At 27.6% G+C, this 57,671-nt stretch carries 43 protein-coding genes and 2 riboswitches (1 of these 45 running past the window's edge); of the genes, 35 read left to right on the top strand and 8 right to left on the bottom strand.

Annotated features, from left to right (window positions below; all coding sequences use genetic code 11):
* On the bottom strand, window positions 1–591 hold the 5' portion of the coding sequence (locus tag HMPREF0216_RS10895) for an L-lactate dehydrogenase (protein WP_040419711.1). Its footprint begins 348 nt before the window's first position; only the first 591 of its 939 coding nucleotides appear in the window; its start codon is at window positions 589–591; the stop codon falls past the left edge of the window.
* A 313-nt stretch (window positions 592–904) separates the two neighbouring features.
* On the opposite strand from HMPREF0216_RS10895, the gene HMPREF0216_RS10890 reads away from it, so the two are divergent.
* From HMPREF0216_RS10890 to HMPREF0216_RS16370, 5 genes are all read left to right on the top strand, one after another.
* Window positions 905–2,410, top strand: a complete 1,506-nt coding sequence (locus HMPREF0216_RS10890; RefSeq protein ID WP_005214156.1) for a C40 family peptidase — start codon at window positions 905–907, stop codon at window positions 2,408–2,410.
* A gap of 227 nt (window positions 2,411–2,637) precedes the next feature.
* Window positions 2,638–3,690, top strand: coding sequence for a hypothetical protein (locus HMPREF0216_RS10885; protein WP_040419709.1), 1,053 nt, complete (start codon window positions 2,638–2,640; stop codon window positions 3,688–3,690).
* Window positions 3,691–3,845: 155 nt separating this feature from the next.
* Window positions 3,846–4,280: a PIN domain-containing protein gene (locus HMPREF0216_RS10880; protein WP_040419707.1), complete on the top strand. Its 435-nt coding sequence runs from the start codon at window positions 3,846–3,848 to the stop codon at window positions 4,278–4,280.
* 266 nt (window positions 4,281–4,546) lie between these two features.
* Entirely contained in the window at window positions 4,547–11,026 is a 6,480-nt protein-coding gene (locus tag HMPREF0216_RS16375; protein WP_051040709.1) for a beta-N-acetylglucosaminidase domain-containing protein, read from the top strand.
* A 210-nt stretch (window positions 11,027–11,236) separates the two neighbouring features.
* Window positions 11,237–12,238 carry a J domain-containing protein gene (locus HMPREF0216_RS16370; RefSeq protein ID WP_005214148.1) on the top strand — a complete coding sequence of 334 codons (1,002 nt, stop codon included), beginning with the start codon at window positions 11,237–11,239 and terminating at the stop codon, window positions 12,236–12,238.
* A gap of 192 nt (window positions 12,239–12,430) precedes the next feature.
* On the opposite strand, the gene HMPREF0216_RS10860 is transcribed toward HMPREF0216_RS16370, so the two are convergent.
* Window positions 12,431–13,819: an MATE family efflux transporter gene (locus HMPREF0216_RS10860; protein WP_005214147.1), complete on the bottom strand. Its 1,389-nt coding sequence runs from the start codon at window positions 13,817–13,819 to the stop codon at window positions 12,431–12,433.
* Window positions 13,820–13,953: 134 nt separating this feature from the next.
* Between HMPREF0216_RS10860 and HMPREF0216_RS10855 the strand changes: the two genes are divergently transcribed.
* The 19 genes from HMPREF0216_RS10855 (at window position 13,954) to HMPREF0216_RS17745 (ending at window position 39,510) form a co-directional block, all read left to right on the top strand.
* On the top strand, window positions 13,954–14,805 hold the full coding sequence (locus HMPREF0216_RS10855; protein ID WP_005214145.1) for an NAD(P)-dependent oxidoreductase: 852 nt from the start codon (window positions 13,954–13,956) through the stop codon (window positions 14,803–14,805).
* Between the two features lie 121 nt (window positions 14,806–14,926).
* The gene (locus HMPREF0216_RS10850) at window positions 14,927–15,298 is read left to right on the top strand and encodes a hypothetical protein (RefSeq protein ID WP_005214143.1); all 372 of its coding nucleotides are present in this window, start codon (window positions 14,927–14,929) and stop codon (window positions 15,296–15,298) included.
* A 252-nt stretch (window positions 15,299–15,550) separates the two neighbouring features.
* The gene (locus HMPREF0216_RS17350) at window positions 15,551–15,715 is read left to right on the top strand and encodes a hypothetical protein (RefSeq protein ID WP_005214142.1); all 165 of its coding nucleotides are present in this window, start codon (window positions 15,551–15,553) and stop codon (window positions 15,713–15,715) included.
* A gap of 67 nt (window positions 15,716–15,782) precedes the next feature.
* A riboswitch (glycine riboswitch) is annotated at window positions 15,783–15,868 on the top strand.
* A gap of 3 nt (window positions 15,869–15,871) precedes the next feature.
* Window positions 15,872–15,948: riboswitch (glycine riboswitch) on the top strand.
* Between the two features lie 53 nt (window positions 15,949–16,001).
* Window positions 16,002–16,601, top strand: coding sequence for a trimeric intracellular cation channel family protein (locus HMPREF0216_RS10845; RefSeq protein WP_005214140.1), 600 nt, complete (start codon window positions 16,002–16,004; stop codon window positions 16,599–16,601).
* A 252-nt stretch (window positions 16,602–16,853) separates the two neighbouring features.
* Complete coding sequence (locus HMPREF0216_RS10840; protein WP_040419705.1) at window positions 16,854–19,250, top strand: type 1 glutamine amidotransferase family protein; 2,397 nt, start codon at window positions 16,854–16,856, stop codon at window positions 19,248–19,250.
* Entirely contained in the window at window positions 19,250–20,179 is a 930-nt protein-coding gene (locus HMPREF0216_RS10835; RefSeq protein ID WP_005214138.1) for an ABC transporter ATP-binding protein, read from the top strand. The genes HMPREF0216_RS10840 and HMPREF0216_RS10835 overlap by 1 nt, the downstream gene beginning before the upstream one ends.
* Window positions 20,180–20,191: 12 nt before the next feature.
* The gene (locus HMPREF0216_RS10830; RefSeq protein ID WP_005214137.1) at window positions 20,192–21,076 is read left to right on the top strand and encodes an ABC transporter permease; all 885 of its coding nucleotides are present in this window, start codon (window positions 20,192–20,194) and stop codon (window positions 21,074–21,076) included.
* 4 nt (window positions 21,077–21,080) lie between these two features.
* Window positions 21,081–22,664: a hypothetical protein gene (locus HMPREF0216_RS10825; RefSeq protein ID WP_005214136.1), complete on the top strand. Its 1,584-nt coding sequence runs from the start codon at window positions 21,081–21,083 to the stop codon at window positions 22,662–22,664.
* Window positions 22,665–22,698: 34 nt separating this feature from the next.
* On the top strand, window positions 22,699–23,682 hold the full coding sequence (locus HMPREF0216_RS10820; protein WP_005214135.1) for an AAA family ATPase: 984 nt from the start codon (window positions 22,699–22,701) through the stop codon (window positions 23,680–23,682).
* Between the two features lie 3 nt (window positions 23,683–23,685).
* A complete protein-coding gene (locus tag HMPREF0216_RS10815; RefSeq protein ID WP_005214134.1) occupies window positions 23,686–24,570 on the top strand; it encodes a DUF58 domain-containing protein in 885 nt (294 codons plus the stop codon).
* A gap of 12 nt (window positions 24,571–24,582) precedes the next feature.
* Window positions 24,583–26,370: a vWA domain-containing protein gene (locus tag HMPREF0216_RS10810; RefSeq protein WP_005214133.1), complete on the top strand. Its 1,788-nt coding sequence runs from the start codon at window positions 24,583–24,585 to the stop codon at window positions 26,368–26,370.
* A 13-nt stretch (window positions 26,371–26,383) separates the two neighbouring features.
* Window positions 26,384–29,185 (top strand): VWA domain-containing protein, encoded by a 2,802-nt coding sequence (locus tag HMPREF0216_RS10805; protein ID WP_040419702.1) that lies wholly within the window; start codon window positions 26,384–26,386, stop codon window positions 29,183–29,185.
* Window positions 29,186–29,412: 227 nt separating this feature from the next.
* The gene (locus HMPREF0216_RS10800) at window positions 29,413–31,140 is read left to right on the top strand and encodes an ABC transporter ATP-binding protein (RefSeq protein WP_040419700.1); all 1,728 of its coding nucleotides are present in this window, start codon (window positions 29,413–29,415) and stop codon (window positions 31,138–31,140) included.
* Window positions 31,140–32,915: an ABC transporter ATP-binding protein gene (locus HMPREF0216_RS10795; protein ID WP_005214128.1), complete on the top strand. Its 1,776-nt coding sequence runs from the start codon at window positions 31,140–31,142 to the stop codon at window positions 32,913–32,915. Before HMPREF0216_RS10800 ends, HMPREF0216_RS10795 begins: the two co-directional genes overlap by 1 nt.
* A gap of 114 nt (window positions 32,916–33,029) precedes the next feature.
* A complete protein-coding gene (locus tag HMPREF0216_RS10790) occupies window positions 33,030–33,650 on the top strand; it encodes a hypothetical protein (protein ID WP_040419698.1) in 621 nt (206 codons plus the stop codon).
* Between the two features lie 125 nt (window positions 33,651–33,775).
* On the top strand, window positions 33,776–34,933 hold the full coding sequence (fliB, locus tag HMPREF0216_RS10785; RefSeq protein ID WP_005214125.1) for a flagellin lysine-N-methylase: 1,158 nt from the start codon (window positions 33,776–33,778) through the stop codon (window positions 34,931–34,933).
* Window positions 34,934–35,048: 115 nt separating this feature from the next.
* Window positions 35,049–35,348, top strand: coding sequence for a hypothetical protein (locus tag HMPREF0216_RS10780; RefSeq protein WP_005214123.1), 300 nt, complete (start codon window positions 35,049–35,051; stop codon window positions 35,346–35,348).
* Between the two features lie 225 nt (window positions 35,349–35,573).
* Window positions 35,574–37,457 carry a glycoside hydrolase family 84 protein gene (locus HMPREF0216_RS17750; protein ID WP_005214120.1) on the top strand — a complete coding sequence of 628 codons (1,884 nt, stop codon included), beginning with the start codon at window positions 35,574–35,576 and terminating at the stop codon, window positions 37,455–37,457.
* Between the two features lie 82 nt (window positions 37,458–37,539).
* Window positions 37,540–39,510, top strand: coding sequence for a discoidin domain-containing protein (locus HMPREF0216_RS17745; RefSeq protein ID WP_005214119.1), 1,971 nt, complete (start codon window positions 37,540–37,542; stop codon window positions 39,508–39,510).
* A 96-nt stretch (window positions 39,511–39,606) separates the two neighbouring features.
* Here HMPREF0216_RS17745 and HMPREF0216_RS10765 read toward each other — a convergent pair whose 3' ends face one another.
* Both HMPREF0216_RS10765 and HMPREF0216_RS10760 read right to left on the bottom strand, forming a co-directional pair.
* Entirely contained in the window at window positions 39,607–39,834 is a 228-nt protein-coding gene (locus HMPREF0216_RS10765) for a hypothetical protein (RefSeq protein ID WP_040419696.1), read from the bottom strand.
* Between the two features lie 93 nt (window positions 39,835–39,927).
* A complete protein-coding gene (locus HMPREF0216_RS10760; protein WP_005214115.1) occupies window positions 39,928–40,368 on the bottom strand; it encodes an Hsp20/alpha crystallin family protein in 441 nt (146 codons plus the stop codon).
* A gap of 411 nt (window positions 40,369–40,779) precedes the next feature.
* On the opposite strand from HMPREF0216_RS10760, the gene HMPREF0216_RS10755 reads away from it, so the two are divergent.
* The 3 genes from HMPREF0216_RS10755 (at window position 40,780) to HMPREF0216_RS10745 (ending at window position 44,209) form a co-directional block, all read left to right on the top strand.
* Window positions 40,780–41,418 (top strand): nitroreductase family protein, encoded by a 639-nt coding sequence (locus HMPREF0216_RS10755; protein WP_005214114.1) that lies wholly within the window; start codon window positions 40,780–40,782, stop codon window positions 41,416–41,418.
* A 590-nt stretch (window positions 41,419–42,008) separates the two neighbouring features.
* Window positions 42,009–43,574 carry an AbgT family transporter gene (locus HMPREF0216_RS10750; protein WP_005214113.1) on the top strand — a complete coding sequence of 522 codons (1,566 nt, stop codon included), beginning with the start codon at window positions 42,009–42,011 and terminating at the stop codon, window positions 43,572–43,574.
* Between the two features lie 314 nt (window positions 43,575–43,888).
* The gene (locus tag HMPREF0216_RS10745) at window positions 43,889–44,209 is read left to right on the top strand and encodes a (2Fe-2S)-binding protein (protein ID WP_005214112.1); all 321 of its coding nucleotides are present in this window, start codon (window positions 43,889–43,891) and stop codon (window positions 44,207–44,209) included.
* 67 nt (window positions 44,210–44,276) lie between these two features.
* On the opposite strand, the gene HMPREF0216_RS10740 is transcribed toward HMPREF0216_RS10745, so the two are convergent.
* Both HMPREF0216_RS10740 and HMPREF0216_RS10735 read right to left on the bottom strand, forming a co-directional pair.
* Window positions 44,277–45,344 carry a PTS sugar transporter subunit IIC gene (locus tag HMPREF0216_RS10740; RefSeq protein WP_005214110.1) on the bottom strand — a complete coding sequence of 356 codons (1,068 nt, stop codon included), beginning with the start codon at window positions 45,342–45,344 and terminating at the stop codon, window positions 44,277–44,279.
* Between the two features lie 194 nt (window positions 45,345–45,538).
* A complete protein-coding gene (locus tag HMPREF0216_RS10735; RefSeq protein ID WP_005214109.1) occupies window positions 45,539–46,054 on the bottom strand; it encodes an ECF transporter S component in 516 nt (171 codons plus the stop codon).
* Between the two features lie 257 nt (window positions 46,055–46,311).
* Between HMPREF0216_RS10735 and HMPREF0216_RS17135 the strand changes: the two genes are divergently transcribed.
* Complete coding sequence (locus HMPREF0216_RS17135; protein WP_157464285.1) at window positions 46,312–46,455, top strand: hypothetical protein; 144 nt, start codon at window positions 46,312–46,314, stop codon at window positions 46,453–46,455.
* 49 nt (window positions 46,456–46,504) lie between these two features.
* On the opposite strand, the gene feoB is transcribed toward HMPREF0216_RS17135, so the two are convergent.
* A complete protein-coding gene (gene feoB / locus HMPREF0216_RS10730) occupies window positions 46,505–48,868 on the bottom strand; it encodes a ferrous iron transport protein B (protein ID WP_005214106.1) in 2,364 nt (787 codons plus the stop codon).
* Between the two features lie 280 nt (window positions 48,869–49,148).
* Here feoB and HMPREF0216_RS10725 point away from each other — a divergent pair, with 280 nt between their 5' ends.
* From HMPREF0216_RS10725 to HMPREF0216_RS10695, 7 genes are all read left to right on the top strand, one after another.
* Entirely contained in the window at window positions 49,149–50,402 is a 1,254-nt protein-coding gene (locus HMPREF0216_RS10725; RefSeq protein ID WP_040419694.1) for a serine hydrolase domain-containing protein, read from the top strand.
* Window positions 50,403–50,465: 63 nt separating this feature from the next.
* Window positions 50,466–51,398 (top strand): hypothetical protein, encoded by a 933-nt coding sequence (locus HMPREF0216_RS10720; protein ID WP_005214102.1) that lies wholly within the window; start codon window positions 50,466–50,468, stop codon window positions 51,396–51,398.
* Between the two features lie 345 nt (window positions 51,399–51,743).
* Window positions 51,744–52,565, top strand: coding sequence for a ParA family protein (locus HMPREF0216_RS10715; protein WP_005214101.1), 822 nt, complete (start codon window positions 51,744–51,746; stop codon window positions 52,563–52,565).
* A 174-nt stretch (window positions 52,566–52,739) separates the two neighbouring features.
* Entirely contained in the window at window positions 52,740–55,091 is a 2,352-nt protein-coding gene (locus HMPREF0216_RS10710; protein ID WP_005214099.1) for a metallophosphoesterase, read from the top strand.
* Window positions 55,092–55,287: 196 nt separating this feature from the next.
* Window positions 55,288–55,917, top strand: a complete 630-nt coding sequence (locus HMPREF0216_RS10705; RefSeq protein WP_040419693.1) for a hypothetical protein — start codon at window positions 55,288–55,290, stop codon at window positions 55,915–55,917.
* Window positions 55,918–55,988: 71 nt separating this feature from the next.
* A complete protein-coding gene (locus HMPREF0216_RS10700; RefSeq protein WP_005214096.1) occupies window positions 55,989–57,161 on the top strand; it encodes a YibE/F family protein in 1,173 nt (390 codons plus the stop codon).
* Between the two features lie 63 nt (window positions 57,162–57,224).
* Entirely contained in the window at window positions 57,225–57,422 is a 198-nt protein-coding gene (locus tag HMPREF0216_RS10695; protein WP_040419691.1) for a cysteine-rich CWC family protein, read from the top strand.
* 104 nt (window positions 57,423–57,526) lie between these two features.
* Here HMPREF0216_RS10695 and HMPREF0216_RS17925 read toward each other — a convergent pair.
* Window positions 57,527–57,671 (bottom strand): Hsp20 family protein (locus HMPREF0216_RS17925; protein WP_005214091.1); only part of this gene is annotated, 145 nt, incomplete at its 5' end.

Genomic DNA, 57,671 nt, shown 5'->3' with positions numbered 1-57,671 from the left:
TTGCTCTGAAAAACTTTTAACAGGAATACTACCAACTCTTAATGATGACCAAGTTACAAACTCACTATCTCCATGTTCTCCAAGAACAAATCCTTCAACATTTCTTCCATCAATTCTAAAGTATTTTGAAAGAAGGCTTCTAAGTCTTGCAGTATCAAGAACAGTTCCAGAGCCAATGACTCTTTCTTTTGGAAAACCTGATAGTTTATAAGTCATATATGATAGTATATCAACTGGATTAGAAACTACAAGTAATATTGAATTTGGACTTAGGCTAGCAAGTTTTGGAATAAAGTTTTGGAAAATTTTATAGTTTTTATCTACTAAATCTAGTCTAGTTTCACCAGGTTTCTGAGGAGATCCTGCAGTTATTATAATAATATCAGAATCTTTAGTGTCGTCTACACTACCTAATGTAACATTACATGGTGGACATAAAGAACTTCCATGCATTAAATCTAAAACTTCACCTAATGCTTTTTCTTGGTTAATATCATTTATAACAATTTCTCTAGCTATACCTTTCTGTAATAATGCAAATGCTGTTGTTGAACCAATAGAACCGGCTCCGATTATAGATATTTTACTCAAAAAATCACCATCCTTATTATAGATATAATATATTATGTGGTATATATGTTTATTTATAAGTAATATTTTAAATTTTATAAAAGATATAACTAATATGAAATTTAATATTTTTGCAAGAGAAAAATTGTAAAACAAATAAAATAGCTGCCTAAAAATGTAAATTAAATAAAAAGTAAAGCTGCTTTTAAGAAATTAATAAAAATATTGATAGAATATGTGAAAATTATGGTAAAATAATAGAAGAATGTTTATAATGTTTAATGTGAAAAAATAATTGTTTTATAAAAGTTTATGATGAAAAGGTGATTAAAAGATGCAAAGAAAGAAAATAAAACAGTTACTTGCTGTTTCAGGGGTAGTAGGTGCAACAATAGCATTAAAATCTGTGCCAGCATATGCCACAGAAAATATGGCTGTAGCAACTATTAATAGGGGACAAGTTGTAAATGTAGATGGTAGCTATTTAAGAGTTAGAGCAGAAGCATCTACAAGTTCAAGCATACTTACTACAATGACTGAAGGTACTACATTTGATATAATATCAAATAGTAATGGATGGTATAAAATTAGTTATAATGGTATTACGGGATATGTGCATGGGGATTACGTTAAAGAATTATATTTACCATCTTATGAAATTACAACAACAGGAAGAGTGTATGATGCAGCTCCTAATTTAAGAGTAAGAAGTAGTGCGTCATTAAATGCATCTATTATTGGATATTTAGTAGATGATACTACTGTATCTATAGTAGGAACTGAAGGTGAATGGTACAAAATAAAATATAATAATAGTTATGGATATGTGCATAGTGATTATATTTTAATTGATGGAACAAATAACGATAACAGTAGTAATAGTGGAAATACTACAGAGATGAATGCAATAGGATATGCTTATAATTTAGATGGGTTAAGCCTAAGAGTTAGACAAAGTTCTTCAACTAGTTCAGCAATAATAGGATCTTTATATGAAGGAGATACTGTAAATATAATTGGTGAAGAAGGTACATGGTATAAAATTAGTTATAATAATTCTATAGCATATGTTAGTAAAGAATATATAACTATGGATAAAGCAAATGCAGAAGTAACACCTAATAATCCAACTCCAGAAGCAACACCAGATGGTAGTGTAACAATAAAAAAAGGACAAGTTATTAATGTAGAAGGTTCAAATCTAAGAGTACGTCAAAGTGCAGATGGAAGTTCTTTTGTTTTAGGTTATTTATTAAATGGGACAGTTGTAGACGTAGTGGGTCAAGAAGGAGCATGGTATAAAATAAACTTTAATGGATCAGTAGGATATGTAAGTGTTGATTATATAAGTTTTAATATATCTAGCAATGGCTCAACTAATGAATCAGTATCTAATTCATATGAGATTATATTAAATGAGCTTAAAAGTCATATAGGAAGTCCATATGTATGGGGGGGGTCTGGAGAAGAGCTTACAACAGCAAATTTACAGATTCTTAAAAATAGATTTCCTGTAGATGCGGCGGCTGGAGAATATAATCATGCAGAAGCATTTGTAGATCAAGGTTACCGTGCTTTTGATTGTTCAGGTCTTATGCAGTGGGCTTTTGCAAAAGCTAATATTCATATAGGTAGAACAACTTATAATCAAATCGAAGCAGGATATGAAGTTAGCTTAAGTGAAGTAAAAGCTGGTGATTTATTATTCACCACATCTATTGGACATGTAGGAATGTATATAGGAGATAATATGTGGATAGATTCATCAACTACTGGAGGATTAATAGGAATAAGACAAGTTCCATGGAGTTCTATAGGAAGAGCAAGAAGAGTTTTATAAATAAAAAGAGGAATTCTACAATATTAAAAGAATAATAATAAGTAAGAGCAGTAAATAATTTAATGTTATAAATATATTTACTGCTTTAACTTTGAGGATAGTGATGGTAAATATAGAAAAATTATTTTTAAATGGTTATGGGATTATTTACATTAGACAATGTGGATATAAAATACTATAATAAAAAATAAAAATATAGTCTAATATAGAAGATTGTGGGATGGCGTATGAAATTTAATTTTTTAAAATTAAAAAAAGAAAATGAAAAAAATAAAATTGAAGAATTACTAAAAATAATTGAAGAGAATAAAATACAAATAGAAGAATATAAAGAAAGTTTAACTTCAGCTAATGAAAAAATTAAGGTGTTAGAAGAAGAATTAAGGATAATAAAAGAAAAGTATTTAGAAGATGAAAATAATTATGCAACAAAAGAAAATAAAGAGGAAATTGAAGTATTAATTTTAGGAAATAATAATATTGATTTAGAAGAGAATATTATTTTAAGTGAAGAGTGTTCTTCTGAAAAGCTAGAACAAAAAGAAGAGTTAGAAAGTAAATCATTAAATGATAAAGATATAGATAGTAAAATTAAAAATGAAGATGAAGTTATTTATAATGATAACAAAATAAAAGATAATAATATTCAAAGTGATCTTTATGAAGAAAATATTTTAACAATATTAAAAGAATATTATCTACTTAACAACGAAGAAAAAATTAAAACTATATTAGATACTATAATTAGTAAGATAAAAATTTTAGAAAAAGAATTTGATACTAATGATATGTTACTTTTGATTTATATAAGTTATTTTAATAATTTATTAGAAAAATTATTAAATGAAAGTGATGAAATCAATAAATATTATTTAAGTAATAGTAGAGAGATGATTTTACTTAATATAATTATAGAAGAAAGAAAATGTAAAGTTTATGAAAGTATAACTGAATGTAGCCAAAATTATATAAAAATTAATAGAAATATTTTTGAAGGTTTTGTAGATGAAATTAAAGAGAAGTTAATTGATGATATTAATAAATTAACTTATAGAGCTTTTAATTTTACTTATAAGATTAATAGTATTGAATATGGTGTAGATACGCATAATATTACAGCTTGGGCTAGAGATAATGAAAATTCTACATGGAGATTAGTAGAGGGATTAGTTTCCGATAGTGGTCATGAATTTTATTTATTACAAACAGTTATTAAAATTTTAAATTTAAGAACTATAGATATTGCGAATTTACCAAAAAAAGAAGAAGAAGTTTCATAAAATAGGATGACTTAAATCATCCTATTTTTTATTAATTTATAAAAATTTGAGTAAGTAAAAAATAATTGATAAAAATAAATATTGAGCTTTAAATTATACTTACTTATTTTTAATTTAATATAATTATAGAAAATAAATGATTAGGAATGATAGCAATGAATAGATATTTGATAGATAGTAATATAATAATTAAATTATGGGAAAGAAATGAGGATAACTTAAGTGAACTAATAAAAGAAAATAAAATAGTAATATTAAAAGATGTTTTAGAGGAAATTTCAATAAAAGAAAAAAGAAAATATAAAGGCAATTATATACTAAGTCAACGATTTTGCGAACTTTTACCAGTATCTATAGAAATAGATAAAAAAGATATAAGTGGATTTTATTTAATCTTTGATTATGAAACTAAAGATAAAAAAGAAAAAAATAAACTGTCTCAAGTAGATTTATTAAATTTATATACTTGTTATATAAATTCAGAGTTAATATTAGTTACAGAGGATAAGGCCTTATTTAATATATCTAAAAGTTTATTAGGAGATAAAAGAGTTTGGTCAATTGACAATTTAATAAGTAGTTTAAGGTAAAGATTGGGGGCTAGTATATCAATAATACAGCCTCTTTTATTATGTAAAAATATATATGGTAGAATGGGCATTACATTTGATAAAATTTCATGAATCTGGAATAAAAATTAGGGAAAACTTAAATAGATATAAGAAAAAAATAATGAGAATAAAATTACATAGTTGTAAATAATTACAAAAAGGATTATTATTAAAAGTAAGAGAGATAAATGTTAATTAATGGTCTACTTTTTAATTATTACGTAAATATAATAGGGGGAAAAGATGTGAAAAGAGAGATGTTAAAAAGAATATTAGCAACAACTATGGCTAGTGTGTTTATTATTAATGGTCTAACTATAACTAAAATTGATGCTTTTGCTGATGTTAATGAAGAAGTAAGTATAAGCATACCACAATTAAGCCAAGTTCCTGAAAGTGTGGAGACTAATGAAGGTGTTTTAAAAATTACATCATCAATTAATTTAAAGGGGCAAGATGTTGCAGATGAAGATGCAATTAGAATTTTAAAAGAGTTTTTAATTGCAAATGATATTACTATTAATGAAACTTATGATGAATCATCAACTACTTTAATAATAGGTGAATTAGAAGATGATATTAAAGAAATGGATGAAGCTAAGGAGAAAATAGGTATTTCTGGTACAGAAGGCTTAAAAGAAGAAGGATATATACTTGCTGTTGAATCAAGTGAAGGTAAAGGTGGAACAATTTTAATTGAAGGTAAAGATGAAGATGGTACTTTTTATGGAGTTAAAACGTTAACGCAGTTGATAGTTAATGACGGTAGTTCTAAATATTCAAATGATGTTGTTATAAGTGATGAACCTACTATGAAGACAAGAGGAATAGTAGAAGGATTTTATGGAACACCATGGTCTAATGAAGATAGATTAGATCAAATAGAGTTTTATGGTGATAATAAAATGAATACTTATATTTATGCTCCAAAGGATGATCCATATCACAGAGAAAATTGGAGAGAACCTTATCCAGATAGTGAAATGAGCAGAATGAATGAACTTATTGAAACGTCTAAAGAAAATAAGGTAGACTTTGTATTTGCAATTTCTCCAGGAATAGATATTAATTTTGATGGAGACAATGGAGAGGCAGATTTTCAAGCTTTAATAAATAAATGCCAATCATTATATGACATGGGAGTTAGAAGTTTTGCCATATTATTTGATGATATAAGTAATAAAGATGGCGTTAAGCAAGCTGAATTACTAAATAGATTTAATAAAGAGTTTGTTAAAGCTAAAGGTGATGTTAAACCTCTTATAACTGTGCCTACAGAATATGATACTCATGCTATGGGAACAATTGATGAGTTAACTAAATATACAACTGATTTTTCATCTACGCTAGATAGTGACATAATGGTTATGTGGACAGGTCCTGTAGTTGTATCAGAAGGAATAGATTTAGAAAATGCTAACTTCGTAAATTCAGTTTATGGGAAAAGAATGGGAATATGGTGGAACTATCCTGTTACAGACTATATGAAAGAAAAATTAGCTTTAGGGCCAGTATATAATGCAGATAAAGCTCTAGAAGGTCAAATAGACTTTTTTACTATGAATCCAATGGAACATGCAGAACTTTCAAAAATAACTTTAGCAACAGGTGCGGATTATGCTTGGAATACATCAGAATATGATTATCAAAAATCCTGGGAAAATGCTATAGAAAAAATGTATGGCGACTTAGCCCCTTATATGATAACATTTGCAAATCATTCATCAAGAATGGAAGCAAGCTGGGCTTCTACTGGAAGAGGAGATGCGCCAGAAATAAGAAGTACTATGGATGATTTACTTAGAAAGATAGTTAAAGGACAAGATGTTACTGCTGAAATTGAAATTTTAAATAAAGAATTTAATGATATGATTGAAGCTGCTGATAAATTAAAAGCAGAATTACCTAGTGAAATATTATCTCATTGTAGTGAAAACTTAGATAAGTTAAAGCTTTTAGGAGAAAATGATAAATTAGCTTTAGAATACTTAATAGCTAAGTCAAATAAGAATACTTCAGAGGCAGATAGACTAAAGAGTTTATTAAATTCAAATATGTCTAGTTTAAATAGTGGTAAAAAGCTTTCAGAAAAAACTGCACTAGCGTTTATAACTGAAGCCTTAAATAGTAGCTTTGAAGCAATAGCAGATTTTGATGTCTCAAGTACTTTTGTGGCACCAGGTCAAGAAGTTAAATTTACAAATTTAAGCTCAATGGCATCATCAGAATTTGAATGGACATTTACAGGCGCTAATATTGAAACTAGTACTGAAGAAAATCCAACTGTAACTTATGAAAAAGAAGGAGTATATTCAGTAACATTAAAAGCTAAGAATGCTTTAGGAAAAGATGAGATTGTTAAAAAGGGAATAATTACTGTTTCAAATGCAGCAAGTACTGAAAAAACTAATCTTGCTTTAGGAAAATCAGTAACTGCATCAGGCTTTGTTGCAGCAGCTGAATCACCAGAAAAAGCTGTTGATGGAAAATCAAATACTAAATGGTGTGCTAATAATGGAAGTACTCATAATTTAACTATAGATTTAGGAAAAATCGATACAATAACAGATATAGTTATAAAACATTCAGAGGCAGGTGGAGAAGCTGCTTCAATGAATACTAAAGCATATAGAGTACAAGTTAGTTCAGATGGAGAAAATTATAAAGAGGTAGTAAAGGTTACAAATAATATAGATGGAATAACTACGGATAGAATTCCTGTAACTCAAGCTAGATATGTTAAGTTAATAGTAGATAAGCCTACTCAAGGTAGTGATAATGCTGCAAGAATTTATGAAGTTGAAGTAATGGGATTAGAAGGTGAAATTGAATTACCAACAATACCAGTAGTTCCAGATGAAGAGAAGGATTCTTTAGTTTATCCAGTTCCTCAAGAAACTACTTATTTATCAGAAGAAGGAATGGAATTAGTAGGAGATGTTAATGTTGTAATTCATGGAGAACAAGAAGAAGCAACTGTAGATAAGTTAGAAGAGATATTAAAAGAAAATGATATAAAATATAATATTTCAGACGAAGTTGTATCTGATAAGGCAAATATAATAATAACTTCAGATAAGGACCATTGTGATAATTGTATAGAAAGTGAATTATTAGAAAATGAAGCTTTAGATAATAAAGAAGGATATGTAATTAAAACTAGTAATGATGAAAATGAAAAGGGTAATATATCTATAGTGGCTTCAGATAGTGATGGAGCATATTATGCTGTATTAACATTAGGGCAAATTTTAGAAAAGAGCGAAAATAATAAATTTGCAGAAGTTGTAATCGGAGATTATCCTGAAATAGAGTTTAGAGGATTTATTGAAGGATTCTATGGAACTCCATGGAGTCATGAAGAAAGAATGAGTCTTATGAAAGATTGCAGTGAATATAAGATGAATACTTATATTTATGCTCCAAAGGATGATCCATACCATAGGAGTAATTGGAAGGATTTATATCCAGAAGAAGAAGCTAAACAAATAGCTGAACTTGCACAAGCAGGAGCAGAAAATAATGTTAATTTCTGCTGGACAATTCATCCAGGAGCTACATTACAATTTACTGAAGCAGACTTCGATGCTCTTATAGCTAAATACGAACAATTATATGATTTAGGTGTAAGACAATTTGGTGTTTTATTTGATGATACAGATGATTGGACTAATGGTAAAAAGCAAGCAGAGTGGATTAATAGAATTGATACTGAGTTTGTAAAGGCAAAAGGTGATGTTGCACCTATGATAGTTATTTCTGCAAGATATAACTCTGCATGGGGACCAAGTATGAACAACTACTTTAAACCATTTATGCAAACTTTACATTCTGATATTCAAGTAATGTGGACAGGTCATGCAACTATGTCTAATATATCTAAAGATGTTATGGAGTGGCCAAAGACACAAACAGGAGTAGATAAAGATTTAGCAGTTTGGTGGAATTATCCAGTTAATGACTATTGTGATTCAAGACTTCTTATGGCTCCTTTACACAATTTAAATACAGACTTAGATAATGTTAGTGGATTCTTCTCAAATCCAATGAATCAAGCAGAAGCTTCAAAGGTTACTTTATATAGTATAGCTGATTACACTTGGAATACAGATAGCTTTGATTATATGAGCAGTTGGGAAACTGCAATAGAAAAGCTTGTACCAGAAATAAAAGAGGAATTTATGCGATTTGCATCTAATACGTCATACCTTAAGGATGATGGTGGTGCAAGTGGAACTTTTGAATATGATGAATCTTGGTATTTATCAGATAAAATAACTGCATTAAAAAGTGCAATAGCTAATAATAAATCAATAGTGGATATTGCAAATGAACTATTAAATGAATTTAGCATAATCCTTTCAGATTATGAAGCTATTACAAATAATATAAATAATGAAGCTTTACTTTCAGAAATAGAACCATTCTTAGGCGCATATAAAGCATTAGGTGAATCAGGGGTAGCAGCTATGAAATCATTAATTGCTGCAGAAGAAGGTAAAATAGAAACATGGCTTGATAACAATAATCTAGCAACAGAAAAGTTAAATGAAATGAATAATTTTACTGTTGATAGAATGGAAGACTCAGGAACAGTACAATATGCTGTTGCTGTAGGAGAAAAAAGACTTAAACCACTTATAAATGATGTTATAACTGCTTCAAGCAATATCATGTCAAAAGTAATGTTTAAAGAAATAGATCCAGAGGTTATAACATCTTTAAACAAAGAGTTAAATATTGAAGTAAGTCTTGAAAGTGGAGTATATTCTATAAACGATATTACAGCTTTAGAGCTTGCTAAAAATGATTATATAGGAATTGCTCTTCCTAAAGCAATTAAGTTAGCAGAGATTAATATTAATGCTAGTGATTATGAAGGATTATCACTTGAATATTCATTAAATGGAATTGAGTGGAGTGAAGCTGAAACAACAATTTCAGATGGTGTAATGAAGACTAATGAAAGTATTGCTGCAACTTATATTAGATTAGTAAATAAGAGTAATAATACAAAGAATATAGATATTAATAGCTTTAAAGCAATACCTGTATATAAGATAACACCAACTATTTCACAAAATATAGGAACTTATCAAAGCTATACTATAGATAAAGCTTTAGATGGAGATAAGTCTACTAAGTATTGGTCAGATAAATCATCTGGGGCAGGACATTATATACAAATAGATTTAGGTAATAAGATACCTCTTTATGATGTAACTGCTTACTTTGGAAATATGGACTATATGAGAAATTCTGAATATCAAATATCAGAAGACGGTATTAATTGGACTTCATTAGGTGAATTACAATATACATCAGAAGGAGATAAAAAGGTAGCTTCTGTAAATGCTAATGGTAAAATGGCAAAATATATTAGAATAATTGCTAATGGAGAAAATTCAGGATATTGGGTTCAATTATTTGAGGTAGAAATTAATAAAACAGTTCCTGATGCTGGAGATGATACTGTTGACTTAGTAGAAGGTACTTTTGATACTGGTAGATGGGATTATCTATATGATGAAGATTTAACAACTGCTTTTGAAGCTGAAAATGTTAGAAATGGTGAAAATTTAATTTATAAGATGACAAGAATAACAAATGTAGAAAATATAGTATTCCTTCAAGATAAAGATAATATATGTGAAGCTACAGTAAGTGTTAAAAATACTAATGGTGTTTGGAAAACTATAGGTGTATTAGGAAAACAATTAAGTGACTTAGCTGTTAATGATGAAATTGTAGAAGTTAAGATAGAATTTGACGCTAGTAAGCCACTTCCAAAAATATATGAAATAATAGTGAATGAAAATAATGAATCAATTGATAAGGAAGTAAATAAAGTAGCGTTAGGAATTGCTATTGAGATTGCAGAGGAAATTACAGATGAAGATTTAGAGAATGTTGTTCCTGTAGTTGTTACTGAATTTAAGGCTGCACTTGAAAATGCAAAGGAAATTTTAAATAATTCTAAATCAACTCAATCACAAGTAGATGCTGCATTTGATAGATTATCATCTGTAATGCAAAAGCTATCTTTCTATAAAGGGGATAAAGCTTCTTTAACTGCTTTAATAGAAAAGATTAATGCATTAAATAAGGAAGAATTTATAACTTCAACTTGGAGTAATTTAGAAACTGCATTGGATGAGGCAAATACTATTGTTAATGATGAAAATGCTTTAGAAAATGAAGTTAAAGAAGGGTATAATAATTTAATTAGAGCATACCTTGAATTAAGATTAAAACCAAATAAAGATAAGTTACAAGAGTTAATTAATAAGATAGAAAGCTTAGATGCAAGTAAATATACAGAAGTAAGCTATAGTAATGTAGCTAAAGCATTAGAAATGGCTAAGTTGGTTCTTAGCAATGAAGATGCTACTGAAGATGAAGTATATAAGGCGAAGAGTACTTTAGAAGCAGCTTTAGGTAGATTAGTAGAAAATAGTGTAGATAAGAATGAGGGTAATAGCTCAAATACTGAAAATAATAACTCAAGTAGTAATGCTACTGAAGACAATATTAGCAGTAATACTGGAAATACTAATACAGGAAACAGTAATAATGTAAGTAGCAGTACTAGTAGTAATGGTAATAGCACTAATAAAGAACAAGGAAAGTTACCTAATACAGGGGGAAGAGCAGCAGGAGTTATTGGAATTTTTGGTACTATGATATCTGCAATAGGAGTAAACTTATTTAAAAAGAAAAGATAAATAATAATACACCTTTAGAATAAAGAAATTAAATTACTTTATTTCTAAGGGTGTTCTTATTATTTTATAGAGTATATTGTATTGCTAATGTGGAGTTAATGGTTATAACTACTATTTAATATTTAAATTAATATTGATATACTAATAAGTGAAACTTTAAATTTGTAATTTAGTTAAAGTTATAATTAATTAAAATATGGAGAAGATAATATGGATTGTTTTAATATTTTAGGAATAAAGGAAGGTGCGTCGAAAGAGGAAATAAGACAAGCCTATGAAAAGCAAGTTAATAAATTTAATAATGAAGTACGTGATAAGAAAAAATTAGATAAGTTTTTAAGTTTATTTAAAGCAGCTTATGATGAATTAATGAAAGAGTTTGAAGAGAAAGAATTAGAAGAGAAAATAATTAAGAATATAGAAGAAGAGTATACAAACAATAAAGGTTTGAATGAAAATGAAGAAATTAAAGAAGCTGAAAAAAAGGTTGAAGAAAATTATGATTTAGATTGTACTGTTAAAATGAGTGCAGAAGAAATTCAAGAAATAATAAGGAAATCTAAAGAAAATACATTAACAGAAAGACATATAGCAATATCTAAAGAGGAGTTTTTATCTTTAGATGACAGTGAAGACGAAGAAATTGTAGAAATTAGAAAAAGAAATAATAAAAATAAACCAATAAAGAGTAAGGCTAAGAAAAAGAATAATACAAATAATACCAAAGAGAAGAAAGAAAACAAAAATTATACAGAGAAAAATAGTAATGATAGTGATGAAAATAATTATATAAATAGAATGAAAAATAATGAGTTTTCAGAAAATAAAAATGTAGATGAAAAACAAAGCAAAGTCAAAGGACAAAAGGTTGTTGTCAAAAAAAGTAGTGATAATAACAAAATTTTAAATTTAATAAAGGTTCCATTTAAGATATTAGTAATACCGGTAATATTAATCTTATCAATAATTATATTTTTATTTAAGATAATTAATTTAACATGTTTTTTAGTATCTAAGGTAATAATAGTTGGAGCAATAGGAATAGCAGCAATACATGGATATCAAATTTATATTGGTCACCCTATGCAATGGGAAATATTCGCTCTTTGTGCATTAGCAACAATAGTAGCATTTTTCTTACCTACTATAGTTAGAGTAGTTCCTAATATGTTAGGAAAAATAAATACTAGCTTAAAGAATTTTGCATTTTAAATAAAGTGAAAGTATGGTTTTAAACTTTAAGTAGTTAAATTAAAATCATAAATGGCAAATTAATTAATAAATTCAGGAAAAAGAATTTTTAATAATTAATTTGCCATTTTACTTTTATATTTAGATAACGGTATATATTGGTTTTTAGTATGGGTTATAATATATTATTATAATTCAAGCTTTAATTTATAATTAACTAAAGCACTCTTTTTCGGCTGTTTTTATATTTTTAGGTGTATTTTGCCATAGGCCTTGTTTATATCTAGTAAAGCCATAAATACAAATAATAAGATTACTAAAGCTCATAGAAAACCAAATTCCAATAGAACCTACGTTAGTAAAATATTTAAACAGTAAAATCATTGGTATTCTAACAAACCACAATCTTCCGATTTCCATTCCCATAGAATATTTTGTATATCCAGATCCTTGAAAGATTCCTTGAAAAACGCTAAACATTCCCATAAGAGGCATTGAAAAAAGTATATAAGTTAAATAAGTAAGTCCTTCTTCAATTACCTTTAAATCATCTTTTGATTGCATAAAAAAGTTTATAATAGCATCATTATTTATGTACATTATTATGGAGCCAATAACAGTAATTATAATTACTATTATAGAAGCTTTATTAAATGCATCTTTTATTCGTTTAATATTTCCATTACCTAAATTTTGCCCAGTTATAGTAACAAGGGCAGAACCAAATCCCATTGCTGGTTGTGAAATTAATGATGTGATTTTATTTACCATACCAAATGCTGCCATAGTACTGGTGCCATAGGAAGCTATAAAGCTATTTAAAACTATAAAACCTAGAGCAGAACCGGATTGACCAATTGATGATGGTACAGCTATAGAAAGTATTTCTTTTATAAGCACAAAATCCAATTTAAAATTTTTAAATGATGGCTTTAATGGTGATGTACTTTTCTTTAAAATAAAAAATGCCATTACACATAAGATAAATTTAGATAAAAGAGTTGCATAAGCAGCACCTGCAATACCCATTTTTAAAGGAAATATAAAAATAGGATCTAAAACTATATTTATAATAGCGCTAATTCCACTAAGTAATGTTGGAAGGGTAGTATTACCTTGAGCAATCATTATTGAGTTAAAAACAAAGTAAAAAAATAAAAATGGCAAAGACAAAAAAGTAATTCTAAGATATATATTACTGAAATGAGCTAAGTCACCACTTGCACCCATTGCTCTAACAAATAATGGTGTTAAAATAAAACCTATTATAGTAAATATTACAGAAGTTAATAGAGAAATTGCAAATAATTGAGCAGAATATTTTTTACCTTCTTTTGCTTTATTAGCACCAATTAATCTAGATAAAAGAGCAGTTCCAGCAATAGAAATTCCTGAACCTATTGAAATAAATAGAAAATCAACAGGCCATACAAAAGATGTAGCTGCAAATTCAACAGAACCAATCATACTAACCCAAAATCCATCTGCCATATTATAAAGACATTGAATTATATTATTAGCCATAATTGGAATAGCAAGTGTAACTAATACTTTATAAATGTTTCCCTTTAAAATAAGATTTTTTCTTCTTTGTAAATCCATAAAATAAGCCCCCTTTAGTATACAATATTTCTATTATATAACATTAATGAAATAAAGTGTATAAAATGAGTGGCGGATAGTGGAAAAAATATCATAAGTATATTATAATTAGAAAAAAATATGGAGGTATAGATATGAATATAGCTTGGATTGGAACTGGGGTTATGGGAAGTTCTATGGCAATAAATTTAAAGAAGAGTGGACATAATGTATCTGTATATAGTAGAACACTTTCAAAGTGTGAACCTTTAAGGGAATACGGTATTGAAGTTAAAGACAGTATTAAAGAATGTGTTAAGGATGCAGATGCAGTATTTACTATTGTTGGCTATCCAAAGGATGTAGAAGAGGTTTATTTAGGGAAAGAAGGAATATTTGAATATGCAAGAGAAGGTGCATATTTAGTAGATATGACAACATCATCACCACTTTTAGCAAAGAAATTATATGAAAAGGGAAATAAATTTCATATTTTAGATGCGCCAGTTTCAGGCGGAGATATTGGAGCAAAGAATGCTACTTTATCTATTATGGTGGGTGGAAACAAAGAGGATTTTGAATATATGTATAATGTATTTGAATGCATGGGAAAAAATATAATTTATCTTGGAGAAGCAGGTAGTGGACAAAACTGTAAAGCTTCTAATCAAGTAGCCATAGCAGGAACTATAGCTGCAGTAGCAGAATCTATAATTTATGCTAAAAAGTCAGGACTTGATCCTAAAACAGTTTTAGATGCTATATCAAAAGGTGCAGCTGGTAGCTGGCAACTACAAAATAATGGTTATAAAATGATAGAAAAAGATTATGAACCAGGATTTTTTAATAAGCATTTTATAAAAGATATGAAAATAGCTAAAGAGGTAATGGATGAAAAAGGTGAAAGCCTTCCTGTACTTAATAAAGTATTAGAAATGTATGAAGAATTAGCTAAGAAAAATTTTGAAGATAAAGGTACTCAAAGTATTATAGAGGAATATCTATAAAGAAGTAAACTAACTTAAATATAGGCTATTAAAAGCAAGTAAATATTAAGATAAATTTAATCACTTTGTAACATAATTGACAAATTTATGTTCTATAATGTATACATAGAGGTGATTAATTATGGGGAAAAATTTAAAATTTGTAAATGAAAAGCATGAGAAAAATTATATAAGTTTAATTAATAAATTTGTTAGTAAAATAAATAAGGATATTGATGTAGTATTAAAATTAATTAGTATTGATGAAGTTTATAATATTGCAAAGGAATATATAAAAGGAACAACTATAGAGTTTAAAGAATTATTAAATGATTCAAGAATGACAAACACAGCATTATTTATAGGAGAGCTAGCATATAGCTTTTTAATTAAGAAGTTTGCAGTAAAATCCATATCAAGTACAAGAAATTTAGATACGGATACAAGAAATTTTATTATTAACTTATTAGATTCATATGCAACCCTCGATAAGCAGAAAATTAGTTGTGCATAAATCATAAGTTTTGAAATGTAAATAATTTAATAATGCTGTTTAAGTAATGTTAGTAATGGCAAATGAAAGATTAAATTTTCTTAGAAAATATAAATCTTCATTTGCCATATTTATTTGAAATAAAATTATTGCTTTATAGGTTTTTATTATTGATTTCAGCAGATAATAAAGTTTAAAAGTAGTTGAATACATTAGTCAAATTAATTTACAAACTGATAAAGTATTTTAATTAAAGATAAGGAGAGATAAAAAATGAAAAAGTGTATGTATTGCAAAAAAGAGTTAAATAAGGATTATGTAGATAATAAAATAGGAGTATTTTGCTCAGAAGAACATTATGATAAATATTTAAGTGAGCTTAGTGTTGAAGAATATATAGAGTTACAAACTTCTATATGTGTATGTAGTGATGAATAGTTAAGTAAATTTTATATAAAAATATTGAATTGATAAAAAGATTTTATTATAATTTAAAGGTATTTCGTTGATAAATTTGGGAGATACTGTTTTAATTCAGAGCCGAAGGGGAAAGTGCGGCAAACTCTCAGGCAAAAGGACCAAATTTTGAGAAAACTCTGGAAAGCTCATATAAGACACCGACGAAGCAATCTTAAATGTAGTAAGAGAATCTTTCAGGTAAAAAGACAGAGGCGCAATTATTTTAATAATTAGTCTTAATCTATATTTTTAAGGGGGATTTTAGTTGGACTACATTGCTATTTTAGAGTATATTGGTGTTTTTGCTTTTGCAGTATCAGGAGCTATTGTTGCTATAGAAGAAGAGTTCGATATTTTTGGAATATATATAATAGCTATAATTACAGCAATGGGTGGAGGAGTATTAAGAGATATAGTTACTAATGTTGGTATACCGGTATTTTTTACTAGCTATAAAACTATACCATTTATTATAGCAGGAGCATTACTTGCTATAATATTAAAAGGAAAAGTTAAGTATAAAAATTTATTTATGTTTATTGATGCATTAGGATTAGCTGCATTTTTTGTATCAGCAGCAAGTAAGGCAATAGAAAGTAATTATAATTTTATGGTTTTTTCATTTGTAGCTGGAATAACTGGAGTTGGTGGTGGAGTACTTAGAGATATTATAACTAATAGAAAACCACAAATATTTAAAAATGATATTTATTGTGTTGCAGGAGTTATAGGTGTAACTATATTATGGTTTATTTATCCAGTGGTAGGATTGGAAACAGCTCAATTCATATCTTTAATAATTATAATAGCTATTAGGGTAATAAGCTATCATAAGGAAATTAACCTACCGGTTATAAGTGCATAAATTTAAAAAAAGACTAATATTAAAATAGGATAAAAGCAATTATATAAATAATAAAATAAATTTATTTGTTAAAGTTGGACAAAAAGTGATTATGTAACTTAATTAAATGTTATATAATCACTTTTTGTTTTTTTTTATTGTAAGAAAATTTTAAGAAAATCTTAAAGGAAAAAATAAGAAGATAAAGGAAAAATGGGGTAAAATATAATATGAAGTATATAAATAACAAATAGTGTGAAATGGGGGAGCTTAATGAAAAAAGGAAAAAGTAAAAAAATATTTAGCTATATATTACTAATTTTTATTTTTAACTTAATAATGCCTAATATACAGGTTAGTGCAAATGAAAAGAATAGTAATTATAAAGTAACTATAGATTATGGAATTGATGGTAAATATAGAGCTCAAAAGTATATGCCTATAGGTATTAATGTAGAGAATTTATCAGAAGATTTTAATGGAGAAATTGAGGTAAGAGTAGCTAGTGATTCACAAGGTGGATATGATGCATATGCTAAAGAAGTAAATGCTAAAGCAGGCGAAAATATAAATGTATCAATTCCAGTAAAGTTTATTGAAAATTCAACTAAAGGAACTATATGTTTAATTAATAATAATAAAGTAGTTTATGAAAAAGAATTATTACTTTTTTCAGGGCGAATTAATGATGCAAATGTTTTTACAGGGCTATTAACTGATGATGCAACAGCATTAGGTTATTTAGGAGAAATATCCTTTAATACCTCTTATTCAACAGCTGGAAAAATTAATACTGTTAATTTAAATTCAGATATTATAGGAAATAATTATTTAAATATTGATGGTTTAGATTTAATAATAGTAAATAATTATAATATGGCAAATTTAAAAAAAGAACAATATGATGCTTTAAATACTTGGGTAAATAATGGAGGAACATTATTAATATCAGCAGGAGCTAATGAGAGTAAGACTATAAATAATATAGACAAAAGCTTTTTAAATATTTCTTCAAATGGAACTAATGAGAAGAATGTAAAGTTAATAAATGAAAGTTTAAATTTAATATTATCATCATTGAATATAGATGATGCAAATGTAGTATATGGAGAAAATGGTCAAGAGTTAGTATATTCTAAGAAAAAGGGAAGTGGTGAAATTTTAATAACTACTTTTGATATAGGCACAGAACCTTTTATATCTTCTAAAGATGCAAGTAGCCTAATGCAAAATATATTAACTCCAATATTTGATAAAGTTTATGAGAATATAACTCAAAATAATTATTGGAATTACAGTTATGGAATTAATTCTATATTAAATTATATACCAGTAGAAAATATATTAAGCACAACTACTGTTGTAATAATACTAGCTATATATGCAATTACAGTAGGAATAGTGCTTTATCTAGTTTTAAAAATGGTAAAAAGAAGAGATTTAACTTGGGTTATACTACCAGTATTAGCAATTGCTTTTACAATATTTATTTACTTAATTGGTGGGAAAATGAGAGTAAATGATGTAATTTTAAACTCTTTAAATATTATTTCTGTAAATGAAGATGGAAAAGGTGAAGTAAATGGTTATTTAGGAATTGGTAGTAAGTATAAAGATAATCTTGTAATAGAAAAAGATGAAAATTTAGAAATGAAATATATAAATAGTGATAATTACTATTATGGAGAAGCTGGAAATGAATCAATAACAAAATTAAGAGTGAAGACAACTTATAGTAATAATAATTCTTACTTTACTTTTTCAGATACTGATGCTTCAGATATAAAAACATTTAAAGTAAAGGGAGAAGAAGTTTTTATACCTAAATTTGAAGGAGATTTTAACTTAAAAGATGGCACTTTAAATGGTAGTATAAAAAACAATTTAGACACAGACGTTAATAGATTATTAGTAGTAACAGGTAATAATATTTGGGATTTAGGCCAAGTAAAAAGTGGTGAAGAAATAAAAATAGAAAATTTAAAATCTTCAAGTACTAGTGGTTTAGAAAGTTATTCATCAATTATGACTGATGAATACTATCAATCAAGATGGGATAAAAGCAAGGATGAAAATGATCCTAAGTATAAATATGTTTTAAGATATTCTAATTTATTAAATGTATTAAGTAGTAATGAATATTTTAATAGTATTTCAAAAATTATTGCAATAACAGATATGCCTGTAGAATATGGATTAAATTTAGGAAAAAAATCAGTATCTAAATTTAATACAACAGCAATAATTCAAGATATAGGTATAAACTTTAAAGATGATGAAGGGAATATTAATTTCCCAGAAGGATATTTTAATCCAGAATTAAATTCTTTAGATAATAATGCTTATGTTGATAGTTATAATGGATTTGTTTATGGACAAGGAGAAGTAATCTTTGATTATAAAATTGATGAAAATATAGATATTAAAGAGGTTACTTTTAAAGTTGGAACTGATAGATGGGGATATGAATATGGAAGAAATGGTGAGTATTACATCTATAATTACAAAAGTAATGAATATGAAAAATTCTTATTATCATCAGGAAGCTATAAAGTAGATGAAATTTCAAATTATACTTTAAATAATGTAATTAAAGTAAAGCTTGAAGTTAATAGAGATAAGGAAGATAGTATGGCTCCTAAAATAGTTGTAAAAGGGGTGGAGAAATAATGCTAGTTATAAAAAATCTTGAAAAATCTTATGGCAATTTTAAAGCTTTAAATGGATTGAATTTAGAAATAAAAAAGGGTGAAATATTTGGATTTATAGGACCTAATGGGGCAGGAAAAAGTACTACTATGAAAATTATTTCAGGACTTTTATCACCAGACAGTGGAGAGGTTTATGTTGATGGAATTGATGCTATAAAAAACAATAGAGCATTAAAAGATAAAATTGGATATATGCCAGACTTTTTTGGAGTTTATGATAATTTAAAGGCAATTGAATATCTTGAGTTTTATGCATCTATTTATGGAATTATAGGAGAAGATGCAAGAAAACTTTCTATGGATTTATTAGAGCTTGTTAATTTAAAGGATAAGGCTGATGCATATGTTGATGGATTATCTAGAGGTATGAAGCAAAGATTATGTTTAGCAAGATGTTTAGTTCATAATCCAGAACTTTTAATCTTAGATGAACCAGCATCAGGGATGGATCCAAGGGCTAGATATGAAATGAAGGGGATTTTAAGAAATTTAAAGGATATGGGAAAAACAATTATAGTTTCATCTCATATATTACCTGAACTTGGAGAAGTATGTACAAATATAGGAATAGTTAAAGGTGGAACTATAGTATGTCAAGGAACTGTAGATGAAATTATGACAAGGGCAGCAGGAGCATCCCCTATAGTATTTACTGTTATGGATAAAGAAGAAGAGGCTATTAAAATATTAAAAGAATTACCTAATATTTCTGATATTAAAGTTGATGGTAATAAGATAACTGCAAGTGTAAGTGGAGATGATATTGAAGTATGTAATGTTTTAAAAGCATTAGTATTAAAAGATATACCAGTTTTAAATTACAGTAGATCAGTTGGAAATTTAGAAGATGTATTTATTCAAATAACAGCAGATAGTGATGAAGAGTAGGGGGGAGAAATAGTGAGATTAAATCCAGTTTTAAGAAATGAAAGCAAGCTTGCAGTAAGAAGTATAAAATTTACATTAATGATATTTGCATATATAGCAATATTATCAGTTGCAGCAGTAATTTACTATAACTCATTGAATTCAGAGGTTTTTGTTAACGGATTAAACCTACAATCATCAGTTATGTTTTATGTAGTAATGGCTATTGGTCAAGCTGTACTATTAATGTTTATAGTACCATCATTAACATCAACAGCAATATGTTCAGAACGTGAAAAACAAACTTTAGATATATTACTATCATCAAAATTAACGCCACTTCAAATTATAGTTGGAAAAGTTTTTGCTTCATCATTAAGAGTCATAGTACTTATAATATGTACAATGCCTTTATATGCAATATGTTCATTAATAGGAGGCGTGAAATTAAGCAATATTATAGAACTTATAATATTCTTTATAGTAAATACAATATTTGTAGGCTCTATAGGGGTTTTTGTATCAACATATGTAAAAACATCAAAGGTAGCAACCGCATTAAGTTATGGATTAGTATTATTTATTTATGTAGGAATAATAGTTATTGCCTGGGCAATATTTATTATTTCAATGATGAAATTAAGTTCTAGTGGAACAATGATAAGCGATATGCCTAAGGTTTCACCAATAGTTTATTTAAGTCCAGTAGCTGGCTTTGCAAGCTTGCTTATAAATCAAGTGGGATTAGGGGCAGAATTTAATTATATGTTAATTGAACTTGGAATGAATCAAAATACTGAATATATTTCTATAGTAGTACAATTAGTTCTTTCAGCAATATTTATATATTTAGCAGCTATTAAGCTTAATCCACTTAATAAGAATTTTAGAAAAAAATCTAAAAAAGTAAAGGAGTAGTAATATGAATTCTTTAGATAAAGCTATTTTAGATTTTATAAATAAAGCATCTAAAAGAATTAAAGCAAACTTCTTAATAAATTTGAGCATAGTGGCATTAAAGATGCTACTATGCTTAATATTTAGCTTACTATTAATATCACTATTTATAACAATTCCATATGTAGAAGAAATTTCTTTAGGGATATTAGTGGTGGGATTAATAATTGCTTTAATATATGGAGTTATAAAGGCTCCAAACAAAGAGAAAGTTTCTTTAATTGTAGATTCAAAGGGATTAAATGAAAGGCTTATTACATCATTAGAGCTTATAAACTGTGAGGATAATATAGCAATAGCTCAAAAGAAGGATACAGTAGATAAAATTAAAAACTTTAATATTAAAAAGAATTTAAGAATTAGTATAGATAAAAAACAAGTATTATTATCTTTAGGGCTTATATTAATGTGTATTTTAGTTATGTTTGTGCCAACAGCATCAAGAAAAAATGCAAAAAATATAAGAGAATTTAATAAAATGCAAAATGCAATAATAGAAAAAGTTGAAAAAGAAAAGAATGAAATAGAAAAATCAGAGGATTTATCAGATATAGAAAAAGAAGAGATTAAAAAGATTCTAGAAGAGGCAGAAAAAGAATTAAAAGAAAGTGAAAAGCAGTCTGAAATAAATAAAACCTTAGAGAGATTAGAAAAGAAGCTGGAAGATAAAAAGGAAAAATTATCTTCAGATAAAGCAAAGGAAACTTTAGAAAAAACTAAAAAAGACTTATTAGATGATTTCAACAAAGAAAAAGAGACTAATGCAAAAAAAGATGTTAATAAATTAGTAAATGAATTAATGAAAAAAGAAGAAAGTAAGGATTTAGGTGAAGCTATATTAAAGGGAGATGAAGAGGCAGTAAATAAAGAATTAAAAGAGCTAGAAAATAAATTATCAACAATGAGTAGTTCAGAATTAAGTGCTCTTTCAGAAGCTTTAAAAAATGCGGCTTTAGATATAAGTGATGAGGATTTACAAGAGGCATTAAAAAATGCTTCAAGTGCAGTTTTAGATAAAAATATTGATGCAGAAAGCTTATCACAGGCTATTACAAATTCAGTGAATAATAGTAATGGAACAAGTAATAATTCAAGTAATCAACAATCAAATAATAATCAAAGTCAAGGAAATAACCAAGGAAGTGGTTCAGGACAAGGACAAGGAAGTGGATCTGGCCAAGGTTCTGGAGCTGGTCAAGGGCAAGGATCGGGAAGTGGATCAGGAAGTGGCGGTGGCCAAGGAGGAGCAGGTTGGAATACTGGTAGTACAACTGGGCATGAAAATGATTTAGAAAACAATCCAGGAGAACAAATATATATTCCAGGAAGAAATGAAGGTAGTGATAATAACCTTACTGGAAATAAAAATGAAGATGGAAATTCGCAGCAAATAGAAACTGAAAATGGCCTTAATATAAGCGGTGAAAAGGTAGATTATGATAAGGTAATTGGTGATTATAGCAATAGTGCTTTAGAAGGCGCTAATAATAGTAATTTACCACAAAGTTTAAAAGATTTAATTAAGAATTATTTTGAAGGATTAAATTAAAATGATATGTTGGAGTATATAAGAGGTGAACATTATGGAAATAAATGAACAATCAATAATAAAAGTTGCAGAAAAAATAAAGAGATGTGAAGAGGAAATAAGCAAGGGTATAATAGGTCAAAAGGATATTATAAGAAATGTTTTAATAGCAATATTTGCAGAAGGAAATGTGCTATTAGAAGGTATGCCAGGAATGGGTAAAACTCAATTAGTTAAAACAATAGGAAAAGTCTTAAATTTAGATTTTTCAAGAATACAGTTTACACCAGATTTAATGCCAGCAGATGTAGTTGGAACTAATATTGTAGTAAAGGAAAATGATAATACAGTATTTAGATTTGAAAAAGGGCCTGTATTTACAAATCTTTTACTAGCAGATGAAATTAATAGAGCAACACCTAAAACTCAATCAGCACTTTTAGAAGCAATGGGGGAAAAAACAGTAACTGTAGGTAAAAAGACTTATGAAATGCCAAAGCCATTTATGGTGCTTGCAACTCAAAATCCAATAGAGCAGGAAGGAACATACCCTCTTCCAGAAGCACAAATTGATAGATTTTTATTTAAGCTTAATGTAGAATTTCCTAGTTTAGATGAACTAAAGGAAATTATGGATTTAACTTTAACTAATAATAAAGTTAATTTAGAAAATGTATTAGAAGGAAATGAAATATTAGAGCTTAGAGATATTATTAAAGAAGTTAAAATTGCAGAGCCAGTTAAGGAATATGCATTAAAGCTAATACTTGCAACACATCCAGAAATAGAAGCTGGAGCACAAATAGCTAAGGAGTATTTAGAAGCAGGAGCTAGTCCAAGAGCAGCACAAGGAATTATTGCAGGTGCAAAAGTTAGAGCTGTTATGGAAGGAAGATTTAATGTATCTTTTGATGATATAAAAGAACTTGCTTATCCAGTACTTAGACATAGATTGGTTTTAAACTTTGATGCAATAACAGAAGGATTAAATGAAGAAACTATTATTTCTAAAATATTAGAAGAGTTAAAGGTAGTGTAAAAAATGAGTGAAAAGATGTTTAATGAAGACTTCTTTAAAAAGCTTAATAAAATTAATATGTATATAAATTTCAAACTTAGTGGTGGTACTCAAGGTGGAAGAAAATCTAAAGCAAAAGGTGTATCTGTAGAGTTTTCAGATTATAGAGAATATGCACCAGGAGATGATTTTAGAAGAATAGATTGGAATGCTTATAGCAGGTTTGATAAATTTTTTATAAAAGTCTTTATGGAAGAAAGGGAAGGTGTATTTAACTTTTTTATTGATAAAAGTAAATCGATGGATTATGGAAAAGACAATAAAAAAAATACAGCTTTAAAAATAGTAGCAGCTTTAAGTTATATTGCTTTAAATAATTTAGATAGAGTTAATATAAGCACTATGAATGATGGTAGTTTAGAAAATATAAAAACAAGCACAGGAAATAGAGGCTTTCAAAAAATATTAATGGATTTAGAAAAGATAAAGTTTGATGGAACAACAGATTTAAGCTCTAGTATTAAGAAAAGACCTTTAAGTATGAGAGGGATATCCATAGTAGTATCGGATTTTTTAAATAATGAAGGGTTAGAAAGTTTAGAAGATGGACTAAAATATTTAGCATATAAGAAGCAAGAAATAATTTTAGTGCAGGTTTTGTGTGATGAAGAAATTAATCCGGATTTTAATAATGAAATTACACTTATAGATAGTGAAACAGGAGAAAATATAAAGCTTAGTGTAACACCAGCACTTATTAACGAATATAAAGAAACACTAAAAATTTATAATGAGAAAGTAGAAGCTTTAGCTAAAAAGTATGGTGGAAAGCTTATAAGTGTTAATTCATCTATGAATATAGAAGAAATAATATTAAGTGAATTTAGCAAGCGAAAAGTACTTTATTAGGGGGAGGATATTATGGGGTTTACTAATTTATGGCCGTTATTTTTGTTATTAACTATTCCTCCAGTAATAATGCTTTATATATTAAAGAGAAAGTATAAAGAAGAGGTAATATCTTCATCTTTATTATGGAAGGACGTTTATAAAAATACTAGAGCAAATACGCCATGGGAAAAGTTTAAAAAGAATATAATGCTATTATTACAAATTATAATAATATTATTTATAATTTTAGCTCTTATGAAACCTTTCTTGAACTTTGGTGGAAAGTCATACAAAAATATTATTATGGTAATAGATAATAGTGCTAGTATGAATACTTTATATGATGATAAAAGTAGGTTAGAGCAAGGTAAGGAATTGGCCAAGGAATACTTAAATGGTATTAAGGATGGTACTAATACCTATATAATTTCTTATGACAATACTTCAAACTTACTTTTAAATGGAGATTTTAATAAAGATAAGGCAAGAAGTATTATTGATAATATAATGCCAAGTTATGCAAGTGGTGATATTAGTGAGGTAACATCTTTTGTTAAAGCAATAGGAGAAGGTATTGGAGAAGAATATGAAGCTTTAATTTTTACAGATAAAGAAATATCACTTCAAGATATAAATGGAAAGATAATTTACTTAGCTAATAGTGGATTAAATGGTTCTATAGATAACATTTCTCATAAGTTTATAGAAGACAAGGTTAAGGTTATAGCTACTGTAACTAATAATGGAGATAGTGTATATGAAGGGGATTTTTCATTATATGAAGGAGATGAATTATCAAAAGTAGAAGCAGTAAACTTACAAGTAGGTGAAAGCATAACTTTATCTTTTGAACTTGATAATATAAATAGTGAATATTTAAAAGGTGAGTTATCAAGAAAAGATATACTAGTAGAAGATAACACCTATTATCATGTTATAAGTGAAAATAAGATAAATAAAGTATTATTAATAACAAAAGAAAATGTATTTTTAGAAAAAGCCTTTGGAGCAATTGAAAATACAGAAGTTTATAAAACAAATGATCCATCCAATATAACTAGTACAGATGATTATGATCTTTATGTATTTGATAATTTAATGCCAGAGAGCATCCCTACAAAAGGAAGTTTATTATTTATAAATCCTAGTTCTAATGAGCTTTTTAATGTTTTAAAAGGTGGAGAATTAGGTGAAGCTACAGCAGTTAAAGGTGAAGTTTCAACATATTTAGAAGGTACTCAATTTACTTTATCAAATTATAATATCATTGAAACTCCTTATTATGGTAAAAATATTTTAACTATAGATAATGATTCTATTGGATTTAAGGGTGAATTAAATGATAGAAAAATAGCAGCTTTATCATTTGATTTACATAATAGTGATTTTGCGCTTAAAAAAGAGTTTCCAATACTTATGTATGAGCTTGGGGAAGATTTAATTTCTACAGGTATGGTGTATAGTAGTAATTTTAAATCAGGGGAAAAAATAGTATTAAAATCATCAGATTATGAAAATGAAATAAAAGTAGTTTATCCAAATGGAGATATAGAAAACTTAAAAGCTGGTGAAGAAGTAAATAGTAGTAAATACTTAGGTGTATATAAGTTAAATCAAAATGAAACTAAAGAAAGCTTTGCTGTTAATTTTCCAAGCAAAAGTGAAAGTAATACTTCAGTTCAAACTATTGGAGAAAATGAAAATATAATAACTTCAAAAGGTCAGCTAAAAAGCGGAATTAATTTAGGGCCATTATTTATATTACTTGCAATGATAGTAGTGGCAATTGAATGGATATTATATAAGAAAGGTAATTAGGAGGAGATAAAAAGTGAAATTTTATATAGAAAACTTATATTTTTTAATTTTAATTCCAATAATTATCTCCTTTATGTACTACAGTATAAGAAAATTTAAAAATAGCAGTAAAAATGACTTTTTAATACTTATAAGTAGAATAATAATATTTACTCTTTTAACCTTATCTTTTGCCAATATAACAGTAAGTATTAAGGGGAAAAATATTTCTACAGTATTTTTATTAGATGTATCGGAAAGTATAAGTTCTTTTAAAAGTAGTGGAGAAAGCTTTATAAAAAGTGCTTTAGAAATAATGCCAAGGGGAAATAAAGCAGGAGTAATATTATTTGGAGATAATTCAAAAATAGATAAAATTATAGATAATAAGCAGTATAAGGGATTAAATGAAAGTCCTATAAATACGGCAACTAATATACAGTCAGTAGTTGAAAGTGCTATAACATTATTTGAAGATGGTACGTCAAAAAGAATAGTTCTTATAACTGATGGAGAAGAAAATAAAGGTGATATTTTAAAGTCTATTCCGCTAATTAATGCAGAAAATATAGATTTAAAGGTATATAAGGTAACAGGCCAAACAGGTAATGAAGTTTATGTAGACAATGTTACTGTGCCAGACAATATATCTGTAGGAGAAGAGTTTGCGGTACAAATAGACTTAGAATCAAATTATGAAACTTCAGCTAAGCTTACACTTTTTAGTGGAAGAGAAAAGGTTGGAGAGCAAGAAGTTCAAGTGAAAAAAGGAAGTAATTCCTTTGTTTTTAGGGATGTTCAAAATAGTGGGGGATTTAAAAGTTATAGAGTTACAGTAGAAGCAAATGGTGATACAAATAAGGTAAACAATGAATATAGTGCGTATACTAATGTAGTAGATAAACCTAATATTTTAATAATAAATGGAGTAAAAGGTGATGCTACTGCACTTGAAGAAATATTAAAAAATGGTGGAGCAAATATAAAAACTATTTATCCAGCTTCTTCTCCAAGTACTTTAAATGAACTTTTAGAATATAAAACTATAGTATTAAACAATGTTCATAAAGATGATTTAACTACTGGGTTTATGAATAATATAGAAAGCTATGTTAAGGAATATGGTGGTGGAGTTGTAACTTTTGGTGGAGAAGATGCTTACGCTCTTGGAGGGTATAAAGATACTTCCTTAGAAACTATACTTCCTGTAAACATGGATAAGAAAGGGAAAAACGAAGTTCCATCTATAAGTATTAACTTAATTATTGATAAGTCAGGAAGTATGAGTGCTGAAGGTGGAGGAGTAAGTAAGCTTACACTTGCAAAAGAAGCAGCAATGAAGGCTGTAGATAACTTAAGAGAAATAGATGATATATCAGTAATAGCCTTTGATGATACTTATGATGTAGTAGTACCTACTCAAAAGGTTACAGATAAAGATTATATAAAAGGGCTTATTTCAGGAATACAAATAAGAGGAGGTACATCAATATATCCAGCGCTAGAAAATGGATATAATCTTCAAAGAGAAAGTGATGCAAAAATAAAGCATACTATTCTTTTAACGGATGGACAAGATTCTGTACCTTATTCAACTTATGAAGTTCTTTTAAATAAGTTTAATGCAGATAATATAACTTTATCAACAGTAGCAGTAGGTGGAGATTCAAATCAAAGTTTATTAAGTGATTTAGCTGCAGCTGGACATGGAAGAAGCTATTACACTGATATCTTCACTGATATACCAAGAATATTTGCTCAAGAAGTATTATTATCGGCAGGAACTTATATAATAAATGAAGAATTTACACCAAGTATAGTAAGTAGTCATGAAGTTCTTGCAGGAGTTAAAACCTCAGAAGGAATTCCAAGTTTACTTGGATATATAGGAACATCATTAAAGGATGATGCTATTGAAATTTTAAGTTCTAATAGAGATGAGCCAATACTTGCAGTAAGACAATATGGAATAGGAAAAACTGTAAGCTTTACAAGTGATGTAGATGGAAGCTGGAGTAAAAACTATTTAAATTGGGAATATGGGCCACAATTAATAAAGAATATAGTTTATTATGCAATACCTTCTTATGGGGAAGAGGGACATTTATCAATTACTCAAGATGGTAATGAAGCTAAAGTGGAATTTTATAATGATAATATAACTTCTAATACAACTGTAACTGGAGTTTATAATGGTGAAGATGGTACAGAAGGAGAGTTTACGTTAACTCAAAGTGAGCCAGGAAAATTTGAAGCTAATATACCATTAAGTTCATTAGGATTTTATAACTTTAGTGTAAGAGAACAAGAAGGAAATAATATAAAGAGTACTTATAAAGGTGCATTTGCACTTAAATATTCAGATGAATACAAGTTTAATACCAATAGTATTAAATTAGATACATTAGTGAAAGAAACAAATGGAGCCTTTATAAATAAAGTTGAAGAAGTATTTACTAGTACTTTAGATAAGGAGTATAGAAAAATAAATTTAACTATTCCACTTATTATATTAGCATTAATACTATTTTTATTTGATATAGCTTATAGAAGACTAAACTTAGATTTTTCTAAGTTTATTAAAAATAAAGATAATAAAAATAAGAAAAAGAAACTTAAGAAAAAAGATAGTATTAGTGAAGAGTTAGCTATGGAAAAGGAAGTTAAAGTAGAAAACAAATATGAAAAAGTAGCTGATTTAAAAGAAGTAGCTAATGAAAGCAAGAAAGAGAAAAACACTAGATCAAAAAAAGAAAAGAAACAAGAAAAGCCAAAGGTTCAAGGTATTGATACTAATGCTTTACTTAAAAAGAAAAATGATAGAAATGGTATATAGATATTAGAAGAGTATAAGTCTTAAAATTGAAATTTAAATAAAAGAATCGGTAACTAAGGTTACTGATTCTTTTGCATTTGCAAAATTCGGGTTGCCCCGCAGGCGCGCTGCGGTTAAAAAAAAATTATTGATGCAAAATAAGATTAATGGTAAAATTAAAATCTTTATTGTAGTAAAATAAGGAAATTTGAAATGATACTAAATTTGAAAAAGGGAGGAAGATAAGATTGAATTTGATTTTAACGTATTTAAAAAGATATAAGGGATTTATATTATTAAATCTTTTAGGTGTACTTGGATTTGCCTTAGTTGAGCTTGGAATACCAACTATAATGGCAAATGTAATAGACAAGGGTATAGCTTATAATGATATAAGCTATATAAAGAAAATGGGAATAATAATTGTAGCTATATCAATCTTAGGTGTTATGGGAAGTATACTTTTAGGATATACTTCTGCAAAAATATCGACAAGTGTTGTAAGAGATATAAGAAATGATATTTTTAAAAAAGCACAAGCATTTTCTCATAGTGAGTATGATAAGTTTGGGATATCTTCAATGATTACAAGAACTACAAACGATGCATTTCAAGTTATGCAATTTACTAATACTATTTTAAGGATGGCAATGATATGTCCAGTAATGTTTGTTTTAAGTCTATTTATGATATTAAAGACAAATGTAAAGTTATCGTTAATACTAGTAGTTACATTACCATTAATAGTTTTAGGAGTATTTGCAATAGCAAAAACTTCTCATCCATGGTCTCAAACTCAACAAAAGAATTTAGATAAACTAAATAGAATTTCAAGGGAAAACTTAACTGGAATAAGAGTTATAAGAGCCTTTGGTAATGATAATTATGAAGCTGAAAGATTTAATAAGGCAAATAATGAATATGCAGTTATCTCAAAAAAGCTATTTAAGTTAATGTCAATTGCTCAGCCAAGTTTTTTCTTATTTCTAAATTTAGCTATAATAGTTTTATTTTGGATTGCAAGTAAAATGATTAATATAGGTACATTGCAAGTTGGACAATTAGTAGCATTTATTGAATATTTATTCCATGCTATGTTTTCTTTAATGTTATTTTCAAATGTCTTTGTTATGTATCCAAGAGCACAGGTTTCTGCAGAAAGAATACAAGAAGTTTTAGATTCTGAAATATTAATAAAAAATCCAGCAAATGGAGTTACTGAAACTAATAATGAAGGTACTTTAGAGTTTAATAATGTTACATTTACTTATCCAGATGGAGAAGAGCCTGTAATAAAAAATGTTTCTTTTAAAGCTAAAAAAGGAGAAACTATAGCATTTATAGGAAGTACAGGTAGTGGTAAATCAACTCTAATAAATCTTATTCCAAGATTTTATGATGTTACAGAAGGTAACATAAAGATAGATGGAGTAGATGTAAGAGATTTTGATATTAAAGCGCTTCGTAAAAAAATAGGATTTATAAGACAAAAAACACTTTTATTTAAAGGAAGTATAAAAAGTAATATTAAGTTTGGAAAACCACATGCAACTCATAACGAAGTAGTTGAAAGTTCAAAAGTTGCGCAAGCTTATGATTTTATTACAAAGAAAGAAAAGAAGTTTGATGAGCCAATAGGTGAAGGTGGATCAAATGTTTCTGGTGGACAAAAGCAAAGATTATCAATAGCAAGAGCTTTAGTTAGAAAGCCAGAAATATATATATTTGATGATAGCTTTTCAGCTCTTGATTTTAAAACAGATGCTATTTTAAGAGCAACATTAAAAAAGGAAACAACTAGTTCAATTGTATTAATTGTGGCACAAAGAATAGGTTCTATTATGGATGCAGATAAAATTATAGTTCTGAATGAAGGTGAAGTTGTTGGAGCTGGCAAACATAAAGAATTATTAAAAACATGTCCAATATATAAAGAAATAGCATTATCACAACTTACAGAGGAGGAATTGGCATAATGAAAAAGATTTTAAATTCAATGAAAAAAATTACTCCTTTTGTTAAGCCTTATAAAATAGGATTTATTACAGCTATATTATTAATTATTATAGCTGCAGTGTTTACAGCACTTGCACCATCAGTAGAAGGACTTATAATAACTCAGCTTACTAATGATTCTTTTGACTTAATAAAAGGAATTGAAGGAGCTACAGTTAATTTTAAATATATAATAAAAGTATTAGTAGTATTATTTTGTGTATATTTAGGAAATACACTTGCAACTTATGGTTCAAGCTTTTTATTAACTAATGCTATTCAAAATAGTATGAGAGATTTAAGAAATTCAGTGCAAAATAAAATTAGAAAACTTCCAGTTAGTTATTTTGATAGTAATAGTTATGGTGATGTATTAAGTAGAATTACTAATGATATAGATACTATTTCAAATGCACTTCAACAAAGTTTAAGCCAAGTTGTAAATTCTATATTATCAGTTGTTTTAGCACTTACAATGATGTTTATCATAAATTTTAAAATGGCATTAGTAGCAATGCTTATAATTCCACTTAGCTTTATAGTATCAAAAATAGTAGTAAGCAAATCACAAGGATATTTTAAAGCACAACAAGATGCTTTAGGTAAATTAAATGGAACTGTTCAAGAAATGTTTACTGGATTTAATGAAATAAAGCTATATGGAAAAGAAGATGATGCAGTTGAAGAATTTATTGACATTAATAATAAGCTTCAAAAAGCTGGATTTAAAGCACAATTTATATCAAGTACAATGGGGCCTTTAGTATCATTAGTTTGTTATCTAGGAATAGCAGCAGTAGGTATAATGGGGGCTATAATATCAATTGGAGGAGGAATTACTGTTGGTAATCTTCAAGCATTTATAAGATATATATGGCAAATAAATCAGCCTTTATCTCAAGTAACACAATTATCTTCAGCTATACAATCAGCTTTTGCAGCAGTAGATAGAGTATTTGAATTCTTAGAAGAGGAAGAACAAAGCGCAGATAAGAGTGATTCTGTTAAATTAGAAAATCCAAAAGGAAATGTTTCATTTGAACATGTACGATTTGGATATAGTGATGATAAAATCTTAATTCATGATTTAAATGCAGAAGTTAAGGCTGGTCAAATGGTAGCTATAGTTGGGCCTACAGGAGCAGGTAAAACTACATTAATAAATTTATTAATGAGATTTTATGAGCTTAAAGGTGGAGCAATTAAAATAGATGGAGTAGATATAAGAGATATGACACGTGAGGATTTACGTAGTATGTTTGGTATGGTACTTCAAGATACATGGCTATTTAATGGAACTATAGAAAATAACATAAAGTACGGTAGGTTTGAAGCTACAAAGGAAGAAGTAGTGGAAGCTGCTAAAATAGCTAATGTACATCATTTTATTAAAACTCTTCCTGATGGATATAATATGTTTTTAAATGAAGAGGCATCTAATATATCTCAAGGTGAAAAGCAACTTTTAACTATAGCAAGAGCTATAATTTCTGATCCTGCAATATTAATATTAGATGAAGCAACAAGTTCAGTAGATACAAGAATAGAACTTATGCTACAAAAAGCTATGCAAAATATAATGAAAGGAAGAACAAGCTTCGTTATAGCTCATAGATTATCTACTATAAAAAGTGCAGATTTAATATTAGTAATAAAAGATGGAAATATAATAGAACAAGGAAATCATAAAGAGTTAATGGCAAAAGGTGGATTCTATGAATCTCTATATAATAGCCAGTTTGCAGAGGATATTTAGATATATAATATTAGCCCATGTAGTAAAACTTCTACATGGGCTAATATTTTTGTAGGTGTCTTTTGTTCTGTTAAAATCATAAGATAGTGTATATTAATTTTGGAGGGCTATATTTTGGCTAAGAAGAAGAAAAAATGTAAAAATTATTGTAATAGATTTGATGATTATAGTGTTCCTCCATGTGCAAAGTTTTTGGGTAGTGTTAATCCATTAGTCAAGGATGGTAAAGTAGTTTATAGAAATATCAATAGATTATATTTATTTTTGAGTTATAATTACTCAAGACTTGCAACAGAAGAATATAATTATTTAAATCCACTAACATTTAATAATAAGGTTAATGGAAACTTACAAATAGATTTATATTGTTTTATTATAGGCTTATATATTAATGAGGTAGAGAAAGGAAATATTCAATATAACAGTAATATAAAAATTCATGATGATAAAAATGCAGATAAATTTATAAAAGAAATTATGGAAAATAATTATGAATTCAGCAGTTCATTCATTCCTTCATTGACTTATTTAATTTCAAATTCTAGTGCAGTTATTCCGTTTTATACTGGAGTTATAGATATAAGTATAACTAATTTTTATATTATTCTTATGCTAAGTAGATTTTATAGTGATTATGGATTGTTATTTTCTGATAATGCTTACATTACAAATGATTTTATTAATAGAACTCTTGCTAATATTTATGTTGAATTTAATTGTCCACCTAAAAGGTAATTAGAAAATGTAAAATAGATATAAGATTTAAAGAGAAATAATAAACTTGCCTCTATAATTAATAAATATTAAAATAAAGGCTGAAAGATATTTAGATGTAATAAACATAAGATGTGAGGTAGAAAATGAAAATACGAGTACCAGAATATTTTAAAGATTTTAAATGTATAGCATCAGAATGTGAAGATACATGTTGTGCTGGATGGGGAATTGTAATTGATGATGAAACATATAAAAAGTATCAAAAGGTAGAAGGGTGCTTTGGAGAAAGATTAAAAAATGAGATAGTAAATGAGGCTGGAGAAAATATATTTGTTTTAAAGGGAAATAACTGTCCTTTTTTAGCAGAAAATAAATTATGTGATATATATAAGGAGCTTGGAGAAGAGGGGTTATCGTATACTTGCAAACAATATCCAAGATATATGGAGGAGTTTGGCTCTTTAAGAGAAATAGGAATATCATTATCATGTCCTGAAGCTTGTAGAATAATTTTAAGAGATTCTAAAAAGGTAACTTTTGAATTAAGTGAAAATGATGAAGAAGTTAATAGATATAATGATATTAATGCTATGCTTTATATTGAGCTTATGCAATGCAGAAAAATAGTTATTGATATTCTTCAAAATAGAAGTATAGATTTAAATACAAGAGCTTCCATAGTTCTTAATTTTACTAAGGAAATTCAAGATAAAATAGATGAAAATGAAATAATAAGCATAAAAGCTATTAGAGAAAAATATTTAAAAGAAGATTATATAAGGGAAATCATAGATAGTTTAGAAGAATATAAAAATGATGAAACTACTAAATATAAGAATGTATATGAATATTTTAATGTATTTAAAAGCTTAAAACATATAACGCCTAATGATCCTCTTGGATTAGAAAATGCTTTAAGAATATTCTGGCAAAGTGAAGATGATAAGGAAATTTATTTATATAAACATAAGGCTTTTAATAAATATTATGAAGAAAATATGTATGAATTTGAGCATATTTTAGTATATTTCATATTTAGATATTTCATGAAGGCTGTTTTTGATTATGATGTATCTGCAAAAGTAAAAACTGCTATAGTAAGTTATTTAATGATTAAAGAATTATCTGTAGTAAGATTTACTGAAGAAGGTGATTTTACTAATGAAGATATGGTAGATATATCTCATACTTACTCTAAAGATATCGAACACTTAGAAGAAAATATAGAGTCATTAGCAGAGATTTTTGAAACTAATAATGTATTTACAATAAATGAAATAATAGCTGTATTAATGAATTAATTAATATTTTATAGAAGGATAAAATATGTATAAGTGTAGCTTGTAAACTTAGAATTAAATAGTAGACTTATGAATATATAATAATGAACTAATAAATATATAAATAGGAGATTATATGAAAAGTACTATTAAAGTAACTAAGTGGGTTGCAGGTGGAATAGAAGCTTTACTTGGAATTCCTGTACTAGGTGCAAGTATAATATTATCTTTGGCATGGACCCCATTAATAGCAATGTTAACTTTTCACATTGTAAATTTAGTATTATCTAAAAAAGAAAATTTACCTATTACAGGAAGCATTTTAGGTATTGTAGGTAATGCAATTGGATGGATACCATTTGTCGGAATGATTATGCATATTTTAACTGCCATATTTGTTATGATTGAAGCGGCAAAAACTGAAGTAGACGAATAGATTTGTAAAAACTGCTGTAAAACTAAAATGTTTTACAGCAGTTTTTTATTAATTAAAATCTAAGAAAATGTTTACAGAAGGTAAAAAATATGCTAAATTATATTTTGAGAGAATATATGACATAAAATACTAAAAAATGCAAAAATGGATGTATTTTTTTGACTTATATTTAATTATCGTTTAATTATAAACACAACACTAGTAGAAGTAAGGGAGAGAATATTTATGGCAAGAGAAAAATTTGCAAAAAAAGTTGGAGTAAGTTTAGCTATAATGTTAGCAATAAACTCTATGGCATCGATAAGTGTACAAGCTACTACAGAAATAACAAATGAGGTAGTGAATACATTATCTGAAAAGAAATTAACAATTAATCCACTTCCTCAGAGTATGGAAATATTAAATGGACAAGTTGAATTAACAGAAACTATTAATATAATAGGTGCAGATCAAGCAGATTTATATGCAGTAGAGTTATTAAAAAGTATTTTAACTAATATGGATATAACTGTTAATGAAATACCAGTTGAAGGAGCTACTACTATATATATTGGAGAAGTAAATGATAATATAGTTGAAATGGAAGATGCTATTACTGAGTTAGCAGTTGATACTTCAACTGTTACTAAATCAGAAGGTTATATTTTAGCAGCTAAAGATGATGAAGCTGGAGATAAGATAATAATTAGAGGTAATGATGAATCAGGAACATTTTATGGGGTTCAAACATTAAAGCAAATTATAGAAAATGATAATGATAAAAATATTGAAGAAGTTGTCATAAAAGATGAACCCAATATAGAATTAAGAGCTGTAGTTGAAGGGTTTTATGGAACACCTTGGACTCAAGAAGAAAGATTAGATCAATTAAAAATGTATGGTGAAAATAAAATGAATGCATATATATATGCACCAAAATCAGATCCATATCATAGAGATTTATGGAGAGAACCATATCCAGAATCAGAATTAGATAGAATGCAAGAGCTTATTTATACAGCTAATGAAAATAAAGTTGATTTTATATTTGCTATATCACCAGGAATAGATATTAAATTTGATGGTGAAGAAGGGGAAGCAGATTTTCAAGCGCTATTAAATAAGTGTGAAACATTATATGAGATGGGTGTTAGAAGATTTGCTATTCTTTGGGATGATATTGAACATAGCCAAGGTGATAAGCATGCAGAAATATTAAATAGATTTAATGAAGAGTTTGTAAAAGTAAAAGATGGAGTAAAATCATTAATTACAGTTCCAAAGGAATATTGGGAAACATCAATGTTTGATTTAGATGGAGTAACTATTCAGAAGTATACTAAAGATTTTGCTGAAACTTTAGATGAAGATATAGAAGTAATGTGGACAGGTCATCATGTTATACCATCCCATGGTGTTACTATGGAAGATGTAGATGTGGTAACAAATATATATGGCAAGAAAATGATGTTATGGTGGAACTATCCTGTTAATGATTATAAAGAAGATAAATTAGGCTTAGGACCTATGTATGGTTTTGATAATAATTTAGATGAAAAAATGTCAGGATTTATTATTAATCCAATGAGATTTGCAGAAGCATCAAAAATATCAACTTTAACAGGTGCAGATTATGCGTGGAATACTAAAGCATATGATTATGAAAGATCATGGGATAATGCATTAAAAGTAGTTGGGGGAGAGGCAAAGGAAGAATTAAAATATGTTGCAGATCATTCAACTAGATTAGATACAGGTAGACCAGACTCGCCAGAATTAGATAGCTTTATAGAAACAATGTGGGAAAAATGGGATAATGGAGAAGATGTTTCTTCTGAATTAGCTACTTTAAAGAGTGAATTTGAAAAAATGATCAGTACTCCTGATTCATTAAGAGAAAAGTTAGATAATGAAGAATTATTATCTCAAATGGAAAAGCAACTTGTTAAGTTTGAAAAGTATGGAGAAGTTGGATTAGGTATAGTTTCTATGCTTGAATCTATACAAAATGATGATATGGTTGGATTCTGGAATAAAAAATATGAAGGTATGAAAGCTTTAGCAGAATTAGATTCTTTAGAAGGTATAATTGCAGAAAAAGTGGTAGATCCATTTATAAGAATCTCATGATATTGGAAGTAAGTATTTCAATGATAAAACTACTATATTAGAGGATGAAATATTTACGAAGAAATATAATTATACCCCAATAATGAATATTGAAGGACCAACAACAGATAAATGGTTTTTAAAAGATATATATTTACCAGAATATATTGTTGACGATAGAAATGATTCAGGGTTTGTATCTGGAGAAACAGTTAAAGCAGGTGAATATATGGGCTTTGACTTAGGACAAGTAGAAACTATAAAAGACGTATTTTTAGCAATGGGTAGAACTTGCTATGATGAGGATATAGTAACAACGGGTGTTCTTGAATATTCAGTAGATGGAGAAAATTGGACAGAACTTAAAGTTAATGATGGACAATATGATTTATTAGCAGAATGCGATATAGAAGCTAGATATGTAAGATACAGAATTACTGAAGATTCAGATAAGAAATTATATATAAGAGATTTTAAAGTTAATACAGGAAAAACATTAGAAAATGTTATAGGAAATATAAAATCAGAAACAGCTATAGCTAAGAAAAGTGTAGAAGGTACAGAGGAAGTAACATTAGTAGAAAATATAGGAGAGGTATCATTAAAAGCTGGTGATACTATAGGTTTAGCTTTAAATGATGTTAAACATATAGTTGCTGTAACTGCTAATGGAAATATGAATGAATCTGATTTTGTTATAGAAAGCTCAATTGATAATGCTCAATGGGAAAAGGTAGCCGAAGGAACATCATTTAGAGTTGATGATCCAGTAGTAGGAAAGTACTTTAGAATAAAAGCTATTAATGATACAAAGGTTAACATAGAAAATATTAAGGTATATACTGAAGGATTTGATATTGCAGAAGTTACAACTAATAGACGTATAAGTACAAATGATCTTATACATCCAAGATATGCAGCTGACAATGATATATCATCTCAATTTGTGTGTTCAGACGATATATTTGAAGGAGAATTTGTTCAATTAGATTATGGAAAGGTTAAGCATGTAAGAGATATTAGAATAGTTCAAGGACCAGGAGCTGATATACTTTCAGGAGATGTAGAGTATTCAGTAGATGGAGAAAACTGGACTAAGGTAGGAGTAATCACAGGACCAGAAACTTTAATTAAAGACTTAGACATAAATGTAAGATATGTGAGAGTTATTTCAGATAGAAATGAAGAGTTTCCATGGACAAGAGTTAGAATGATTGCTGTAAATACAACAGAAAAAGAATATAAGACAAGTGCAACAGCAAGCGGAACTTATGTAGATAGAACTGAAAATATAAGAGATAATGACTTAAATACAGCTTATATACCTACTAGAGATATAGTAGCAGGAGACACTTTAACTTATAGAATATTTGATGGTAAATTAACTTCAAAGGTTACAGTGGTTCAAGGTGCAGATAATATATCAGGAGCAAAAGTTATTGCAGAAACAATTAATGGTGAAACAATAGAACTTGGAATTTTAGATGAAGCATTAAAAGAGTTACATTTAGAAAATCCAAGAAATATAGTAGCTGTTAAGTTAGTATGGGAAAGTGATGCTGGAAGACCAGAAATATTTGAAATTAAGCCTACGTTTGTATCTTTAGATTCAATAATGGAAAAAATTAATAGTGCCATAGCTACAGCTGAAGAAGCATTAAAAAGTGAAAAAGTAACTGAGGAAAGAATTGCTTTAGAAGAAAGTTTAGCAAACATAAAGGAAAAACTAGCTTCAGATATGGCTACTGAAGATGAAAAAGTATTAGCATATGAGGATTTAATAGAAAAGACAAAGGCATTTATAGATTCAGTGGAAACGCCAGAAGTCCCAGAAATTCCAGAAATACCAGAAGTTCCAGAAAGTCCTGAAGTTCCAGAAACCCCTGAAGTTCCAGAAATACCAGAGACGCCAGTAAGGCCAGAGACATCAAAACCAGAAACTTCTGAAAAGCCAAATAAACCAACAGAGAATTTACCACAAACTGGTGCAGTTGTAGGAACAGGTGTTATAGCTGCAATAGGAGGATTATTAACTGCAGCCGGAGTTGCAATTTTTAAAAGAAAAAAAGATTAGTTTAAAAGAAAACTAGATAATAAAAACTGCCATAAAACTAAAGGGTTTTACGGCAGTTTTTATTTATTTATTATTCAAATATAAGAATACTAATTATTAGCTAACGTGTTTATGTGCAGCCCTTGCAGCTTCTTCTCTCATTTTTCTAGCATACCAATCTTCACAAATTTTATTAAATTCATCTTCAGTCAAGTCAGTTCTTGAAAGTATAGAAGTATAAGGTGCATATTTATTAGTTGTGTTATAGAATTTATCAATTAAAATATGGTCCTTTTTATACTCAAATCTATAGTTTTGATGTTTGTTGTTTGTAAATAATGTCATAAAATCACTCTCTTTCATTTATTTTAATTTAATTTTTAAATTTAAAAACAACAGTTAATAAAATTTAGTAAACTACAGGATTTAAATTATAAATTATTCAATTAAAATTCTGCTATCACTATTTGCAATGTGCTCCTTCTTTGGAAGTTTAATATTTAAAACACCATTTTCAAATTTTGCTTGAATTTTATTTTTATCTACATTATCAATATAAAATTCCCTTGAAATTTTACCATAATGTCTTTCCTTCCTTATAAAGTTATTTGCTTTTTCTTCATTTTCATTGTTTCTTACAGCAGATATAGTTAAATAATTATTGCTATAATCAATATTTATATCTTTTTTCTCAACTCCTGGTAATTCAGCATGAATAATATACTCTTCAGGTGTCTCTTTAATATCTGTCTTGAAACTTGAACTACTATTAAATGGTGATGTAATATCATCATTAAAGAAGTCTTGAATCATGTCATTTAATGATACTCCTTTGTAATTTTCTCCATTGCTAAATTTAAAAGGTACTAAACCAAACATACAAAGACCTCCTTAAATGAAATTCCAAATTTTAATTTAGTTAATCGAACTTACATCTTTTATTACAAAAAGATGTTTTATTTGAATTAATCTATAAATTTTCATTTGGTTTATTTTTTGTACTTTCCTTATCTCTTTGTACAACTATATTATATGATTAAAGTAAAAGAAGGTCAAAAATGTAACAGTGATAATACAAAATTCATAGTGAGAATATTAACCTTATTGGTATGTAATAGCCAAATTTAAAAAATTTTAAAAATATTTTAAGCAAAATAATCTTATTTGGGAATTATTAAGAAATATTTATAAATTTTTATATTATAAATTGTATTAGTTAATTATATAGTTTTTAATATATAATATAATTCAATAGATTAAAAACTATATAAGTTAGGGAGAGGAAAGCAAATGAAGAGTTTAGATTTTATATACCAAAGAAAGAGTGTTAGAAAATTTAAAGAGATAAATGTTCCTAAAGAAGATATTATTAAAATGTTAGATGCAGCAACACATGCACCATCGCCAAAAAATCAGCAAACATGGCATTTTGTTGTAATACAAAATAAAGATTTAATAAATGAAATAGGAAATATAGTTACAAAGAATCATATTCATTTAGCAGACATAGCTAAAGAAGAAAAACAAAGAAAACAAATGATGAGTGTATTGCCGTATTATACATGTTTTAAAAATGCGCCTGTAGTAATTGTTGTATATTCAAAGGAATATTATATGGTAGAAGAAACAATTCTTAGAGATAATAATGCTAGTGAAGATGTTATTAATGAATTAAGATTTCCTAATTCAGCAGCTCAAGGAATTGGAGCAGCTATAGAAAACTTTTTATTAGCAGCAACAGAACTTGGTTATGGCACTTGCTATATGACAGGGCCAACTCATTCAAAGAGCGAAATTGAGGAACTTATTAGCTTTAATAAGGAAGGCTATAACTTAATGGCAATGATATCTCTTGGAGTTTCAGAAGATGATACACCAAATTCACCACCACGTAAACCATTAGAGGAAGTAGTTACATTTATAGATTAAGTAATGATTAAAAAATTATAATTTTTTTATAAAGAATAAACAGGATACCAAGAGGATTTAATCTTCGTGGTATCCTGTTTGTTTAATACAGATATTTTATCTAAAAGTAATTTCTTTAAAAATTTATTTAAAAAATTAAGTGCTTTGATAAATAAATTTTGATATTTATAAATTTAAATATTGATAAATTTCTTTATATTAATAATGAAATTTAATAACAAAATTATTCTGTGAATTAATTGTTTATGGACATGAGTTTTTTGTGGAAAAACAGATTTCACCCTATAATATTCCATAAAATTCAATAAAATGTAATAAAATATAAATAATAACAGTAAAATATGGAATAAATAGTAATATAGATGTTAAAAATATGGGAATGGATTATTAAAATTTAAATATATAAAAGAATTTATAAATAAGTTTGCAAAAAAAACATGAAAAAGGTTGATAAATTAATAATTGTATAGTAAAATAATAGTAAATTAACTATAAAATTAAAAAAACAGAAGTTACTCTAAAAAGGTATGTCGATTTTTGTTTAAAAAATACAAAAAATTTTAAAATAATATTTTACTTAGGGGGATAAAATGGAACAGAGAAAAGAAGAAAAAATCATTGATTTACAAGAGAAGAAAAAAGTTTCTCTAATTGAGAAAATAGGGAAGAAAATACCAGATCCAGTTATTATATTTGCAATATTTTATGTTGTTGTATTAGCTGCAACTTTCTTCTTAGGAGGAAAAACATTTGATGTTATGAATGGTGATGGTAGTTATACAACACACACTATTTTAAATATGTTTGATTCAGAAAATATTCAATGGATATTTTCAAATGCATTACTTAACAACTGGTTAGCATATGGTGGAGGAGTATTAGGTACAATTCTTGTTGTTATGCTAGGAGTTGGTCTTGCAGAAGAATCAGGTCTTTTATCTACATTAATTAAAAAGGTTGGATTAAAAGTTTCTGATAAAATGCTTCCAATAGTATTAGTATTTTTAGGAATAATGAGTAGTATAGCTACTGATGCAGGTTATGTAATTTTAATACCTTTAGCAGGTTTATTATATGCAGGGTTAAAGAAAAACCCACTTATTGGTATGGCAGCTGCTTTTGCTGGGGTATCAGCAGGATTTAGTGCAAACTTAATACCAGCTACACCAATAGATATTATTATTGGTAACAATGCAAAGATATTTGCTGAAGGACAAGGTATTCCTTTTGCTAATGCAGCAGGACAAGCTTTAAATCCAGCAACAATGCATTATTACTTTGTAGTTGCTTCTACTTTCTTATTAGCAGCTATAGGTGCTTTTGTAACTATAAAGATAATTAAGCCAAGACTTGAAAAAGAAAGTTATGTAATTCCAGAAGATATGAATTTAGATGACTTTACAGTTAAACCAGTTGAAAATAAAGCTCTTAAATTTGCAGGTTTAGGATTCTTAATTGCAGCATTATGTGTAGTAGGATTATACTTCGGACCTTTAGCAACATATATAGCTGAAGATGGTTCAAAAGTAACACCATTTATGGATAATATTATATTAATAATAACATTCTTATTCTTTATGCCAGGTGTATTCTATGGTATGAAAGTTGGAAAGTTCAAGACTGCTAATGATGTAGTTAAAGGTATGTCAAAGCAAATGGGAACAATGGGATCAGTACTTGTTTTAACATTCTTCTCATACAACTTCTTAGCATTATTATCTAAGAGTGGACTTGGAACGTATATTACATACTTAGGTGGAAACTTATTAAAGTCAATGAACTTATCAGAATTCCCAATACTTTTAATAATCGGATTTATATTAATAACAGCTGTAATTAATCTTTTTGTTGGTGGATTAACTTCAAAATGGATGTTACTTGGACCAATATTCTTACCAATGTTATATCAAGTAAATTCAAATATGACACCAGAAGTTGTTGCTGCTGCTTATAGAGTTGCAAACTCATCAACTAATATAATAACTCCATTAATGTCTTATGCAGGTATTATCTTAGTATTTATGAGAAAGTACAAGCCAGAATACACAATTGGAGATATGATAAGATTAATGATGCCTTATTCAGTAAGCTTCTTAATCGGATGGACAATTCTTTTATTAGGATTCTTCGCATTTGGAATTCCATTTGGGTTCTAGTAATAAATATATATTCCGTAATAGTTGTAAAAGCTATTACGGATTTTTTTGAATTTGTTTATATAATTACTAATTTTATTGGTAATATTTTAATTGGATGTGGTAAAGATGTTACAGATAAAGTATATTTAATATTAAATAATAACACTCTTTAGCTGGAATATAAGGAAATATAGATAGATAATATTAAATAATAATATACGGTTAAATAGTATTATTTAAAAATAAATATTGAATAATATAATGTATGATTATAGAATATATGAGAAAAGATATAAAATTATACACATAGTATATAAATAGGAGGAAATAATATGGCTGGAAATAAAATAATTTGTCACTGTAAAAATGTTGATTACATAACTATAAGAAAAGCAATGATTCAAGGGGCACGTACATTAGATGAAATAAAGGAAATGACAGGTGCAGCTACTGGATGTGGTAGATGTGCAGGTGAAATTGAAAAAATATTAGCATCTGTATGTGGATGTAAAAATACTTCTTTAGAAGATGTTGTTAATGCTGTTAAAAATGGAGCTGAAACAGTTGAAGAAGTTGGAGAAATAACTGGAGCAGGAACAGCTTGCGGTAGATGTAAAGCATTAATCCAAAACGTAATAGAATTAAAGAAATAATCACTAATAACCATGATGAAGAGAAGTGTGTTATATTACTTGAGTAAATATACCACACTTCTCTTCTTTATAAGTCTAATGCCATATCACCAAATTTTATGAACTCTCTTTTACGCATAAATTCAGATACTGCCAGAGTTAATATGGCTGGAAGTATGAAATGCATTAAAAGAATTTGTAATATAACTATACTTGGTGCAGTAGTTTCTATCATAGTTTGATATGCCATTATTTGACCAACAAATCCTGCTGATCCCATACCAGATCCAGTTGCATTATTAGTCATACCAAAAACTGTTGTAGAAATTGGTCCTAAAATAGCGCTAGAAATAATAGCTGGTAACCAGATAACAGGTTTTTTTATTATGTTAGGTATTTGAAGCATTGATGTTCCAATACCATGAGCTAGTAATCCACCAATTTTATTTTCTCTATAACTTGCAACTGAAAACCCAACCATTTGACAACAACATCCAACAACAGCAGCACCTGCAGTTATTCCATTAAGTCCTAAAATAACACCAATAGCAGCTGAACTTATTGGAAGAGTAAGTAATATTCCCATTATTACAGAAACAAGCATTCCCATAATAAAAGGTTGTTGCTCTGTTGCTAACATTATAATATTTCCAAGCCAAGTCATAAAGTTTGATATTGGAGGACTAAGAAGTAATCCAACTAAAGCACCTGAAGCAATACTAACTAGTGGAGTAATAATTATATCGACCTTTGTCTTGCCAGAAACAACATGTCCAATTTCTATAGCAACTATAGCAGCAATAAAAGCTCCCAGGGGTTCACCAGGACCTGCAAGTAATATTGCACCAGTATCGGTCATTATACTTCCTGCAAGAATTTTAGTTGCAAACCCACCAATCATACCAGCTACAGCTCCAGATATAACTACAAGTGGGCTTTCTTTAAATTTATAAGCAATACCTACACCTATACCAGCACAAGTAGTAGATGCAGCAATCTTGCCTAAAAGATAAATAATATCTCCTATATTTCCAGGAATAAGATTACCTATTTGTTGTATTATTGTTCCTATTATTAAGGTTGAAAATAACCCTAATGCCATACCGCTTAATCCATCAATAAAAATATGATTTAAGTATTCTTTTAATCTTTTCATTTTTTTACCCCTTTCGATTGTGTATATACATCTGTAAATAAACTTTATCATTAAATTATATACATTTCAAGTGGATATGATAGAAGTAGTTTAAATATGTAAAGTGTTAGAAAATGTTATTTTGATAATCACTTCATATAAAAAATAAATGCTGTACAAGCATAAGATGTTTGCACAGCATTTTTATATATAAGTTATACATTTTTTAATTTTTTTAACACATGAGATTTTTCAAGTATAATAACTAAAACTGTAGCTATAATAACGCCAGATACAGATTGAATAATGTTTCCTGGAACAGAAGCAATTGCACCAGCAAAGCCATACAGTATTGTTTCTACCAAGGCATATCCAAATACTTGGAATGCACCACCGATGATGGCACCAATAATCCAGCTAAATTTTGTTTTAGTAATTAGTTTTTCTGCAATAACTCCCATAATTAAAGCCATAATTAATTTAATAAAAAATGTAGGAATAATATATTGCATATAACCACTTAATAAGTCACATAAAGCAGCCCCTAAACCGCCAGCTAAAGCACCTTTTTTACTTCCTAAAAGTAATACAGCTATAAAAATCATTGAATCTCCTAAATGAACATAGCCATTTAAAGAAGGAATTTTAATTAAATACGTTGCTACAAAAACAAGAGCAGCCATTATTGCAATTTTAGTAATATCTCTAGTATTAGTATTTTTGTTTGACATGATAACCCCCAAAAAAAATTTATAGTAATAAAATACAATAAATAAAATAATTATACCAATGTATCGATACAATATATGAAAGATAATTAGTATATAAAATTGTAGTATACTTAAAAATAAAAAGGTATTCTAATAATGATAAATATTTTATTAACAATGAAGAAGTTTTAGTACTATAAATAATATTTCCCAAATAGCAAATAATAAAAATTATATTAAAGTAAATAAAAGAGAAAGTTATATTAGAGGTGTTATTTGTGAGTAAAAAAAATAAAAATAAGGATGAGTTTTATAAGGAAATACAGCAAGAGCAAAGATTAATAGATATAGAGGAAATTGCTCATGAAAAGCTTGAAGGTGAAGATATAAATATTCCAGGTAGTAACAAAGGATTAAGTTAAAAGTAATGAAAAGCAGTTACAACATTAAATTTAGTAACTGCTTTATTTTTTATGCAAAACCCAAAAGTATTCCTACTATACGTACTAAGAATGATACAAGCCAAGCTATACAGCATTGCATTATAACTATACCGATAGCAGCTTTTTTAGAACCTAACTCTCTTTTTATACAAGCTATTGCAGCAACACAAGGAGTATATAATAATGTAAATATTAAAAATACAAATGCTGTAAATGGTGTAAATAAAGTAGATAAAGTAGATGTATCACCACCTAATAATACTGTTAATGTACTAACTACACTTTCTTTTGCAGTGAAGCCAGTAATTAATGCAGTTGATATTCTCCAGTCTCCAAAGCCTAGAGGAGTAAATAAAGGTGATATAAATCCACCAATTGATGCTAATAAACTAAACTTAGAATCACTTACTACATTTAATTTTGAATCAAAGGTTTGTAAAAACCAAATAATAATAGTTGCTATAAAAATAATAGTAAATGCTTTTGTTATAAAGTCTTTTGCTTTACTCCATATTAATTGACCTACACTTTTAGGACTAGGAAATCTATAGTTTGGTAATTCCATTACAAAAGGTATTGGCTCTCCTTTAAAGGCACTATTTTTAAGAAGTAAAGAAAATAAAATTCCAACAATGATTCCAGAAAAATATAAAATTACCATAACTAAAGCACGATGTTTAGGAAAAAATGCATAAGTAAATAGTGCATAAATTGGAAGTTTTGCAGAGCAGCTCATAAATGGAATTAATAACATTGTCATTTTACGGTCACGCTCAGATGAAAGTGTCCTAGTAGCCATAATTGCAGGAACAGAGCAGCCAAATCCAATAAGAAGAGGTACAAAACTTCTACCAGAAAGTCCAATTTTTCTAAGGAGTTTATCCATAACAAAAGCAATTCTTGCCATATATCCGCTATCTTCTAATATAGATAAAAAGAAAAATAAGACAACTATAATAGGTAAAAAACTAAGTACACTTCCAACTCCACCAAAAATACCGTCAATTACAAGAGAGCGTACTACTTCATTAAGCCCGTAAGAGGTTAATGCATTGTTACAAACATCAGTGAACCACTGAATTCCAAGTGTTAATAAATCAGATAATGTAGCGCCAATTACATTAAATGTAAGATAAAAAACTAGAGACATAATAGCTATAAAAGATGGAATAGCTGTATATTTTCCAGTAAGTATATTATCAATTTTAACACTACGCATATGAGATTTACTTTCTAATGGCTTTATAACTGTGTTATCACATACATTAGTAATAAAAGTAAAGCGCATATCAGCAAGAGAAGCTTGTCTGTCTTTTCCAGTTTCATTTTCCATCTCAATAATAATATGTTCAAGCAATTGCTTTTCATTATCATCTAGATTAAGTGCTTTTAAAATGATAGGATCACCTTCAACAAGTTTTGTAGCAGCAAATCTTGCAGGAATTTTTGCATTATTAGCATGATCCTCAATTAAATGTAATATTGCGTGAATACATCTATGAATGGCAGCTTGCTCTAAGGAGGCAGTTTCATCACAAAAATCTAATCTACCTGGACATTCATCGTAACGGGCAACATGTATAGCGTGTTCAATTAATTCATTAATTCCCATGTTTTTAGATGCAGATATTGGGACAACAGGAACACCAAGAGTTTGTTCTAATAAATTAATGTTAATTGTTCCACCATTTTCTTGAACTTCATCCATCATATTAAGTGCAATAACGAGAGGAAGATCCATTTCAATTAATTGCATAGTTAAATAAAGATTACGTTCAATATTAGTTGCATCAATAATATTTATAATACCTCTAGGTTTATTATTAATGATAAAATCTCTAGTAACTATTTCTTCATCGGTATAGGGAGAAAGAGAGTAGATTCCAGGAAGATCTGTAACTGTAGCTTCAGGATGGTTTCTAATAATACCATCTTTTCTATCAACTGTTACACCAGGAAAATTACCTACATGTTGATTACTTCCAGTTAATTGATTAAAAAGTGTAGTTTTTCCACAATTTTGATTTCCAATTAAGCCAAAGCTTAAAGGATCACCAGCAGATAATTCATCGCCTTTTTTATTTACATGATAAATTCCCATTTCACCAACTTGCGGATGGGGGATATCTTCAATTCTTTCTTTAAAGCTTTTGATATGATTTGTATCATGAATATCAGTAATTTCTATTTTAGAAGCTTCTTCAAGTCTTAATGTAAGTTCATATCCACGTAAACGCAATTCAATAGGATCACCCATAGGAGCTGTTTTTATAAGTGAAACCTGTGTTCCCGGGGTAAGACCCATATCAAGAAGGTGATTTCTTAATGAACCATATCCACCTACGTTTACAATTGTGGCACTTTTTCCTACAACTAATTCGTCTAATGTCATTTATATCATCTCCTTACGCAATTAACTATATATAATATTTATTCATAAATATTAATTAAATTGCTTAAAAAGAGATGTTTATTTTAAAGCTACAGTATGGAGATTATAAATTACTAAATTTATAACATAATAAAAAAATACCAATTAAATTTATAAAAAAATTATGTATAATAGTAGTATAATAAGATAGTAACTACTAGATATAATTTATTAGGAATAAATTAATGAAAATTTTATTATCAATAATCAGTAGTAAAATATAAAAATGGTGGGGAAATTTATGAAGAAAAAATATATATTGTTGATGACTGCACTTACTATTAGTTGTGTAGTAACTTTATCAGGTTGTGATACAAAGGCTACAGAAAATCCAGCAGTATCAAGCATACAGGAAAAATCTAATGAAGAAGAGAAGGGTGAAAAGGTAGAAGTAAATACTAGTGATATAAATGATAATGTAGATGAAGTTGAAGAAACTTCTGAAGATGAAGGATATGATGATGTAGAAAAAATTGTGAAATCAGGATATGAAGATGTAGAAGCATTTTTAGATGAAGAATATGCTAACAAAAGATTTCAAGGAGTAGCACTTGTTGCACAAGGGGATGAAATTAAATTTGCTAAAGCATATGGATATGCAGATTATGATGAAAATAGAGAAAATAAACTAACAACACGATTTGCTATTGCCTCAAATACAAAACAATTTACAGCAGCAGCAATAATGCAATTAGTAGAGGAAAAGAAAATAAATCTTGATGATACAATAGATAAATATTTTCCAAAATATCAGTATGCAAACAAGATTACAGTAAAACAGTTATTACAAATGAGATCAGGTATTCCAGATTATCTTAATGAGATAGATTTATTTATGAAATCAGAAGAATGTTTAAGTATTCTAAAGGATTATGAAAATGATGCTTATTTTGATAAGTATGTTGAGGATGAAAGATGGTCAGAAGATACAATATTAAAAAGTTTATATTTAACTGACTTATGTTTTGAACCAGGAGAATGTTATGATTATTGTAATACCAATTATTATCTACTTGGATTAATTATCGAACAAGCTAGTGGATTATCATTTGAAGAGTATGTAGAACAAAATATATTTAAACCATGTAAAATGATAACTAGTAGTATGAAGACAGTTGAATCAGATGCTAAAGGACATGGAAGTGATGTATCAGGAGAAATAGAAGCTAATCCTGACTTTACTTATGCAGCAGGTAATATTTATGCAAATGTGTATGATATGTTTAGGTGGAATAGAATGTTACATAAAGGTAATATTTTATCAAAGGAATCATATGAACAAATGATTACTCCTGTTGATGGTTATGGTTATGGTCTTTTTATTAATGATGGCATTATAAGGCATAGTGGAGTAATAGATGGATTTAACTCAAATACAGAATATAATCCTAAAAATGATATTACCATAATAGTAATGGAAAATTCAGATGAAACAACAGATATACTAGATGCAAAATATGATACAAGCATAATACGTGAAATGATAAATAACTGACAAAACAATAATTAATGTAGTATAGTTTAAAGTAGATATTATAAAAACAAAGGAGTATTTACTATGGGATTATTTAGTAGAAATAAAAATAAATCAGTTAAAAAAGAATTTAAAGTTGAAGAATGTTTTGGAGTAACTAGTGAATTATTAGATGAGATGTTTAATTTAGCTTCAAGATATACTATTGATGAACATTTATTAAGCACATATAGTAAAGAAAGATTAGATGTAGAATTTCTTAATAATGCAAGAAGTGAATTAGAAACAACATTATTAAACCTTGGGAAAAATTTAGATGATTATTATAAAGGTGAATATACAATTGTTAAAAATACAGTAGAAGAAAATAAGGATTTCCCATATTCTTTAGATGCATTAATAGAAATTTATAATAATTCCCTTGATTTATATTTAGAAAATGAAGGGGTAAGGGATGAATTAAATACTTGTTATAGTAAATGTAATAAGGAATTAAGTAAACTTAAAGAAGTTTTAAGTGATGATAAGACATTACAAGAGTTTACTGGAATTACACCAATAAATAATGATAAACAAGAGGAAGAAGAAGTTGTAGAAGAAATAAAAGAAACTTCAGAAGAAGAGGTTGCAGAAAAAGATAGTACTTTAGTTGAAAATGAAAGTATTAATAATGAAGATGAAGTTGATGGAGATATAATAATAGATACAGATAAAGCAAGAATTTATTTTATTAGAATGAGTCGTAATGAAGAAGATGAAATAAATTTAAATTTATGTATTGAAAATAAGATAGATAAAGAAATTATAGTTAAAGCTAAGGATATATCTGTAGATGGAATTTTAACTGAACCAACATTTAATTGTAGTATTTTATCAGGAAATAGAATTTATGATAAGATGACATTTAAAAATGATATACAACAATTAGTTAACTTTGAAGGAACTTTTTATGTTATGGAAAGTGATACATCTAAGATTATTGAAGAGAATAAAGTTTCTATGTTTAAAGAAGATTAAGTAGATATTAGTATAATTAATTAAATTTTATATTAGTGAAACATTTAAAAGAATGAATAAAGACCACCATACTTTTTAGTATGGTGGTCTTTTATAGCATATTTATTTTTATGTTACTGGAGCTTATATTGTTATTATTTATACTTAATAAAATTTTAAGACTTATTAAACATAACATCAAAACGAAATTTTTAAAATTCTATGTAAAAATATTACAATTAATCCTAAAATATGGTATAATATAAGTGCTATATAGTTAAGTCACCAAAATATTGTATATTACGGAACTATAGTAAGAAAAAATAAAAAATAAACAAAATGGTATGAGGGTTAGGGGAGAAAGAGATGAAAGTTATTAGTGTTTGGAATCAAAAGGGAGGATGTGCTAAAACTACAACAGTAGTAAACATAGCAGCAGAATTAGTTAATTCAGGTTATAAAGTATTGGTAATAGACAATGATTATCAAGCAAATTTAACAACAAGTATAGGATTTAAACCAGATAATGACTCATTACTTAATTGCCTTAGGGGGAAAAAGTCTTTAAGAAAAACAATAAAAAAATGTGTAACATTAGATGGATTAGATATAATTCCTAGTAATTCAGCAGTTAGTAATGCTGATTTATCTTTAGTAAAGATAAGAAATTGTAAAAGAATATTAAGAAAATTAATAGAAGAAGAAAATTTAAAAGATGATTATGATTTTATATTAATAGATTGTCCTCCGAGTCAATCTATCACTACTATTAATGCATTAGTTGCAAGTGATAGTTTAATAATACCAATGGAACCATCTTTATTTAATATGCAAGGACTTATAAATTTATCAAAAACAATAAAAATAATTCAAAAGACATTTAATAAGAAATTAAAAGTTGAAGGAATTTTATTAACAAGAGTAGATTCAAGAACGAAGTTAAGTGAAAGCTTTAGAGAAGATATAAAGGCATCTTATCAATATAAGATTTTTGATACAGAAATACATCAAAGTAGCATAATAGTAAAAAGTCAAACAAATGGGCTACCAATATCTTTATATGATCCAAAGTGCAAAAGTACAAAGGAATATAGAGATGTTACAAATGAAATTTTAAGTAATAATATATTTGATATAAATGATATAAAAAGTAAAGGCATTGTTAGTAGAGAAGCAGTAAAGATTTAATAATATAAAGATACCTCTTAGTGATAAAAAGCTAAGAGGTATTTTTTATGTAAAGAAAAAATAAACCTATATTTAACAAATACTAACAGTTATTTAATAAATTTCTAACGTGGATAGAATAATATCTATTGTGTAAACAAAATATACCATATAGATTATAGGGGGAAAATATTTATGATTAAAAGAAATAAAACTATAACATTATCCATAGCTATGGCCATGTCTGTAACAATGTTAGGTGGCATTAGTAATGCATATGCATTAAATGTAGACTTAAACAATGAAGCAATTATTGAAGTTTCTCAGGAAGAAGATGAAGTTTTTGAAGAAGTAATTAATGAAAAAGAAAATTCAATGCCAAAGCAAGTAAATGTTCATATGGGCGAAAATCCATCAACAGAAGTTAATTTTACTTATACAACAATAAATTCAGATTTAGAAACTAAGGTTGTATTAAATAAAGTTGGTGACAGTGAAAAAATAACTGTACTTGGTGAAAACTCAATAGGAAATGCGGATAAATATTTTCATAAAATATCAGTAAATAATTTAGAACCTAATACACAATATGAATATACAGTAGGTACAGGAGAAAGCACTTTTAGTGGTAAATTTAAGACTGCACCTGCAATAGGAAGTAAAGAAACTATTAAATTTGCATATATTGCAGATACTCAAGTATCAAATGAAACTAATGCAAAAGCTTTAGGAGCTACATTGGCAGAAGTAAATAAAATTGAAGATTTAGATTTTGTATACTTAGCAGGAGATACAACAGATAAGGCAACAAGTGAAACTCAATGGGAGTTGTTATTTAATAATGATGGAGCTTTCCCTACAGGTGGACAAGATATGTTTGCAAATAATTTAGTTTCTGTAGTACAAGGTAATCATGATAACAATTCATTAACTAGACATATTAATGCACCAGCAGAAGCAGGTAATATAGTATATTCTTATGATTACGGTCCAGCAACATTTATAATGTTAAATTTAGAAGCTGCAAGATATGATGCTGATGCAAGATTAGAACAAAAAGAATATTTAGAATCAGTAGTTAAAGATGCAAAGGAAAGAGGGCAATGGACATTTGTTGGTTTCCATAAATCAATATATACAGGTGCATCTCACATTACTGATTCAGATATAATAGAAGCAAGAAAATATTGGGCTCCAATATTTACAGAATTAGATGTTGATGTAGTTATGCAAGGACATGACCATGTTTACTCAAGAGGATTTGTTGATGAAAATGGATATAAGGCAGAAGTAATAACAAATGAGGATGGATCAGTAGAAGATCCAGATAATGTACCATTATATATGGTTGGAGGACATGCTGGTGGATTAAAGTGGTACTCTAAAAAGAATTATACAGTAGGGGATGGAGATTTACTTGCACCAGGATATTCATTTTTAGATGTAAATTCAACTGATACAGGCAGTGATGTTAAGAAGGAACAAGTAATTGTTGAAGTAGAAGTTTCTGAAAATGAATTTACACTAAACACATATATGTTTAAGTATGATACTACAACAGATACTATAACAACAGATAAATATTTATATGATACTTTAACTGTTGTTAGAGATTTAGAAGAAAGTCCTTATACAGTTAGTATGTCAGATGTTGAAAATGTTGAAGGTAAATCAGGTGTTGAATTTAAGGTTCCAGTTATAGTTAATGAATTACCAACAGACTCTGTAATACGAGCTGCAGAAATGGAATTCAATATTCCAGAAGACTTAGAAGTTAAAGAAGTTCAGTTAAATAACAAGGTTATTAAGGCAAATAACTGGGATTATAATGTTGTTGATGGAAAATTACGTGTTGCTCTTGCAAACTTAGATGATGAACCTATTTTTGTTAATAATACAGCAGGAGATAAAAATGCAGTTACATTAACAGTTGCTTTAAAAGAAGATAAATCTAAAGATGATAAAACTTATATTACGATGTCTGACTTAGTATTAAGATGCGAAGATGATATTGATATAGAATACAATACTAAAAATGCTAAGAGTACTATTACTTTTGTAGAAAAAGAATTAGCACAAGTAAGTGCAAGAGAGCTTTATGTATCAGAAGGAGTTGATGTAATTCCTGAAAATATGAAGGCTGTTGCAGCAGAATTTACATTAGTAGAAAATACAACAAATATTAAGTTTGGTGAAGATATTTTCTACTATAGTCCAGAATTTACAGACAAAACAGGAAAGGTAACTTATGTTGCATTAGTATCAGAAGAGACTACTTTGGAAAGTTTATCTAATATAAATGGCTATACATTAACAGAAGGTAAAGAACAAGCTGAATCAGTAATATTTGGTGATATTAATAATGATGGAATAGATGCACAAGATGCTTTATTAGCAGTAAGCACTTGGTTAAGAAAATCAAATTTAGATAATAAAAATATGATAACTATAAATGTAAGCGCTGATGGAAGAATTAATACAAGAGATGCTATAGATATAGTTGATAATTATGTATCAGGTAAAGAATTCAAAGTTTTATCAAAATAATATTTAAGTAAATAATTTAACAATGTAAAAGAAAGTATTACAAAAGGATTTAAGTATCTATTTTGTAATACTTTTTTAGTTATTAATGTTAAATTTTTATTACCTATATTTAACATTAACCTCAATGAAGCAGTTAGTCAAATAATGTATTATATGCATATAGATGAGAAAATAAATAGAGGGAGTGGATAAATTTATGAGGATAAAAGAAAGTAAAAAACTATGGATAGGTGGAGGAATTTTATTATTAATTTTAGGAATATGTATAGTGATTTTTAATAATACAAAAGCACCTACATTAACATTAAAAGTTCCTAATGAAAAAATTTCTGTAACTAATAAAGATGAAATTATTATACCAGCAGTATTAAGTAGTTTACCTGACAATGAATATCCTGCTGCAAGTGTATCAATAAAGTTTAATAATAATAAGCTAGAGTTTGTTGGAATTAATATAGGTACAATGGAAACATATAATGACTATGATCCAGAGAGAGATGGTGTACCTTCTTATAAAATTCCACAATGGACCTTTAATAAAGATGTGGCAAATAAAGATGGAGTAATAAAAGCTATGTATTTAGATACTACTGCAGGAAAAAATGCGTATGTTAAGAGTGGATTTGAAGTTGATAAAAAAGATATACCATTTCAATTAGTATTTAAGCTTAAAGATTCTGTTATTCCAAGTGATAAACTTATTATTGAAATTGAAGAGGCCGTTTTTGCAACTGTAAATGGTGATAGTGATAAAACTACTTTATCTACAAAGGACAACTATGGGAAATTAAATGTTAAGGACGGAGTTATTAAAATAACTAGCTAAATTTAAATTAACTATAATTATATAAAAAGAAGAGAAATTAAATAAATTTAATAGTAAAGAGGAATTTACTTATGGTTAAATTAAAAAAAGAAAATTTTAAAATAAATAAGAAGAACATAATTTGGATAATATCAATAGCATCGCTTTTTATATTTTTGATTATATTTAATAAAACCTTAAGTTATAACAAACCAGAAGATAGACCTGTAGGAATTGAATATGCAAAAGCAGAGGTTATAAACATAATTTCTGAAGAGCTAGAGCCAGACCCAGATTTTCCGTATATCAATATAGGTAAACAAAACTTAGAGCTTAAGATTATAAGTGGAGAAAGAAAAGATGAAATAGTTTCTGTAAATAACTTTATAGGTAGAGTTGATAATAAACCAGCAAAGGTTGGAACAAAATATATAATTTCAAGTTATGATAATTTTATTACAACTGTTATTGTGAATTATAGTAGAGAAACTGCAATTTATACTTTAGTATTTATATTTATGCTTATTGTAATATTTATAGGAGGATTAAAAGGAATAAAATCAATATTTTCTTTAGCAGTTACTATGGTATGTGTAATATTTTTATTTATTCCTTTAATAATAAGGGGTATTAATCCAATAATAGCATCAATAGTTATAGTAATATTATCAACTGGAGTTACTATGTTATCCCTTAATGGATTTAGTAAGAAAACAGTAGTTGCATGTTTAAGTTGTATTTTATGTACTGCTATTGCAGGAGTATTAGCTTATTTATTTGGGGTTATAACTAATATTTCAAGTTTTAATACAAATGAGGCTCAAGATTTATTATTTGTTGCACAAAATACTTCTTTAAGAGTAAAGGAACTTTTATTTGCAGGAATAATTATTGCCTCATTAGGAGCAATAATGGATACTACTATGTCTATAACATCTTCTATATTTGAAATGAATGAAATAAATAATAAGTTAACTAGCTCACAGTTATTTAAATCAGGAATGAACATTGGAAGAGATGTAATGGGAACAATGACAAATACATTAATATTAGCATTTACAGGAAGTAGTATTAATATAGTTGTTATTTATTTTATGTATAATCTACCATATATGCAATTAATTAATATTGATGTTATAGTAATTGAGATTATTCAAGGGCTAGCGGGAGGAATTGCACTTGTTTTATCTATACCAATAGCTGCATTTGCTTCTTCAAAAATGGCAGTAGTAAATTCAAGAAAAGTTTTTCAGTTTAATAAATAAAAAAATTAGGATATAATATAAAAAACTCAAGAATGTTTTAAAAAGGAAAGAATGGTGGTAATAATGGAAGTTAATAAAAATATTTGTCCTCTTTGTGGAAAGCCTAATAATTGTGCATATGAAAAAGGATTATCTCATGGAGGATGTTGGTGTGAAAATATTAAAGTTCCTAAAGAATTAAGAGAACAAATACCAGAAAACTTAAAAGGGAAAGCATGTATTTGTAAAGAGTGTGTAATAAAATATAACGAAAATAAATAGAGCTTATTATTGGGAGAAAAAAAGCAGTTGCAAAGTAAATATGCAACTGCTTTTTTGATGAAACTTTGGTACCACCTTCTTTCTACAAGAATTAATTAATTGGGTTATTCTATCAAAATCCTATTATTATTGTTTGAAGAGATTTCTTTTTTAGGTAACTCAATATTTAAAACTCCATTATCAAATTTAGCTTTAATTAAGTTTTTATCAACATTACTAATATAGAATCCTCTAGAAACTGATCCGTAG

The organism is Clostridium celatum DSM 1785 (assembly GCF_000320405.1).
Classification (GTDB): Bacteria; Bacillota; Clostridia; order Clostridiales; family Clostridiaceae; genus Clostridium; species Clostridium celatum.
Note: the sequence above shows the minus strand (reverse complement) of the source record. Positions and strands in the feature narration are given on the sequence as shown.

Excerpts from the sequence above, each read along its gene's own strand:
- HMPREF0216_RS10890 (WP_005214156.1), top strand. The coding sequence starts at position 905 with ATGCAAAGAAAGAAAATAAAACAGTTACTTGCTGTTTCAGGGGTAGTA.
- HMPREF0216_RS10885 (WP_040419709.1), top strand. The coding sequence starts at position 2,638 with ATGAAATTTAATTTTTTAAAATTAAAAAAAGAAAATGAAAAAAATAAA.
- HMPREF0216_RS10880 (WP_040419707.1), top strand. The coding sequence starts at position 3,846 with ATGAATAGATATTTGATAGATAGTAATATAATAATTAAATTATGGGAA.
- HMPREF0216_RS16370 (WP_005214148.1), top strand. The coding sequence starts at position 11,237 with ATGGATTGTTTTAATATTTTAGGAATAAAGGAAGGTGCGTCGAAAGAG.
- HMPREF0216_RS10860 (WP_005214147.1), bottom strand. The coding sequence starts at position 13,819 with ATGGATTTACAAAGAAGAAAAAATCTTATTTTAAAGGGAAACATTTAT.
- HMPREF0216_RS10855 (WP_005214145.1), top strand. The coding sequence starts at position 13,954 with ATGAATATAGCTTGGATTGGAACTGGGGTTATGGGAAGTTCTATGGCA.
- HMPREF0216_RS10850 (WP_005214143.1), top strand. The coding sequence starts at position 14,927 with ATGGGGAAAAATTTAAAATTTGTAAATGAAAAGCATGAGAAAAATTAT.
- HMPREF0216_RS17350 (WP_005214142.1), top strand. The coding sequence starts at position 15,551 with ATGAAAAAGTGTATGTATTGCAAAAAAGAGTTAAATAAGGATTATGTA.
- HMPREF0216_RS10840 (WP_040419705.1), top strand. The coding sequence starts at position 16,854 with ATGAAAAAAGGAAAAAGTAAAAAAATATTTAGCTATATATTACTAATT.
- HMPREF0216_RS10835 (WP_005214138.1), top strand. The coding sequence starts at position 19,250 with ATGCTAGTTATAAAAAATCTTGAAAAATCTTATGGCAATTTTAAAGCT.
- HMPREF0216_RS10825 (WP_005214136.1), top strand. The coding sequence starts at position 21,081 with ATGAATTCTTTAGATAAAGCTATTTTAGATTTTATAAATAAAGCATCT.
- HMPREF0216_RS10820 (WP_005214135.1), top strand. The coding sequence starts at position 22,699 with ATGGAAATAAATGAACAATCAATAATAAAAGTTGCAGAAAAAATAAAG.
- HMPREF0216_RS10815 (WP_005214134.1), top strand. The coding sequence starts at position 23,686 with ATGAGTGAAAAGATGTTTAATGAAGACTTCTTTAAAAAGCTTAATAAA.
- HMPREF0216_RS10810 (WP_005214133.1), top strand. The coding sequence starts at position 24,583 with ATGGGGTTTACTAATTTATGGCCGTTATTTTTGTTATTAACTATTCCT.
- HMPREF0216_RS10795 (WP_005214128.1), top strand. The coding sequence starts at position 31,140 with ATGAAAAAGATTTTAAATTCAATGAAAAAAATTACTCCTTTTGTTAAG.
- fliB (WP_005214125.1), top strand. The coding sequence starts at position 33,776 with ATGAAAATACGAGTACCAGAATATTTTAAAGATTTTAAATGTATAGCA.
- HMPREF0216_RS10780 (WP_005214123.1), top strand. The coding sequence starts at position 35,049 with ATGAAAAGTACTATTAAAGTAACTAAGTGGGTTGCAGGTGGAATAGAA.
- HMPREF0216_RS17750 (WP_005214120.1), top strand. The coding sequence starts at position 35,574 with ATGGCAAGAGAAAAATTTGCAAAAAAAGTTGGAGTAAGTTTAGCTATA.
- HMPREF0216_RS17745 (WP_005214119.1), top strand. The coding sequence starts at position 37,540 with ATGAATATTGAAGGACCAACAACAGATAAATGGTTTTTAAAAGATATA.
- HMPREF0216_RS10765 (WP_040419696.1), bottom strand. The coding sequence starts at position 39,834 with ATGACATTATTTACAAACAACAAACATCAAAACTATAGATTTGAGTAT.
- HMPREF0216_RS10760 (WP_005214115.1), bottom strand. The coding sequence starts at position 40,368 with ATGTTTGGTTTAGTACCTTTTAAATTTAGCAATGGAGAAAATTACAAA.
- HMPREF0216_RS10755 (WP_005214114.1), top strand. The coding sequence starts at position 40,780 with ATGAAGAGTTTAGATTTTATATACCAAAGAAAGAGTGTTAGAAAATTT.
- HMPREF0216_RS10750 (WP_005214113.1), top strand. The coding sequence starts at position 42,009 with ATGGAACAGAGAAAAGAAGAAAAAATCATTGATTTACAAGAGAAGAAA.
- HMPREF0216_RS10745 (WP_005214112.1), top strand. The coding sequence starts at position 43,889 with ATGGCTGGAAATAAAATAATTTGTCACTGTAAAAATGTTGATTACATA.
- HMPREF0216_RS10740 (WP_005214110.1), bottom strand. The coding sequence starts at position 45,344 with ATGAAAAGATTAAAAGAATACTTAAATCATATTTTTATTGATGGATTA.
- HMPREF0216_RS10735 (WP_005214109.1), bottom strand. The coding sequence starts at position 46,054 with ATGTCAAACAAAAATACTAATACTAGAGATATTACTAAAATTGCAATA.
- feoB (WP_005214106.1), bottom strand. The coding sequence starts at position 48,868 with ATGACATTAGACGAATTAGTTGTAGGAAAAAGTGCCACAATTGTAAAC.
- HMPREF0216_RS10725 (WP_040419694.1), top strand. The coding sequence starts at position 49,149 with ATGAAGAAAAAATATATATTGTTGATGACTGCACTTACTATTAGTTGT.
- HMPREF0216_RS10720 (WP_005214102.1), top strand. The coding sequence starts at position 50,466 with ATGGGATTATTTAGTAGAAATAAAAATAAATCAGTTAAAAAAGAATTT.
- HMPREF0216_RS10715 (WP_005214101.1), top strand. The coding sequence starts at position 51,744 with ATGAAAGTTATTAGTGTTTGGAATCAAAAGGGAGGATGTGCTAAAACT.
- HMPREF0216_RS10710 (WP_005214099.1), top strand. The coding sequence starts at position 52,740 with ATGATTAAAAGAAATAAAACTATAACATTATCCATAGCTATGGCCATG.
- HMPREF0216_RS10705 (WP_040419693.1), top strand. The coding sequence starts at position 55,288 with ATGAGGATAAAAGAAAGTAAAAAACTATGGATAGGTGGAGGAATTTTA.
- HMPREF0216_RS10700 (WP_005214096.1), top strand. The coding sequence starts at position 55,989 with ATGGTTAAATTAAAAAAAGAAAATTTTAAAATAAATAAGAAGAACATA.
- HMPREF0216_RS10695 (WP_040419691.1), top strand. The coding sequence starts at position 57,225 with ATGGAAGTTAATAAAAATATTTGTCCTCTTTGTGGAAAGCCTAATAAT.